This is a genomic window from Calothrix anomala FACHB-343 (assembly GCF_014696435.1).
In the GTDB taxonomy this organism is placed as follows: domain Bacteria; phylum Cyanobacteriota; class Cyanobacteriia; order Cyanobacteriales; family Nostocaceae; genus Aulosira; species Aulosira anomala_A.
The window spans coordinates 57,672-115,342 of record NZ_JACJQG010000006.1 but is presented as its reverse complement, the minus strand read 5'-3'; the positions used below and the strand labels follow the sequence as shown (position 1 = coordinate 115,342).

At 41.0% G+C, this 57,671-nt stretch carries 47 protein-coding genes (1 of these 47 only partly in view); 29 read left to right on the top strand and 18 right to left on the bottom strand.

Going from position 1 to position 57,671, the window contains the following annotated elements; all coding sequences use genetic code 11:
* Positions 1-107: 107 nt before the first annotated feature.
* Complete coding sequence (locus H6G08_RS04865) at positions 108-836, bottom strand: RNA methyltransferase (protein WP_190539315.1); 729 nt, start codon at positions 834-836, stop codon at positions 108-110.
* Between the two features lie 309 nt (positions 837-1,145).
* Between H6G08_RS04865 and H6G08_RS04860 the strand changes: the two genes are divergently transcribed.
* The 3 genes from H6G08_RS04860 to H6G08_RS04850 all read left to right on the top strand — a co-directional run bounded on the left by H6G08_RS04860 (position 1,146) and on the right by H6G08_RS04850 (position 4,659).
* Positions 1,146-1,565, top strand: a complete 420-nt coding sequence (locus H6G08_RS04860) for a XisH family protein (protein WP_190539227.1) — start codon at positions 1,146-1,148, stop codon at positions 1,563-1,565.
* Positions 1,553-1,888 (top strand): XisI protein, encoded by a 336-nt coding sequence (locus tag H6G08_RS04855; protein WP_190539225.1) that lies wholly within the window; start codon positions 1,553-1,555, stop codon positions 1,886-1,888. Before H6G08_RS04860 ends, H6G08_RS04855 begins: the two co-directional genes overlap by 13 nt.
* Before the next feature lie 209 nt (positions 1,889-2,097).
* Complete coding sequence (locus H6G08_RS04850; protein WP_242046065.1) at positions 2,098-4,659, top strand: penicillin acylase family protein; 2,562 nt, start codon at positions 2,098-2,100, stop codon at positions 4,657-4,659.
* A gap of 208 nt (positions 4,660-4,867) precedes the next feature.
* Here the strand turns inward: H6G08_RS04850 and H6G08_RS04845 are convergent, their stop codons facing one another.
* Entirely contained in the window at positions 4,868-5,203 is a 336-nt protein-coding gene (locus H6G08_RS04845; RefSeq protein ID WP_190539221.1) for a low molecular weight protein tyrosine phosphatase family protein, read from the bottom strand.
* Positions 5,204-5,432: 229 nt separating this feature from the next.
* Between H6G08_RS04845 and H6G08_RS04840 the strand changes: the two genes are divergently transcribed.
* The 4 genes from H6G08_RS04840 (at position 5,433) to crtW (ending at position 8,905) form a co-directional block, all read left to right on the top strand.
* Positions 5,433-6,401, top strand: coding sequence for a sodium-dependent bicarbonate transport family permease (locus H6G08_RS04840; protein ID WP_190539219.1), 969 nt, complete (start codon positions 5,433-5,435; stop codon positions 6,399-6,401).
* 4 nt (positions 6,402-6,405) lie between these two features.
* Positions 6,406-6,717: a P-II family nitrogen regulator gene (locus H6G08_RS04835; RefSeq protein ID WP_096643925.1), complete on the top strand. Its 312-nt coding sequence runs from the start codon at positions 6,406-6,408 to the stop codon at positions 6,715-6,717.
* Positions 6,718-6,736: 19 nt separating this feature from the next.
* Positions 6,737-7,438 (top strand): carbonic anhydrase, encoded by a 702-nt coding sequence (locus H6G08_RS04830; RefSeq protein WP_190539217.1) that lies wholly within the window; start codon positions 6,737-6,739, stop codon positions 7,436-7,438.
* 669 nt (positions 7,439-8,107) lie between these two features.
* Positions 8,108-8,905: a beta-carotene ketolase CrtW gene (gene crtW, locus H6G08_RS04825; protein ID WP_190539215.1), complete on the top strand. Its 798-nt coding sequence runs from the start codon at positions 8,108-8,110 to the stop codon at positions 8,903-8,905.
* A 129-nt stretch (positions 8,906-9,034) separates the two neighbouring features.
* Here crtW and H6G08_RS04820 read toward each other — a convergent pair whose 3' ends face one another.
* Positions 9,035-10,594 (bottom strand): NAD(P)H-hydrate dehydratase, encoded by a 1,560-nt coding sequence (locus H6G08_RS04820; RefSeq protein WP_190539213.1) that lies wholly within the window; start codon positions 10,592-10,594, stop codon positions 9,035-9,037.
* A 250-nt stretch (positions 10,595-10,844) separates the two neighbouring features.
* Here H6G08_RS04820 and H6G08_RS04815 point away from each other — a divergent pair, with 250 nt between their 5' ends.
* Positions 10,845-11,315: an NUDIX domain-containing protein gene (locus H6G08_RS04815; protein ID WP_190539211.1), complete on the top strand. Its 471-nt coding sequence runs from the start codon at positions 10,845-10,847 to the stop codon at positions 11,313-11,315.
* Positions 11,302-12,021, top strand: a complete 720-nt coding sequence (gene tmpR, locus H6G08_RS04810; protein ID WP_190539210.1) for a bifunctional dihydropteridine reductase/dihydrofolate reductase TmpR — start codon at positions 11,302-11,304, stop codon at positions 12,019-12,021. Before H6G08_RS04815 ends, tmpR begins: the two co-directional genes overlap by 14 nt.
* A gap of 140 nt (positions 12,022-12,161) precedes the next feature.
* Here tmpR and H6G08_RS04805 read toward each other — a convergent pair whose 3' ends face one another.
* On the bottom strand, positions 12,162-13,037 hold the full coding sequence (locus H6G08_RS04805; RefSeq protein WP_190539208.1) for a hypothetical protein: 876 nt from the start codon (positions 13,035-13,037) through the stop codon (positions 12,162-12,164).
* 487 nt (positions 13,038-13,524) lie between these two features.
* Between H6G08_RS04805 and mnmA the strand changes: the two genes are divergently transcribed.
* Both mnmA and H6G08_RS04795 read left to right on the top strand, forming a co-directional pair.
* The gene (mnmA, locus tag H6G08_RS04800) at positions 13,525-14,580 is read left to right on the top strand and encodes a tRNA 2-thiouridine(34) synthase MnmA (RefSeq protein ID WP_190539205.1); all 1,056 of its coding nucleotides are present in this window, start codon (positions 13,525-13,527) and stop codon (positions 14,578-14,580) included.
* 123 nt (positions 14,581-14,703) lie between these two features.
* Positions 14,704-15,102, top strand: coding sequence for a hypothetical protein (locus H6G08_RS04795; protein WP_190539204.1), 399 nt, complete (start codon positions 14,704-14,706; stop codon positions 15,100-15,102).
* Between the two features lie 182 nt (positions 15,103-15,284).
* On the opposite strand, the gene H6G08_RS04790 is transcribed toward H6G08_RS04795, so the two are convergent.
* The 3 genes from H6G08_RS04790 to H6G08_RS04780 form a co-directional block, all read right to left on the bottom strand.
* Positions 15,285-16,163: an SMI1/KNR4 family protein gene (locus tag H6G08_RS04790; RefSeq protein WP_190539202.1), complete on the bottom strand. Its 879-nt coding sequence runs from the start codon at positions 16,161-16,163 to the stop codon at positions 15,285-15,287.
* 110 nt (positions 16,164-16,273) lie between these two features.
* Positions 16,274-16,738, bottom strand: coding sequence for a hypothetical protein (locus H6G08_RS04785; RefSeq protein WP_190539200.1), 465 nt, complete (start codon positions 16,736-16,738; stop codon positions 16,274-16,276).
* 1 nt (position 16,739) lies between these two features.
* Positions 16,740-17,393 (bottom strand): Uma2 family endonuclease, encoded by a 654-nt coding sequence (locus H6G08_RS04780; RefSeq protein ID WP_190539198.1) that lies wholly within the window; start codon positions 17,391-17,393, stop codon positions 16,740-16,742.
* Between the two features lie 145 nt (positions 17,394-17,538).
* Here H6G08_RS04780 and sat point away from each other — a divergent pair, with 145 nt between their 5' ends.
* The 3 genes from sat to H6G08_RS04765 all read left to right on the top strand — a co-directional run bounded on the left by sat (position 17,539) and on the right by H6G08_RS04765 (position 21,600).
* Positions 17,539-18,717, top strand: a complete 1,179-nt coding sequence (sat, locus tag H6G08_RS04775) for a sulfate adenylyltransferase (protein ID WP_190539195.1) — start codon at positions 17,539-17,541, stop codon at positions 18,715-18,717.
* Positions 18,718-18,813: 96 nt separating this feature from the next.
* Complete coding sequence (locus H6G08_RS04770; protein ID WP_190539194.1) at positions 18,814-20,922, top strand: caspase family protein; 2,109 nt, start codon at positions 18,814-18,816, stop codon at positions 20,920-20,922.
* Positions 20,923-20,982: 60 nt separating this feature from the next.
* Positions 20,983-21,600, top strand: a complete 618-nt coding sequence (locus tag H6G08_RS04765) for a hypothetical protein (RefSeq protein ID WP_190539192.1) — start codon at positions 20,983-20,985, stop codon at positions 21,598-21,600.
* 201 nt (positions 21,601-21,801) lie between these two features.
* On the opposite strand, the gene H6G08_RS04760 is transcribed toward H6G08_RS04765, so the two are convergent.
* Positions 21,802-22,674 carry an S-methyl-5'-thioadenosine phosphorylase gene (locus tag H6G08_RS04760; protein WP_190539190.1) on the bottom strand — a complete coding sequence of 291 codons (873 nt, stop codon included), beginning with the start codon at positions 22,672-22,674 and terminating at the stop codon, positions 21,802-21,804.
* Positions 22,675-22,918: 244 nt separating this feature from the next.
* Between H6G08_RS04760 and recN the strand changes: the two genes are divergently transcribed.
* On the top strand, positions 22,919-24,667 hold the full coding sequence (gene recN, locus H6G08_RS04755; RefSeq protein WP_190539188.1) for a DNA repair protein RecN: 1,749 nt from the start codon (positions 22,919-22,921) through the stop codon (positions 24,665-24,667).
* Between the two features lie 78 nt (positions 24,668-24,745).
* Here the strand turns inward: recN and H6G08_RS04750 are convergent, their stop codons facing one another.
* Together H6G08_RS04750 and H6G08_RS04745 are read right to left on the bottom strand one after the other, a co-directional pair.
* Entirely contained in the window at positions 24,746-25,174 is a 429-nt protein-coding gene (locus H6G08_RS04750) for a hypothetical protein (RefSeq protein ID WP_190539186.1), read from the bottom strand.
* Between the two features lie 10 nt (positions 25,175-25,184).
* On the bottom strand, positions 25,185-25,667 hold the full coding sequence (locus tag H6G08_RS04745) for a hypothetical protein (protein ID WP_190539184.1): 483 nt from the start codon (positions 25,665-25,667) through the stop codon (positions 25,185-25,187).
* Positions 25,668-25,880: 213 nt separating this feature from the next.
* On the opposite strand from H6G08_RS04745, the gene H6G08_RS04740 reads away from it, so the two are divergent.
* Positions 25,881-26,078 (top strand): RNA-binding S4 domain-containing protein, encoded by a 198-nt coding sequence (locus H6G08_RS04740; RefSeq protein WP_190539182.1) that lies wholly within the window; start codon positions 25,881-25,883, stop codon positions 26,076-26,078.
* An 18-nt stretch (positions 26,079-26,096) separates the two neighbouring features.
* On the opposite strand, the gene H6G08_RS04735 is transcribed toward H6G08_RS04740, so the two are convergent.
* Both H6G08_RS04735 and H6G08_RS04730 read right to left on the bottom strand, forming a co-directional pair.
* The gene (locus tag H6G08_RS04735) at positions 26,097-26,660 is read right to left on the bottom strand and encodes an HD domain-containing protein (protein WP_190539179.1); all 564 of its coding nucleotides are present in this window, start codon (positions 26,658-26,660) and stop codon (positions 26,097-26,099) included.
* Positions 26,661-26,678: 18 nt separating this feature from the next.
* Positions 26,679-26,882 (bottom strand): hypothetical protein, encoded by a 204-nt coding sequence (locus H6G08_RS04730; RefSeq protein WP_190539177.1) that lies wholly within the window; start codon positions 26,880-26,882, stop codon positions 26,679-26,681.
* Positions 26,883-27,101: 219 nt separating this feature from the next.
* Here H6G08_RS04730 and H6G08_RS04725 point away from each other — a divergent pair, with 219 nt between their 5' ends.
* Positions 27,102-27,656 (top strand): alpha/beta hydrolase, encoded by a 555-nt coding sequence (locus H6G08_RS04725; protein WP_190539175.1) that lies wholly within the window; start codon positions 27,102-27,104, stop codon positions 27,654-27,656.
* A gap of 883 nt (positions 27,657-28,539) precedes the next feature.
* On the top strand, positions 28,540-28,953 hold the full coding sequence (locus H6G08_RS04720; protein ID WP_190539174.1) for a hypothetical protein: 414 nt from the start codon (positions 28,540-28,542) through the stop codon (positions 28,951-28,953).
* 254 nt (positions 28,954-29,207) lie between these two features.
* Here the strand turns inward: H6G08_RS04720 and H6G08_RS04715 are convergent, their stop codons facing one another.
* Entirely contained in the window at positions 29,208-32,021 is a 2,814-nt protein-coding gene (locus H6G08_RS04715; protein ID WP_190539172.1) for a DUF5682 family protein, read from the bottom strand.
* Between the two features lie 128 nt (positions 32,022-32,149).
* Here H6G08_RS04715 and H6G08_RS04710 point away from each other — a divergent pair, with 128 nt between their 5' ends.
* Positions 32,150-32,692: a Uma2 family endonuclease gene (locus H6G08_RS04710; RefSeq protein ID WP_190539170.1), complete on the top strand. Its 543-nt coding sequence runs from the start codon at positions 32,150-32,152 to the stop codon at positions 32,690-32,692.
* A 128-nt stretch (positions 32,693-32,820) separates the two neighbouring features.
* Here H6G08_RS04710 and H6G08_RS04705 read toward each other — a convergent pair whose 3' ends face one another.
* The 4 genes from H6G08_RS04705 to H6G08_RS04690 form a co-directional block, all read right to left on the bottom strand.
* A complete protein-coding gene (locus H6G08_RS04705; RefSeq protein WP_199322368.1) occupies positions 32,821-33,975 on the bottom strand; it encodes an ATP-binding protein in 1,155 nt (384 codons plus the stop codon).
* Between the two features lie 188 nt (positions 33,976-34,163).
* Positions 34,164-35,591 carry a VWA domain-containing protein gene (locus H6G08_RS04700; RefSeq protein ID WP_190539168.1) on the bottom strand — a complete coding sequence of 476 codons (1,428 nt, stop codon included), beginning with the start codon at positions 35,589-35,591 and terminating at the stop codon, positions 34,164-34,166.
* Positions 35,592-35,599: 8 nt separating this feature from the next.
* Positions 35,600-36,988: a hypothetical protein gene (locus H6G08_RS04695; RefSeq protein WP_190539166.1), complete on the bottom strand. Its 1,389-nt coding sequence runs from the start codon at positions 36,986-36,988 to the stop codon at positions 35,600-35,602.
* 94 nt (positions 36,989-37,082) lie between these two features.
* The gene (locus H6G08_RS04690) at positions 37,083-37,595 is read right to left on the bottom strand and encodes a hypothetical protein (protein WP_199322367.1); all 513 of its coding nucleotides are present in this window, start codon (positions 37,593-37,595) and stop codon (positions 37,083-37,085) included.
* A gap of 1,291 nt (positions 37,596-38,886) precedes the next feature.
* On the opposite strand from H6G08_RS04690, the gene H6G08_RS04685 reads away from it, so the two are divergent.
* The gene (locus tag H6G08_RS04685) at positions 38,887-44,130 is read left to right on the top strand and encodes a translocation/assembly module TamB domain-containing protein (RefSeq protein WP_190539164.1); all 5,244 of its coding nucleotides are present in this window, start codon (positions 38,887-38,889) and stop codon (positions 44,128-44,130) included.
* A 315-nt stretch (positions 44,131-44,445) separates the two neighbouring features.
* Positions 44,446-45,135: a Uma2 family endonuclease gene (locus tag H6G08_RS04680; RefSeq protein ID WP_190539162.1), complete on the top strand. Its 690-nt coding sequence runs from the start codon at positions 44,446-44,448 to the stop codon at positions 45,133-45,135.
* Between the two features lie 152 nt (positions 45,136-45,287).
* Here H6G08_RS04680 and H6G08_RS04675 read toward each other — a convergent pair whose 3' ends face one another.
* Positions 45,288-46,406 (bottom strand): ferrochelatase, encoded by a 1,119-nt coding sequence (locus H6G08_RS04675; RefSeq protein ID WP_190539160.1) that lies wholly within the window; start codon positions 46,404-46,406, stop codon positions 45,288-45,290.
* 461 nt (positions 46,407-46,867) lie between these two features.
* Here H6G08_RS04675 and H6G08_RS04670 point away from each other — a divergent pair, with 461 nt between their 5' ends.
* From H6G08_RS04670 to H6G08_RS04635, 8 genes are all read left to right on the top strand, one after another.
* Positions 46,868-47,440, top strand: a complete 573-nt coding sequence (locus H6G08_RS04670) for a hypothetical protein (RefSeq protein WP_190539158.1) — start codon at positions 46,868-46,870, stop codon at positions 47,438-47,440.
* 200 nt (positions 47,441-47,640) lie between these two features.
* Complete coding sequence (locus H6G08_RS04665; RefSeq protein ID WP_190539157.1) at positions 47,641-48,903, top strand: MFS transporter; 1,263 nt, start codon at positions 47,641-47,643, stop codon at positions 48,901-48,903.
* 255 nt (positions 48,904-49,158) lie between these two features.
* A complete protein-coding gene (gene ilvB, locus H6G08_RS04660; protein ID WP_390625558.1) occupies positions 49,159-51,054 on the top strand; it encodes a biosynthetic-type acetolactate synthase large subunit in 1,896 nt (631 codons plus the stop codon).
* 352 nt (positions 51,055-51,406) lie between these two features.
* Complete coding sequence (locus H6G08_RS04655) at positions 51,407-51,877, top strand: tellurite resistance TerB family protein (protein WP_190539153.1); 471 nt, start codon at positions 51,407-51,409, stop codon at positions 51,875-51,877.
* A 509-nt stretch (positions 51,878-52,386) separates the two neighbouring features.
* Entirely contained in the window at positions 52,387-53,856 is a 1,470-nt protein-coding gene (gene dacB / locus H6G08_RS04650; RefSeq protein WP_190539151.1) for a D-alanyl-D-alanine carboxypeptidase/D-alanyl-D-alanine endopeptidase, read from the top strand.
* Between the two features lie 141 nt (positions 53,857-53,997).
* Positions 53,998-55,665 carry an AAA family ATPase gene (locus tag H6G08_RS04645; RefSeq protein WP_190539149.1) on the top strand — a complete coding sequence of 556 codons (1,668 nt, stop codon included), beginning with the start codon at positions 53,998-54,000 and terminating at the stop codon, positions 55,663-55,665.
* Between the two features lie 204 nt (positions 55,666-55,869).
* Entirely contained in the window at positions 55,870-57,009 is a 1,140-nt protein-coding gene (locus H6G08_RS04640; RefSeq protein ID WP_190539146.1) for a hypothetical protein, read from the top strand.
* A gap of 82 nt (positions 57,010-57,091) precedes the next feature.
* Positions 57,092-57,671: the 5' portion of a 4Fe-4S single cluster domain-containing protein gene (locus H6G08_RS04635; protein ID WP_190539144.1), read on the top strand. The gene runs 8 nt beyond the window's last position; 580 of the gene's 588 nt are visible here — the first part of the coding sequence; it begins with the start codon at positions 57,092-57,094; its stop codon lies beyond the right edge, outside the window.

Genomic DNA, 57,671 nt, shown 5'->3' with positions numbered 1-57,671 from the left:
CGTAAGTTCCTTTCCTTAATTGCGCAATATCAAAGACAAAGCAAAATACAACTGACAATTGTACAGACGCGATTAATGGAATTGTACAGACGCGATTAATCGCGTCTCTACTGACGATTATTAAGAATCGCCCATTCTATCTGCCGCAAAATACCTCTTAACATTGCTACTTCGGTTGTTTGCAGCTGTGTACGGTTATATAGTTGGCGAAATTTCTCCATCCTGCTAGTTGCTGTATGTGGATAAAGATAACCAATTTTGAGCAGTAAAGATTCTAATTGTTGATAATAGGCTTCCACCATATCCCAAGATGCGAGTTCTGGGGATGTTGTAGACTCAGTTACTGGCTGCGCTGTTAATTGTGCTAATTCATAACAGCAAATACCCACAGCCGTAGCTAAATTTAAAGATTGATAACTTTCATGGGTGGGAATCTGCACGAACTTCTGTGCATAGTTTAATTCTTCGTTGCTTAATCCTCGGTCTTCTCTGCCAAAAATTAAAGCTACTGGTTTTTCTGGTTCTTCGAGCAACCAAGGTAAAGCTGTGCGCGGGTTTTCTAAAGGAATTTTCCAACTGCTAACTCTACCGGTGGTGGCTATTATCCTGACACATCCTTGCAAAGCCTCCGGTAATGTCTGCACAACTACCGCAGATTCTAAAATTTCCTTAGCATGAACCGCCATTTTCATTGCATCTGGTGACAGGCGATCGCATTGGGGATTGACGATAATTAGCTGATTTAGTCCGAAATTTTTCATTACCCGCGCGATCGCACCCAGGTTTAAGGGGCCAGCTGGCTCGACTAATACAATTCTTAATCCAGCTAATCCCATTGTTCTACCTCCCGCCATCTGCTCTGAATCTACTTGCACAATAGTTCAGAAGTTACCGCCAAGACAAGGGAAAGGCAAGACCTAGAGGCATCAACCGCGCTTATATCCACATCCACAAGGAGATGGGGTTTTACGCGCGATCAATAAAGTACCTTTAGGATTAGCTTTTCTATTTTAAAAGATAACTATTCTCCAAAACTGCGACTTTTGGGAATTCGTCTCTGGCGGTATTGAGATAATGCTCAACCTAATTATTGGTAGATTTTGCGCAAAAATATTAAAATTTAGGAAAATGTCAGGCTACGATCAATGTCTGCTAGAGATAAATTTCATCAAGCTGTCAAACAAGGCTTACAAAAAGAGGGATGGGTAATTACTCACGATCCATTACGTATTGAATTCGGTGAAGAGGATAAAATCTCTATCGACTTAGGAGCAGAGCAAGTTTTAGGAGCAGAAAAAGCTGAACAAAAAATAGCTGTAGAAATCAAAAGTTTTTTAAGTGATTCAGCTATTTTTGATTTTCATCTAGCGTTGGGACAATTTCTGAATTATCGGCTAGTATTAGAAGAAACGGAACCAGAACGAATTTTATATTTGGCTGTACCTATTGAAGCTTATGAATCCTTCTTTTATCGAGACTTACCAAAAGCATCTGTTAAAAAATATCAAATTAAATTAATAATTTATGATTCATTAAATGAGGCGATTATCAAATGGATAAATTAACTAATTACCGCCAATATATTCAGGAATTATTAACAGAAGAGTCTCAAGGAAAAACTCTAGGGGGAGATATTGAATCTGAAACTATATTTGATATAGCAAATGACAGATATTTATTGATCGACTTGGGATGGAAAGGACATCGACGCATTTATAATTGTCTGCTTCATGTAGAAATTAGAAAAGATAAAATTTGGATTCAACGCAATCAAACTGATACAGTAATTGCTGATAAGTTAATGGCTAAAGGTGTTGCCAAAGAAGATATTATATTAGGGCTTCAGCCTCCCTATGTTCGAGAATATACTAAATTTGGGGTTCATTAAATAAGATTGCCTCAACTGAAAGCAGATTACTACGGGTATAATCGAGTAGTAAATTAAAAATATTGAGTTAATTTTCTTATCAACTAAGAACTGGAAATTTATAAATTGTATATTGGTCGATTATATAAGGCAATTAAATTAATGTTCTGGCTCAAAAGCACGCCTCAAGGAGTACAATATCCGAGATTTGATTAACAATGCTGCATCCCATGCCGATCAGAAGAACCAGAAAATTACGGTTGCTGAAAGTAATCAAAAATTTCGTAATTTTACTATTAGTCTTGGTACTATTATTACTAGGATTTATTACTTATAATGTACGTCAATCCTTTCCTGTAGAAAATGGCGCGATCGCACTTACAGGACTAAAAGCTGAGGTAACTGTCCAGCGCGATCGCTGGGGTGTTCCCCACATTTACGCAGCCAATTCTCACGATCTATTTATGGCGCAAGGATACATCCACGCTCAAGACCGGTTTTGGCAAATGGACTTTTGGCGACATATAGGTTCTGGACGACTTGCAGAAATGTTTGGTTCTTCCCAAATCGCCACAGATAAGTATTTGCGGACAATGGGTTGGGCGAGGATAGCGCAGCAAGAAATCGCACAAGTAAATGCAGAGATGAAGGGATATCTGCAAGCTTATGCGGATGGGGTTAACGCTTATTTAGCAGAGCATCAAGGCAGCAAACTCAGTCTCGAATATGCAGTGTTGAAATTCCTCAATCCTGGGTATAAACCAGAACCTTGGCAAATGCTCCATTCTCTCACTTGGGGTAAAGTCATGGCTTACGACTTGGGGAGAAATTTTGAGCGGGAAATCGAACGCACTATTTTGCTAAAAACCTTAAATTTGGCGCAGGTAGAAGAACTTTTTCCCCCATATCCCCAAGATTTACCTGTGATTTTACCTGAGGAGCAAAAAAAGCAAACAGGAGAGGAAAAAAATTTTGACGAGACAGAATTGATTGCCTCAAGTATTGCCCAAGTAACAGCCGCAATTACCCCAGCTTTGCAATCCCTGACTCAGCCAATGTTAGCTGTAGAAGAATTAATCGGTTCGCGGGGAATTGGCATAGGTTCAAATAATTGGGTAATCTCAGGGAAACTGACAGCTACAGGTAAGCCCATTTTAGCCAATGACCCGCACTTGGCGGTGCAAATGCCTTCGATTTGGTATGAGGTGGGGTTACATTGTACAACCAAGACTGCGGAATGTCCTTATAACGTCACCGGCTTTTCCTTTGCGGGGATGCTAGGAGTAATTATCGGTCATAGCGATCGCATTGCTTGGGGTGTCACTAATGTTGAACCAGATGTAATGGATTTATACATTGAGAAAATCAACCCCAATAACCCCAACCAATATGAGGTAAATGGTAAATGGGTAGATATGCAACTAGTAAAAGAGACAATTAAAGTTGCCGGAAGTCAAGCAATCGTGCAAACAGTACGCTACACCAGACATGGCCCTATTCTCTCGGATGTTTCACCCAAGTTACAGCATTTACCAGGAAATCAGGGAATAGAAATTCCGCAACAATACGCTGTAGCTTTGCGCTGGACAGCTTTAGAACCATCAACTTTAGGATATGCGATTCCCTTGCTTAATCGAGCGCAAAATTGGCAAGATTTCCGCGCAGCAGCGAAAAATTATGATGTACCTGCCCAGAATCTAGTTTATGCTGATATTGATGGCAATATAGGCTATCAAATGCCGGGTAAATTCCCCATCCGCGCCAAGGGTAACGGGCGTTATCCCGTTCCTGGGTGGACTGATGAATATGAATGGCTAGGCTATATTGATTTTGAGCAATTACCTAAAAGTTTTAACCCGCCTCAAGGTTATATTGCTAGTGCTAACAATTTAGTCCAAACTAAATATCCTTATTTAATTACTACCGACTGGGTTTATGGCTATCGCGCCCAGCGAATTGTTGAAATGATTGCTCAGGCAAATCAACCTTTATCGCTGTTAGATGTAGAGTTGATTCAAGGCGATAACCGCAATTTGAATGCGCAAAATTTAGTCCCACTACTGAAAGATATTTCTCTAAATCAACCACATTTAGAAACAGCAAGACAATTACTCATTAATTGGGATCTGCAATTAGAAATGTCATCCCCTGCGGCTGCTTTGTTTGAGGTATTCTGGAAACATTTACTAGCAGATACCTTTCACGATCAATTACCTCAAGATTATTTTCCCGATGGAGGCGATCGCTGGTATGAAGTCATCAAAAATATTATTAAACAGCCAAATAGTAGCTGGTGGGACAATCGCAACACTCCACAAGTAGAAAATCGCGACAACATTCTGCAACAAGCGTTTACCGCAGCTGTATATGAATTAGAACAAATTCAAGGTAAAGATCCCAAGTCTTGGAACTGGGGAAATTTACATCGTATTACATTTCGTAACGCGACTTTAGGTAAATCTGGAGTGGCGATGATTGAGGCTTTATTTAATCGTGGTGCGTTTGCTACTGGAGGAAATGGGGAAACAGTAAATGCTAATCGTTGGAAAGCTAACAAATCTTTTGAAGTGACAGATATTCCTTCCCTGCGAATGATTGTAGATTTAAAAAATCTTGATAATTCCTTAGCTATTCATGCTCCCGGACAATCAGGTCATGCCTTTCATAAACATTATATTGATATGGTTGATCCTTGGCGCAAAATTGAATATCATTCCATGCTTTGGGAACAGGAAAATGTGAATGCGAATACTGCTGCAAAACTCAAGTTAACTCCCAAATTTGCCAATTGAGGTCATTAGTCATTAGTCATTAGTCATTACCAATTTGAAACAAGAATATGACATCTGGTAGGGGCACGGCACCGATAATCTTTTGGTACATACAATAATTTTACTGGTGCCGTGCCCCTACGACAGATGTGGTTCAAATAGGTGAAAACTGCTGTAATTTTGAATTTTGAATTTTGAATTTTGAATTTTGAATTGATTCATGTACTGCTCACTCAATGCCAATTTTCAATATAGGTAGCACTTTTTGCTTTAACAATTTAATTAAAGCTGGTTCCATATATTCATATTCATCGGGAATATTTAAACAAATCACGCGCTTATCTTTGAGAAAAGGCTGAAAATTTTGGGCTAATTTCTGTTTATGGGTTTTTTCCATGACAAAAATTATATCAGCCCATTCAATTGCTTCTGTCGATACGGGTACTTCTGCATAACGATCTAAACCGGCTGAATCTGTCTCGATACCTGCATATTCCGAAAATACCACTTCTGCTGTCGGACTCCGCAGTCGATTTTGGCTACATAAAAATAAAAGTTTTTTCATAAATTAATATTTCCAATTATTTTAAATTGTAAACATGAGATTTGTGAAAAAAGCGATCGCACTTACTCGCACTCACTTTTCAAATCATATATAACCTTATATTTGACAAGAAATGACAAACAATTGACAGATGGTAGCAATACACGATACATCATGAGTCAATCGTTCAATTGTTGAAGATGCCGAATTTCTTTCATTTTCAGTTTTATCAGCATCAGGAGGGATGACGGTGGATAGTAGTTTAATTCTATCTAACATCCTTAATCCGCCCATCCTGTTTTTCTTTTTGGGAATGGCTGCGGTTTTTGTCAAATCTGATTTAGAAATACCCGCACCTATACCCAAATTATTCTCGCTTTATTTACTGTTTGCGATCGGCTTTAAAGGCGGAGTAGAATTGATCAAAAGTGGCATTACACAAGAAGTTGTGTTGACGCTTTTCGCAGCAATGATGATGGCTTGTGTTGTGCCGATTTACACATTTTTCATCCTCAAACTCAAGCTGGATACTTACGATGCTGCGGCAATCGCTGCAACTTATGGTTCTATTAGTGCAGTCACTTTTATCACGGCTAGCGCATTTTTAACTGAGCTTGGTATTAGTTTTGATGGCTTCATGGTAGCAGCACTGGCTCTCATGGAATCCCCAGCCATAATAGTTGGACTCATCCTGGTGAATATATTTACAGTAGATGAAAAGCGGGAATTTTCTTGGTCAGAAGTGTTACAAGAAGCATTTCTAAATAGTTCTGTTTTTCTTCTCGTTGGTAGTTTGATAATTGGTGTGTTGACAGGAGAACATGGTTGGCATGTTTTAGAACCTTTTACTCAAGGTTTATTTTATGGCGTTCTCACTTTCTTTTTATTAGATATGGGATTAGTAGCCGCCAGAAGAATTAAAGACTTGCAAAAAACCGGACTATTCCTGATTTTATTTGCCATACTAATTCCCATAGTTAATGCCTGTATTGCCTTAACTATATCCAAATTCATTGGTATGTCTCAGGGAGATGCGTTACTGTTTGCTGTACTATGCGCCAGCGCCTCTTACATCGCTGTTCCTGCGGCTATGCGGATGACTGTTCCCGAAGCGAATCCTAGTTTGTACGTTTCTACAGCCTTAGCAGTCACATTTCCGTTCAACATTATTATCGGGATTCCGCTATATCTATACGGAATTAACCTATTTTGGAGGTAATAATATGCATTTAGTTAAAAAGATAGAAATTATCGCCAACTCTTTTGAACTTGCCAAAATATTAGATAGTTTAGATAAGTCAGGCGTACATGGTCATGCAGTCATTCGCGATGTTGCCGGTAAAGGATTACGCGGGACAACGGAAGATTTAGATATGACCATGCTGGATAATGTCTACATCATCGCCTTTTGTATGCCAGAACAACTCAAGCCTGTGGTGGAAAATATTCGCCCATTGCTCAACAAATTTGGCGGCACTTGTTACATTTCCGATGTCATGGAGATTCGCTCCATGAAATGTGTAGCGTCATTATAACAGACTAATAACACAATTTATGGAACGTCGTGACTTTTTAAAATGGGGAGCTACGGGGGTATTTGGTTTAACGCTGAGTACCAGCGATTTAATTTGGCACTTAAAACAAGCTCAAGCTGCCGAATTACACCCAGAAAGTCCCCCATCTCTGACTCCCGATGCTGCATTGCAAAAGCTGCTAGAGGGAAATCAGCGATTTGTGCAGCATCAACCCCAATACCCAGATCAATCAGCAGCGCGGTTGCTAGAAGTAGCACAAGCGCAACATCCATTTGCAACCATCCTCAGCTGTGCAGATTCGCGGGTTGCGCCAGAAATTCTGTTCGATCAAGGTATTGGCGATATCTTTGATGTCAGAATTGCGGGAAATATTGCCACACCAGAAGCACGTGGGAGTATTGAATATGCAGTTAGCTTACTAGGCTCACCCTTACTGATGGTACTAGGCCACGAGCGCTGTGGAGCAGTCACCGCCGCCGTGCAAAATGAAACCTTACTTGGCGATATTAGTACCTTTGTCAAAGCAATTAAGCCAGCTGCCGCCAAAGTAAAGGATCAGCCAGGTGACGCCGTGGATAACGCTGTCGTGGCGAATGTGCAATATCAAATCGAACGGTTAAAGCGATCGCCTCTGTTAAGCGATCGCCTCAACTCCGGTAAACTCAAAATAGTCGGCGGTCGTTACGATTTGGATACAGGAAAGGTAACTATCATCACTTAGCAAATTAACTTACTACTTAACCACATCAGTTATGAGGCTTGGTGATTGCTTAAATCCCCGACTTTTTCAAAAAGTCGGGGATTTTGCTTCTACTCACCAAAAAACGTACCAATTATAGATATTTATGATGCAATAGTTGTATGATTTTAGGACTTACGCAGTGTCAGATATTTTTCATGCTTTTTGTCAATGGTCAATAGTCCATAGTCCAAAAACTTGAATTTTGACCATTGACTTTTGACTTTTGACCACCCTGGTGAGGGTTTTTTTGTTCGGTGCGTAAGTCCTAGATTTTCTGATGCATCATACAAATTAGGTATTTATCAAATGTAAATTTCTCACTCTAGAGGAATCTACTGGAATTGGGTAAAAAATTGCTGACACATCAAACACAATTATAGGCTGTAAAGATGGCACAGCCTATAATAACAACTTGAAAAATTAAAAAAAATAGATGAATTCTGCACCCAAAGATAGAAATACATAAATAATTAAAGCAATACAATAATTACTAATTCTTAATTTGTAATTCCAATTTTTACGAGAAATTACTATGCTTAATTCACACAAAATCAAGGATAATACTCAAAACTTTGAGCTAAATCAAAGCCCTAATTAAGAATTACAGTTAATTTTCTAAATCAGCAGAACAAATAAAGGGGTATCAGCTTGAATATTTGGGACAAACCAGTCAGTTATAATTTAGAGATTGAAAATTTTGCTACTAGACAAGATTCTGTTTACGGTTTGGTAATAGCTCTGTTAATTATTAGTCTCTGGCTAGGTAGTCTAGTTTGGTTACTCAGCATCAACTATCAGCAAATGCCTCTTTGGTTGATACCAATTGCATTAATTTGGCAAACATTCCTCAGTACAGGACTATTTATTACTGCTCATGATGCTATGCATGGCTCAGTTTGTCGCAAAAATCCGCGAATTAATCATTTAATTGGGAAGATAGCTGTAACACTTTATGCTTTATTTCCCTATCAACAGCTTTTACAAAAGCATTGGTTACATCATAAACATCCCGCCAGCGAACTTGACCCAGATTTTCACGACCAAAACAGAAAAAGCGGCTTTTTTTGGTATCTTCACTTTATGATGGGATACTCAACTTGGAAACAATTACTCGGTTTTACAATCATCTTTAATTTTGCCAGATTTGCTTTGCACTTGTCCCTGACAAATCTCATCATTTTTTGGTGTATTCCACCAATTTTAAGTTCGATTCAATTATTTTACTTTGGGACATATTTACCCCATCGCGAACCTAAATCAGGATACATTTATCCTCATTGCACCCAAACAATAGAATTACCAACTTTTTGGTCATTTCTTGCTTGTTATCACTTCGGTTACCACCAAGAACATCATGAATATCCCCATGTAGCTTGGTGGCAACTTCCTGAAGTTTATCAAAGAAAGAAGGCAGAAGGCAGACGGCAGATGGCAGAAGGAGGATAAGGGAAGGAGGACAAGGAGGACAAGGGAGACAAGGGGGACAAGGGAGACAAATGACAATTGTACAGACGCGATTAATCGCTTCTCTAACAAATGACAAATGACAAATGACAAATGACAAATGACTAATGACTAATGACAATTAACTATTGCCTGCATCAAATATTGTGTCAAAGTAAAAGCATCTACACCTAATTCTGTACGCTCTTGGGCTGCTATAATTCCTGCTTGAGAATGCCACCAAGAAGCAGTGGCTACGACTTCTTCAATGGCTATTTGTTTTTTCATGGCTTGTGCTAATAATCCGCCCATTATTCCTGTTAAAACATCGCCGCTACCACCACGTGCTAAAGCTGGGGTACTGTTGGGATTTAGCCACAATGAACCGTGAGCATTAGCAATTAAAGTTCTCGCACCTTTTAACAAAACTATCGCCCCACTTTGTAAAGCTGCTTGACTCACAGCTTTGACTTTATCTTGTTGTATATCCGGAATATTGGGAAATAAACGCTTAAATTCCCCTTCATGGGGTGTAAGTATTGTGGGTGCTTGGCGTTTTTGTAAGGTGGAGATGGTTCCTATTTGTGCCAAGATATTTAAAGCATCAGCATCCAAAACTAAAGGACGTTTGCTTTCCATAACTTGTTGCACAATAGGTGTGGCATCAATTGTTAAACCAGGGCCAATTGCGATCGCATCAAAGGTACTTAAATCGGTTTTCTCTGGTAATTGTAAATGCGCGATCGCTCCTGTTTCTGTTTCTGGACAGCCAATTACCAAGGCTTCTGGTAAATGTGACACCAAAATCGGCTTGAGATATTCTGGTACAGCAATTGATAACATCCCCACACCACTAGCACGCGCACCCAAAGCCGTTAAAATTGCTCCCCCAGCGTAGCGATGAGAACCGCAAACTAGCAGTAAATGTCCTTCTTTGTATTTGTGGGTAACTGGACGACGGGGTAGGGGAAGATTTGCGATCGCTTTGGCTGTAGTAATGCGGGTAAATTTTGCTACATCTTTGAGAACTGCTTCTACATCCGCGATGGGGATATCAAAATCAATTAACTCTGCATTACCAAGATAATCTAAAGCACGATCCTGTAAAAAAGCTAGCTTCCATAAACCTAAGCAAAATGTATGGGTAGCGCGAATTGCTGTCCCTAAAGCCTCCCCTGTATCTGTATGTAAGCCGGAAGGTAAATCTATACTAAAAATTGGCTGTTTCCAGGTATTTAATTCATTAATAGCAACTGCAATCTTATCTTTCAGCTTTCTTTCTAAACCAAAGCCAAACAAGCCATCAACCAAGACATCGCAGTCTCGTAACTGCTCAACTGCTTGATAGCAGGGTATCCCCAAACTTTGAGCATATTGCAAATGCTTCCCGGTTAATTCTTTGAGCTTATTAAAAGGATTGTAAATCCAAACCTCATATCCGCGAAAATGTAATTCCCGCGCTACAACTAAAGCATCGCCGCCATTATGTCCCGGCCCCACTAACACCCCAACACGAGATTTTCCTGGGGGAATCATCGCCTCTAGACGACGGGAAATTAATCCGGCTACCTTTTCCATTAAAGCTACTACAGGCATTCCGGCGGCAAATATCCTCTCTTCAATTTCCCGCATCTGTGCTGCGGTAACTACAATTTGGGAAATTTCTGCTTCTCGATTTTGAAGATCCGTCATAAGTGGCAAGTCCTGAATGTGAAATGCTCAATTTTTAGCTGAGAGATGATGAATCAAAGTCCGGGACGATCCGCACATGATATAATTCTTCATATTAATTCTGAAAATTTTAAGTACCTTAGTAGTTAAAAATGACGTAAATATACCGAAGGCGTATCAATATACCATTAGGTATGGTTCACTTGAAAAGATGCAGGACTATCGTTTCAAGAGCAGCCCATATCGGAACAATTTTACAAACTAAAGTTAAATGATTACCAATATCCCAATTCCAGAGCCAGTCTCAAACCAGACAGAACCGGCTCGCCTACCTGTTGTCACCGTAGCCGCTTTAGTTAAAGACTCGAATTCAGATCGAGTTCTCATTGCCAAAACTACTAAATGGAGAGGCTTGTGGGGTATTCCAGGGGGTAAAGTCGAATGGGGCGAATCTTTAGAAGCTGCTCTCATCCGTGAATTCCGCGAGGAAGTTGGCTTAGATATTACCAATATTCGCTGGGCGTTATTGCAAGAATCACGGCTAGACCCTCAATTTTGCAAAGAAGCTCACTTTATCATGCTAAATTACTACGCAGAATCGGCGGTAGTTAACATTATACCCAATGAAGAAATTGTTGAATGGGAATGGGTTAGCCCACAAGCAGCATTAAACTATCCTTTAAATAGCTATACTCAAATCCTCATAGAAAATTATTTACAGCAGATCAATGGTGAGCCTTAAAAAAGCTTTGGTAACTGGTGCAGCTAAAGGTATTGGACGCGCCATTGTGCTGGATTTAGCCAGTCAAGGTTTTGATGTTGTAGTACATTATAACCGCAGTGTAGAAGCGGCAAACGAAGTCACCCAGGCAGCCGCCGCCTATGGGGTAAAAGCTGTTAGCTTACAAGCCGATATCACCAAGCCAGAAGAAGTACGTAACTTAGTAGATAGCGCCGCCGAAAGCTTGGGAGGACTCTCTGTAGTAGTCAATAATGTTGGCAACTACTTGAAAAAATCAATTGAAGATATTACACCCGAAGAGTGGCAAGAAATCTTAGATAGCAACTTGAATGCGACATTTTATGTTAGTCAAGTTGCAATACCGCATTTAAAAGCAATGGGTTGGGGTCGGATTATTAATTTAGGTTTTGCTGGCGCACAAGATTTAATTGCTCGTCCGATGGCGACTCCTTATGTAATTGCTAAAACGGGAATTATTCTCTACAGTAAAGCCCTGGCAAAGGAGTTAATCAAACACAAAATTACTGTCAACGTTGTTTCGCCAGGAGTGGTAGAAAATTCTGTAAGTCAACCTTTAAATGAAATCCCTAGCGGACGATTGGCGACTTTTGAGGATATGGTAAGAGTTGTCAATTTTTTTGTAGATAAAGATGCTGATTATATCACCGGACAAATTGTGGAAGTTTCTGGTGGTTGGAATCTGTAATTTGATTAATTAGACGATTGAGCGAGCGCGCTTTTTAAATGCCTAAAAACACTCCAAGGAACTAATTATATCAACTTGTAGGGGCGGGGTAACCCCGCCCCTACGAATTGCGGGCAATGCTATAAGCACAACTTTTTCACTTACTTACCGTAGTAAACTCTGGCGTTACCATATCCCAATTTTTGTAGATAGTCATTCCAGCGTTCAGCATCTTCGCGCTTTCCAAACGGCCCTACGGCGATATGAGGCCCCAATGGTTGCTGCCTTTCAATTACAATGTCATAGCGTCCAGAACTTTGACGAATGCGGCTAGCAATAGCAGATAAATCTTGTGTTCTAGCAGGAATAGTTACATAGTAATAACTAGTTCTAACTCTCTGTGGTTGGGAATTTCTATAATCAGGCCCACCATAACCATAGCCTACTTGTTGTTGTCCGCTAGAAGCCCTGACAATTTGGGCACCATAAATACCATTTAACTCTAATTCTCTAACTCTTTGTTGGGCGTTCGCTTGTCTGCTAAATGAGCCTGATTGAATTACAGGCCGCCCATTGAAATGTCTGATATAAGCACTCCGTTCTAACTGGCGTACACGTTGCAATTGTTGGGAATCACCACCATCGACGTAAACAATATAGCGTTCAGCACTCCAAGTATAGGAATTAGCTTGGACTGTTTGGTAAGGTGTTTGGTAAGGTCTAAAATTTTGATTATTTTGATAATTTTGATTAACCCTAACTTGAGGCGGAGACTGAAAATTTGGATTATATGATTTCCAAATTACTGTTTGTGGCGGTTGACTGGCTGTATTTAATGGCTGCTGATTAGAAGGAATTGGTGGCAAACTGGGTGGTGGTGGTAAGCTATTGACTACCGTGCGCTGTGCCAACAAAAAGCCACCTTTGGTAACTTGTGCTTGCACTGGGGTAGAGTCGGGTAACAACGCCAAGCATCCTCCCATAAACAAGGGCACTATGGGTAGGGTAAACAATTGGTCTGGTATTGATCTGGACATAGTAGTAACAGTATTTCTCAACAATTTCCTCAAGGAACTAATAGAGCAGTCTGTTGTAGCACCTATATAAGTGTTAACTTAGAATGTGTTTATTGGGCTGAGTGGCATTGCATAGGTATGGCGAAAATTTTTGCAGTTGTCAGAGACAGAGACGCGATGAATCGTTTACATCAGAGACGCGATGAATCGCGTCTGTACAATTTTTAGTTGTCATTCTCCTTCCGTTGTCGTTTGTTGAGGGTTGAGGGTGAGAATTTTGTGATTGAGAATGGTTGGCGATCGCAATCTCAAATCTAAAATTTAGTTATTACTACTTATATACCTGAAGTGCTTATATAGCAAGGCTTTGAAGATATATATGCTACAATCGTCACAATGGGGCTGCAAGGCATATATTTTCATACTGCAAAACAATACGACAAAACTTGCGTTTGGTGTTTAGCATTAGCGTTATCAGCAGCCACTAGCCTAGTAATATTTTAAGGATATGAAAAAAGTCGTCGTTGGTCTTTCCGGTGGCGTTGACAGTTCCACCGCCGCCGCTATACTCCACAATCAAGGCTATGAAGTCGTTGGTTTGACCCTTTGGCTAATGAAAGGTAAAGGTCAATGCTGTTCTGAAGGAATGATCGACGCGGCAAATATCTGCGAACAATTGGGTATTCCCCATCAAGTTGTTGATATTCGCGATGTCTTTCAGACAAATATTGTCGATTATTTAGTAGCTGGTTACAGCGTGGGGATCACGCCGCTACCTTGCTCACAGTGCAATAAAACGGTGAAATTCGGGCCGATGGTGCAATATGCGCGTGAGGAACTGGGATGCGATCGCATTGCTACGGGTCACTATGCCAAAATTAACTATGATGAAGCTACTGGGCGCTATCAATTGTTAAGGGCAGTTGACCGCAATAAAGACCAGTCTTATTTTCTCTATGATTTGTCGCAGGATTTACTAGCGGCTACCGTATTTCCACTGGGAAATATGCAAAAAGCCGACACCCGCCGCATCGCTGCAGAATATGGACTGGCTACCGCCGATAAGCCAGAAAGCCAAGATTTATGCTTAGTAGAAAGCAACGGTTCTATGCGGGCGTTTCTCGATAAGTATCTTGCGCCGAAAAAAGGCGATATTGTCGATACATCAGGTAAAGTTTTGGGACAGCATGATGGTGTCCATCATTACACGATTGGGCAACGTAAAGGCTTAGGAGTTGCGGCGGCAGAACCTTTGTATGTGATTGAATTAGATGCAGTTAATAATAGAGTGATTGTAGGCGATCGCACTAAAGCCACTCAACCAGAATGCACCGTCAATCGCGTCAATTGGGTTTCGATTGCTGAACCTTCTACCCCAATTCATGCAGAAGTGCAAATTCGCTATCGTTCCCATCCCACACCAGTCACAGTGATTCCTCTGGAAAACTCCCGCGTGCGTTTGGTGTTTGATGAACCCCAGTTCAGCATCACCCCCGGACAAGCGGCGGTATGGTACGAAGGGGATAAAGTCTTAGGTGGCGGAATTATCGAACAATTTAGTTAATCAACATCAGATACCCGATTTTTTCAAGAAGTCGGGTATCTTGTATTGTTTTTCTGATGGATAAAATTGACTCTTGTGAGAGACAAGGGTAATTTTTTTACATGACTTATCTGAGATTGCTACATGACAGATGCAATTTTCAATGAGCAAAATTTAATTTGTAAAAATATTTTGCAACTATTTTCCCAGTTAAATAATGTTTATCAAAATGCACTTAGCGAAAGACAAGAAATTATCATTGAGTTTCCTCCAGAAGATGAAGAGTTTTCGCTACTAGAAGAAATTGAACTTTTAACAGTTAATCTCAGAGGTTACGCCAGTCAAATTCAGTCTACAAGACAAATTACCAATAAAGCTCAAGCAATTGCGCATCTACAATCTATGCGAATTTTTAATGTGGCTCAGATTGCAAGATTTTACTTTAACAGTAACGGCAAGTATGAGCAGATGAAGAATTATCTCAGAATCTTGGACTATTTACGGTTGCTAATGTTGGAATATTTGCAACTTCAGAAAATTTGAAAATATTTATATTTTATTTAAAAATTTACACCAAAATAATAGTATTTTTTTGTTTGTAAAAATATTTTTTCTGAAAATACAGGGTGATTTTTAAGTTAAAAAATATATGGTTTTTAAATATGAGTACCTAAAATAACAAGCCAGAATTTTCTAATAATTATGTATATGCTTTACTATTTTTGCTAATAATTCTTTGTTCTGAATTTTTGTAAGGTAATTGTTACAGTTTTAAGAAGTTCAGTATCTTTAATTTTAGAAATGGGTTCAATAGCTCTGATATCACCAATTTCGCCTAAAACTTTAATTGCTAAGTCTTTAAGTATTAATTCTTCATAGCTAAAAAAGGGTTTTTTTAATATTTTAATCAAAGGTTCTACGGCAACAGAATGTTTAGCTTTAATTAAATCTGCTTCTACTTCAATTAATAAATCAATAGATAATTCCCCTTTCAATTTCTCTACTGCAACTTCAGTAATTCGATAAGAATTATATTTACGCCAAATTTGATAAGCTATCTCATTATCTGGAACTAAGTATCCATCAGAATTTCTATAATATGCATTTTCATAGCAATCAGATATAGTTAGCATCATATTTGTGAGACTTGCATATTTGATGATTGGGCTACAAGTACCAGCCTTACAAGATTCAAAAACAACGAGAGAAGTGTTTTGAGTTTTATCATCAATCAAGACATAACCTCTATCTTCTGGTTCAACAGTAAAAAAAATATCTAACTTATTGAGGTAAGAAGATAATATAGACATTCCAGCTTGATAACTTTTTATTCTTTCACGATATCTACTAATTACAACTTCTAGAGGGTAAAAACCCCAAGATTCAAACGCCCAACAGAATTCCCATAAATCATCGCCGATAATAGTACCATTTTTCCACTCATATAACTCTCTGACTTCTGTGGATAGTTTAAAGGGAAAATCAGCAAGATATTTTTCTATTTCTATCTCAGATAAACCTAGCTGTAAAAATGATATTTCGTGAGAACGATTTTTTTCCAGCCAGTTGCAGATTCTATTTAAAGCTTCTGTGAGTAATGACAACTTAATTTTTCCAGTATAAATGTTTGCTTTTTACCCAAAAAATTCATACCTTTTTCCTATCTTTTTAAGAAGCGCGTACCTCATTTACCTGAAATATGCTGTATATGTTTTCAAACATGAGTACCTATACTTCTAAGGGGTTGATAGTTTGGGTATTTATTCTTGAATTCTCTTATAATCGCTAGTATGTCATTTTGCAGTTTTTTTGGTTGGTTACGGTATAACCAAGGTAGCCAATACAGGCTTTTATATACACACAAGGGAGCAATATCTATATGAGATTTGATAATTTCAAGTACTCGTCTATGACCCAAACCTGGTAAAACAGCTTTAATCCACCATTCTACTGAACTTGCATCACCGTAAACAAGACCTTTTTCCAGAATCACTTCTAAAAAAATAGGCTTGAGTTGCGATCGCTTGACTAATTTGCATCCTTGCCAATCATTTGCGTTTAACACGCGCCAAACAAAGGTAAATTTCTGCTCATCATCAAGTTGACGAACCCACTTAAGTAACTCATTTTCTTGTTGTGAGTCTAATTTTTCATCAGCGTACTCTAAAGGGTCAAACATATCAAAAATAATTTGAGTTTATTTCTTGCTCAAACTCTTCTAAAGCCTGCACAATTCCTACTTGCCAAGCCCGTTCTATTGTAGCGGGAATCATCTGAGTTAAAGGTATATTCGGAAAGGTGGGACTATTATCAGATTGAATATAACGCCCATCTGTGAGCAGATAAATAGAGAGCTTTTTGCCATTGTAAATCCATAATTGAGGAACAGCGATCGCTTCGTAAGCATCAAGAGTTGTTTTTGAGGTGACATCTGTTTCAATCGCTAAATCAGGAGGCGGATCGTTTGGTTCTAGTCTGCGTTTACCAATCATGGGTTGGTAATTCTCAATATAGAAGCAAGCATCTGGTTCTACTCCAGCTGAATTTTCCCGCTTAAATGTAGTTGAACCAAAAGGTTCATATCTTTTTCCTAGCTTCTTAAGTAAAAGTTTGACAATATCAGAAATTAAGTCTTTTGGCTTTTCGTGTTCAGGTAGAGGAACCATAATTTCTAAAGTAGAATTGCTGTAAGCAACGCGGAGCGATCGCTTTTGTCCTAGTTCTTGTAAGATGGACTCAAATTCTTCCCAAGTCACATCATCAATAGTCACAACGCTACCAGGCGCTAGCCGCATCAAGCTAACAGGTTTAACTACAGGAGATACCGCAGTCATAATTCTAGGCTGTAAGGTGCATTAGCTTCAGGGTAACTTAATTCTTTATCCAAGATTCTCAAAACTCTTTTTCTCTGAGTGTCACCATTTTGATAAGTTAGTACATAGTTTGAAACAATTACCTTAACTCGAAGAGGGGATTACGTTGAGTTACCATCCAGATGCTATTGCGCCGCACGGTGGACAGTTAGTTAATCGCATCGCCACACCAGAACAAAGAGAAGAATTTCTCTCTAAGGCTGAGTATTTACCCAGAGTGCAACTTGACGATCGCGCTGTTTCCGATTTAGAAATGATTGCGATCGGTGGGTTTAGTCCACTCACAGGTTTTATGAACCAGGAAGATTACAATCGCGTAGTTAGCGAAATGCGTCTAGCTAACGGTGTTGTGTGGTCAATCCCAATTACACTGTCAGTAACTGAAGAAGTCGCTTCCCCTCTCCAAGAAGGCGGCTTGGTTCGTCTGGATAATCCCAACGGCGAATATATTGGCGTTTTACACCTCACACAAAAATATCGCTACGATAAAACCCGCGAAGCTGTTAATGTCTATCGCACTGATGATGCTAAACATCCTGGAGTACAGGTAGTCTATAACCAAGGGCCGATTAATCTCGCAGGTGATATCTGGCTATTACAACGCAATCCCCATCCGCAATTTCCCGCCTATCAAATCGATCCTGCCGCATCTCGGCAAATGTTCAAAGATAAAGGCTGGAAAACTATCGTTGGGTTTCAAACTCGCAACCCCATCCACCGCGCCCATGAATATATTCAAAAGTGCGCTTTAGAAACTGTTGATGGTTTATTTTTGCACCCATTAGTCGGGGCGACAAAAGAAGATGACATCGCAGCTGATGTGCGGATGCGTTGCTATGAGATTTTGCTGGAACATTACTATCCTTTAGATAGGGTGATTTTAGCTATTAATCCGGCGGCTATGCGTTATGCTGGCCCACGGGAAGCGATTTTCCATGCTTTAGTGCGGAAAAACTACGGTTGTACTCATTTTATTGTCGGGCGCGATCATGCGGGTGTGGGTGACTATTACGGCACTTATGATGCGCAATATATCTTTGATGAGTTTGAACCGCAGGAATTGGGAATTGTCCCCATGAAGTTTGAACATGCGTTTTACTGTACGCGCACCAAACAAATGGCGACTACTAAAACTAGCCCCAGCAAGCCAGAAGAAAGAGTTCACCTGTCAGGAACCAAAGTGAGAGAAATGCTGCGTCGGGGTGAATTACCTCCTCCAGAATTTTCTCGTCCAGAGGTAGCGGCGGAATTAGCAAGGGCTATGAAGGTACAAGTGCCAGTTTAAGGCTAATAAAGCGAAATTGTACCCACTTTACTTTACACTACAGGCTTCAGCCCTTTAAGCTGTTATGCTGATGGGCTGAGGGCTGATAGCAAATTTATGAAACGTCGGAGTTTTTTACAACGAATTGGTTCAATACTCGCAGTTTTGGGTATAACTGAGGCCGAGTGGTTTTCTTGGGGAAATCGCTATCACCAAGCTTTAGCACAACCCAGTCTGCGTAAATTTGCTCTATTAATAGGAATTAATCAATACGCGCAAAATCCTAAACTGAGCGGTTGCTTAACTGATGTGGAACTGCAAAAAGAACTGTTAATCCACCGCTTTGGTTTCCCATCTGCTAATATTTTGACGTTGACCGAAGAACAAGCTAGCCGAGAATTTATCGAAGCCGCTTTTTTAGAACATCTCGGCGAGCAAGTTAAGGCTGGGGATGTTGTAGTCTTTCACTTTAGCGGTTATGGAACGCGCATTCAATCAGCAACCGACACTGTACAAAATGCCTTGATAGCAGCAGATGCAGAGAATAGCAAAAATGTCAATTATTTATTAGAAGAAACTCTATTATTATTATTGCGATCGCTTTCTACAGATCGTGTCACCGCCGTATTAGATACTAGTTACCATGCTCCCACAATTGGGACAGGGTTGGGAATTCGCGCCCGTCCCGAAGTTGAGGATGGGAAGTTAGCCACAGCCGAATTAGAATTTCTCCAACAACTGAAGGCGAAAAATAGCGGGAGTAAGGAGGAACTTACCCCACCCCTGCTATTAACAGCAACGGTAGATCCTCAGCAATCAGCTAGGGAATTGCTGTTATCTGGTTTTAGTGCGGGGTTATTTACCTACGCTTTAACTCAATATTTATGGGAAGCCACCCCCAGCAAGACAATTCAAGTTAGTCTTGGACAAGTGGAAAGTTCTATAGGTAAGTTAGGAAGCAAGCAGCAGCCAGGGTTAATTACCAGCAAGAAAAATCCTGTGATCGGTGATAATTTGCTGCCTGATAGCCCTATTGGCGGCGAAGGAGCGATTATCGCCAAAGAAGACGACGGTAAAAGCGTGAGTTTATGGTTAGGGGGAATACCACCGCAAGTATTGGAACATTACGGGGTTAACTCTCGGTTTAGCTTGGTGAGTGGAGAACAGCTAATATTGCGATCGCGTACTGGGTTAACAGCCAAAGCACAATTTTCCACTATCAATAATAATACTGAGGTGAAAATTGGGCAACTAGTCCAAGAAGCAGTGAGAATTTTCCCCCGCAACATTAATTTAATCGTTGCCCTAGATACAGCATTAGAAAGAATTGAACGAGTAGACGCAACTAGCGCCTTTGCCACAATTTCCCATGTTTCCACGGTGGTAGGGGGAGAACAATCGGCTGATTATTTGTTTAGTAAACTCTTACCTATTCCCACGCGCTACAGTTTATTTTCTCTAGGTGGTGAGGCAATTTTCAACAATCCTGGGGACATGGGGGAAGCGGTAAAAGTTGCAGTTCAAAGATTAGCGCCAAAATTACCGACTTTGTTAGCCGCTAAGTTATGGCGACTTACGGAAAATGAAGGTTCTTCTCGCTTGGCAATCAAAGCCAGCCTAGAGATTATTAACAGCTTATCACCGCGCCTAGTGATGCAACGAGAAACTATGCGTAGCTTTGCTGGGGAAACGGCAACAAACAAAACAATTAGCACGGCGATTGTGCCAATTGGGAGTAAAATGCAGTATCGCCTGCAAAATTTAGGCGATCGCCCATTGTATTTTATACTTGTGGGATTGAAAAATAACCGAAATGCGATCGCCTTTTATCCTTGGCAAACTCCCCCAGAAGCCAACAATGTAACTACAAAACCCCTAGTTAAACAAATAGTCATCGCTCCCGGCGAAACAATTATACTTCCACAAAGCGCTACTAATTCTGGTTGGGTGATTCCTGGCCCAGCTTATGAAGCTGAACACCAACTCATTTTTAGCACCCATCCCTTCAGCGAAACCCTGACTACCTTAGAAACTGCTAAAAATAGCACCACAGATCAACAACCAATCGGCCCCTTATTAAACCCCTTAGAAGTAGCCAAAGCCATCTTACAGGATTTACATAACGCTAGTCCCGTCAAAACTGAAATCAACGGTACAGCAGCTGATTCCTACGTGTTAGATGTTAATCATTGGGCTACTCTCAGCTTTAATTTTCAAGTCGCATGAACAAGGAATACCGCCACTTAGTTGTGTAGACTACTGTAGATTATGAGTTGCGACAAATAAATGAAATTATTGGGCAATATTGTCTATTTTACAACTATAGCTGTTTGTGGATTAGTTCTTGCTACTAGTATTTATCCAGGTGCGCTAGATGATTTATCTTTTGTCCCCTTTTTGCTATTTTTCTTTGCAATACCAATAGTTATAACTTTGGGGATTATATTATTGTTAATCTTAATACTTCTAGCACCAAACGGCAATTTAAAGCAACTCATCAACAAATTTCCCAATGTGAGAATTCCCTGGCAAGGTTTAGGAATGATAGTGGCAATATTGCTTGTTTCTTATATTCTCATTGAATTTAATATTACCTGTCGTTTAGCTTTTAAATTATCACAACCAGCATTTGAGCAAATGCTTGTGCAGGCTCCAGTTTCTGGCGTTGGCGACATGAAATTGAATCGACATCTTGGTTTGTATCATGTTGATGAATATGCAGCCGATTCCCGAGGTGGCGTGTACTTTCGCGTCTATTCCAGCCGTTGGATATTTGACATTATTTCCTATGGTTTTGTTTATCAACCCAATTCAAAAGGAAGTCCTTTTGGCACAAGAAATTACCAGACTTTTCACTTGTCTGGTAAGTGGTATTCGTTTCGAGATACTACTGATTGGGATTGATGAGATGAATAATCAGGCAAAGATAGCAAAAATTTTAATTTATGAAAACGCCTGATTAAAATCTCATATATAGCCATCCTATTTGAGATGTGAAAATATTTTTTTAATGAACCGCCAAGACGCCAAGTACGCCAAGGATAAGAGAGAAAACTGAGAATAGGTAAATTTCACAAATGATTTAGGATCGCTATATATATCTATCTACAAATATTTTTGTAGTAATAAACTCAACTTTTCCTTCGTCGCTGCGGGTGCTTTATCCAACTGTGTGAGAATTGCATATTTTAAAGCTGAATGTGCATCGCTAGCAGGGGGATTTTCGCTCAAACGGCGCACAGTTTCTTGAATGACTTTTTGAGCATTCACCGCATTACGCTGTAAATTACCAATAACCATTTCTACTGTGACGCTATCATGATCTGGATGCCAACAATCATAATCGGTTACTAATGCTAAAGTTGCATAGGCAATTTCTGCTTCCCTAGCTAACTTGGCTTCTGGTAAATTTGTCATACCGATGATTGTTGCACCCCAACTGCGATAAAGATTTGACTCTGCTTTCGTAGAAAATGCAGGCCCTTCCATGCATACATAAGTACCACCGCGATGCAGGGTAACTTCTGGTAAATTTAAAGATGCGATCGCATCTGCAACTACACCAGCCAAATTTTGACAAATTGGATCGCCAAAAGCAATATGAGCGACAATTCCTTCACCAAAAAACGTTGATACGCGATTTTTGGTTCTATCAATAAATTGATCTGGTACCACCATATCTAAGGGTTTGGCTTCGGCTTTCAACGAACCCACCGCGCTAGCAGAAATTAAATACTCTACACCCAATTTCTTCATTGCATAGATATTGGCGCGAAATGGCAATTCTGAAGGTAACAAAGTATGATTGCGACCGTGACGAGCTAGAAATGCTACTCTAGTATCATTTAATGTACCCAGGATTAAAGCATCAGAAGGCGAGCCAAAAGGCGTATCTATATGCACTTCCTCAATATCTTTGAGTGCATCCATCTTGTATAAACCACTTCCACCTATAATGCCAATTTTCACTTCTGCCATAATTCCTCACTCCTTCCAAGGGTGCCAAGTTATTTTACCGGAATCTCCAGAGAGTTCAGGGAGTTCCAACTAAAAAAATATGGGGAAATTGTACAGAGCGGTTGTCAAATCTTAGACAGTTTATTAGAGTAAAATGGGGCTGCTACCTCTTGTGTAGTGGCTTAAGCTGGTTGCTAAATGCTCATGCCTAAAGTCCTGAAAATTGGAAGTATTCGGCATCTGCCTAGATGGAGAATGTGGCTTGATGTTGCTTTGCCTGCGAATTGAAAATTTTGCCTTAATTGACCAATTAGAATTAGAATTTGGTACTGGACTGAATGTCTTAACAGGTGAAACCGGTGCGGGAAAATCGATTATCTTGGATGCGATTGATGCCGCCCTGGGCGGTAAGGTATCTAGTAGGGTAATTCGCACTGGAACCAGTCGGGCGATGGTGGAAGCTACCTTTAAATCTAATGGGACTTTAGCTAGTTGGTTAAGCGAACAAGAAATTGATTCGATAGACGAAAACTCTGTAGTAATTAGTCGGGAAATTTCTGCAACTACTAGTAATGTCCGCAGTCGATCGCGAGTCAATGGGGTGTTGGTAAATCGTCAGATGATGGTGGGATTGCGCGATCGCTTAGTTGAAATTACCGCCCAAGGACAAACTGTGCAAGTCGGACAAGCTTCTCAAGTCCGGGATTGGTTAGATTTACATGGTGGTGATGCTTTAATGCAGCAGCGTCAGGCGATCGCTGTTGTGTATACTGCGTATCAACAAGCACATCTGGCATTAGAAAAACGCCGGACATCAGAACGAGAACGTTTACAACAGTTAGATTTACTTACCTATCAAGTGCAGGAGTTGGGAGCAGTTAACCTCAACGATCCCAACGAATTAGAACAGCTATTACAAGAACGAGAACGGCTAAATCACGTTGTTGATTTACAACAGATGAGCTACAAAGTCTATCAGGCTTTGTATCAAAACGACAGCGAAGCCCCAGCCGCCGCCGATTTATTGGGAGATAGCGAAGCCACCTTAATTGATATGGTGGAATACGATACCCAACTGCAACCCCTGTTAGATTTGGTACGGGATGCGCAAGCTACGTTAATGGAAGTCGCCAGACAAATTAATGCTTATGGCGAAGATTTAGAAGCAGATCCTCAAAGGTTAGAGGAAGTAGAAGAAAGAATCAGGGAATTAAAACAGATTTGCCGGAAATACGGGCCGACGTTACAAGAAGCGATCGCCTATTATCAAAAAATTCAAGGCGAATTAGCTGAACTGAACGATAGCGAACAATCTATAGAAAGTTTAGAACAGCAAGAACAAGCAACTTTAGCCAAACTCACCCAAGCTTGCCATAAATTAACCCAATTGCGCCGCACAGCCGCTAACAGTTTAGAATCGCGGTTAATCGCGGAACTCAAACCCCTAGCGATGGAAAAGGTGCAATTTAAAGTAGATATTGTCCCGACTACCCCAACCGCCACCGGTGCAGACAAAATTACCTTTATGTTTAGTCCTAACCCTGGGGAACCTCTCCAACCTTTAAGCGAAATTGCTTCTGGTGGGGAAATGAGCCGCTTTTTACTGGCGTTGAAAGCTTGTGTATCCCAAGCCGATGCTGCGGGGACAATGGTATTTGATGAAATTGATGTAGGTGTTTCTGGGAGGGTAGCACAAGCGATCGCAGAAAAATTACACCAACTCAGCCAGCGTTCTCAGGTATTGTGTGTTACTCACCAACCCTTAGTAGCAGCAATGGCAGATAGGCATTTTCGCGTTGATAAGCAAATTATCAATCAAGGTAAAGGTAATAAAACTAACAACGGTAGCAGCGAACAGCGTACTGTGGTGCGGGTGACAGCCTTGGATAATTTAACCACTCGCCGGGAGGAATTAGCGCAATTAGCTGGCGGGAAATCAGCCACAGATGCGATCGCTTTTGCCGAATCGTTGTTATTACAAGCTGCTAATCATCGCCAAAGCGAACAAAGATAAGTTAGCTCGCAGCAGATTGCAAAACTAGCTGTAAGCCTAATGAAAACATTTTGCAGGCTTTGGCGAGTTTGGAAAAATTTAGGGTGTTGGTGCAGGTTGAATGTGTTTACCAGCGTAAAACACAACTACTTTCATCTGCTCTTCATCAGGAACATCAAATACTCTATCTCCCTTTGTTACTTCATATTCCCACACACCTTGATACTTTTTTCCTTTTAAGGGGAAAACGCGCCCTGGTTGTCTAGTTGTCGGTGCTGTACATAAATCGCGATAACAACGGTGAGTATTTTCAGGATGTCGTTGCATCAATGCTTCCCAATCTCGTAGAATTCGACGATTTTTAGCTACTACTAACCAAGTTTTTTCAATTTCTGGAGCCTCAGGTATCTCTAGCTTTTCTAATGTCTCAGATATCGCAGAAGTTGCATCAGATAATTGAGGAACCGTCAACTTTACCTCTGGCGGCTCTATATTTTCTATACTTTCGTCGGGAAGATGCTCTGACATATAAAAAAACTCAAGCAATTTTGTTAATTTCAGTTGGAGATAATGCTATTTCTTCATCTGAATTTTCCGTAAAAGCTGCTCTTAATTCTGGATTAGATATTGCTAAAGCACTCTCATGCCATTCGTGAATCAGTGACTCTAACTCATTCCAAGCTTGTTCATCTAAATCGACTAAACGATAAGCTTGTGTTACTTCATCAATCAATTCATTTAATTCATCTGCATCAAATACTAAAAGCCAACTATAAGGATGTTCAGGGACAATTTTTTGCTTGAGTAATAAACGGAAAGCCGTACTTAAAAGCTCAACAATTTCCTTACTACGTTGAGCCGCTTTCACAAAGGCGGCTACATTTTCACGCCGTAGTAAAGCAAAAGACTGATCGTTACGAGTAATTGTCACTGGATGCTGTAATGCTTTATCCAAAACACGTCCTGGTTGGCGATTTAACTCAGTTGCTGTAATCAGTTCATCTGAATAAATACTGTCCATAGCTCCCTTTAGCATAATTTGAGATGCTCTCAGATGCCTATACGTATTATTTTACGTAGTCTTTTTTAAGAGTCAATAGGATGAGCGGAGTTAAAAGTAATTTCGTACAGCATGTTTCTATAAGAAGGATGTATGATACTAGTATCTGAAACCTGAGTAATTTAAAAGTAAATTTTTCATTACATGGGCTAAATTAGCTGAAGTAAATAGCAGATGATTAAACTCGATCAGTTTTTAAAATTAGTAGGAATAGCGCCAACTGGAGGACAAGCAAAATGGCTGATTCTTGATGGTGCTGTCAAAGTTAATGGTGTCTTGGAAACGCGACGAGGGAGAAAATTAGTATCAGGCGATCGCGTCACGGTAGAAGGTAAAACTTATGATGTCGGGCAAATAGTTGATAATTCGTAATTTGTCATTGGTCATTTGTCATTTGTCATTTGTGGGGTGGGTAGTAAAGGATTGATAATTTTCGATTTTATTGGCTAGGCGTGAAGCTAAAAAATTACTTGCATCTTTTAAAGCGTCGTGAATTTGAATCGCTTCTTCTCGATATTTGGTAATCTTTTCTCTAGTCCAATAATAAGGTGGTGGTTGGAGATTACTAATTCTATCTGCCAATTTCACCATCCAAATTTCTTGTGGTTGTTGTTGAATTCTTTGCAAACTATCCGCCATTTGTAAGTGTTTGTCTAGACTCTTATCTTTAGTTAAGGCAAGGACACCGTTAGCAACTGCTGCACCAAATTCTGTCTTGATTTGCTCATAAGTTATATTTGTATCTTCAATGGTGTCATGCAAAATTGCACATTGAATTGCTAAATTGCCATCATATTCTTTATTTTCATTTAGGGCAGCAATTACTTCCATGCTTACAAAACTTAAATGCATGATGTAAGGTATTTCAGAACCAGGAATTTTCTGCCCTTGGTGTGCTTGTGCAGCAAATTTATAAGCTTTAATATAAGTTTCTTGCGACCAATTTTGTATCATATAAAATAAGTCTCTCATTTAATCATCGGGAAATTGCCAAGATGAAATAGTTTCAACATCTTGGCTATGACATTGACTACAAGTAGCATCAAATGTAGAATCCATCCATTCATAACTGCAGTTACGACAATGACAAAAAATATTATTGCGGTTAGCATCTTTGATTCCCTGATGCCATTGTTGTAGTTCTTGAAAATTAGAGAAGGGAAAATTCTCAGACATGAAAATTAAGCCTTATAAAAAAATGTGGCTGATTGAACTGTTGCTTATGAATTATACTTGAGTTCGTTAAAATCTGCGATCGCGCTCATCCGTTCCCATAATCAACACCTGAATCAACCCATAGTCAGATTGTACTTTTCTCTGCACAAATTAGCATGAAGAACTAGGGCTGATTTTTTGTGTTTCTCTATGCTCTACAATAGTAGGAAGTTCGATAAAATGCAGATTTTTCAATTTTTTCATCAATTCAGCAAAGGACTATTTACTAAATTAATCGGACAAACAATAGCTTTAGGTGTCGGGGCTAGTGTTTTATTCTTCAGTCCTAATGCTGATGCGGCTGAACAAGTTATTTTAAAGTATGGTAATTTTCAAGGTGCTATTTCTGTCAGCGAATTAAATCAATTTGTCGAAACTGGTAAAACTACGCCTACACTAAGGGCTTATTTACAAGCCTCTCAACAAAATCCTGCATTAGCCCGTCAAGCGTTAACAGCCGGGATAAAAGCCGACCGCGCTTTTTTAAATAACTTACTTTCTAGCTGGGCTGGGCCCGTTTTAGTTAATCAAATTGGTGAGGTAGTTCATCCTCCAGAACAGGAATTAAATGCACAAGCACTGCAAACTGCTTTAGGCACATCTATTAACCAAAATGGGGAAGTAACTTTGCTGGGGGCTATTCGTCATTATCCCACCTCTACTGTGGAAATAGAAGGCGATCGCTTAATTCCAGTTTACGAACGCTTGAGTAGTTTGGCGAAAATCTTTAGCTAAGGCAGATTTTAGACAATTTTCAATGGCTGATTCTAGGCTTGTAATGTCACTCCTAGCAAAACTGGGGGTGATGTTGCATAATTTGTATCTGTCAAACCTAAATTCTAGTGCGAAACTACACAGCAATAATTGAGGATGAAAATTTAAACGCAAAGGTGCGCAAAGGTAAGCGCGGAGGTACGCAGAGAATGAGTTATGAATTAGTTGTTAGGTAAGGGACTTCCAGAGAATAAATTACTCAATTTATTTAAGCAGATTTTTCTTTACTCCCCCTGCTCCCTGCCCCCTGCCCCTCTGCCTGCATAGCGATTGGTTATTTTTTTAATTGGAAGTCCCTAATTGCATCATAGAGTTTTCTTTACTATCAATATTTATCTTTTGTATTTAACTAGCGGAATGCTTGTTTCATAACTTGTTTACCAAATTATTTAGACTGTATAAGTGGATTTAGTCATTTTCAAGATGCGATCGCATTTCCGTGAATGAGGTATGATTGCCATTGGTTATCATACCTGCTGAATATTGACCTGATCTCCTAATCAGCGCTAAATTGAACAATTGAGCATCTTGTGTTTAAAGTTACTTGCAAACTTGGAGTAAATGCGGTATCTGTATTATCTCTAACAATATGTAGCAAAAGGTTGACCTTTATCAGTATATTAGGCTATTGAGGAGTTGAGCTAAATCTCAGAAGCTCTAACTGCTCTTGGTTTACAAGAGTGTTCTAAAATCAGCCTAGCTAGACTTGGTGTATTAAGTCTACTTAACTGCTGGGATGACCTGTCATTTAGGTGGCGATTTAATAGACCAAGCCGTAATTAACGCTACATTAAAGTCAGGAGCTTAATACGTATAAACTACCAACTAAATCAAGGATAAACAGTTGAAACAGCAGCAAATCATCATGGGAAGCATCTCCGCCACAGTATCTGCGATCGCCGTCGGATATTTGGGCGTACAATACTTAAATCAGAATGCAATGTACACGGTTGCTGGTGCAATGATGGGACTGGGTGCGACAACACAAATTACCCAAACTAAGTTAAAATCCCCAGGTAAAAAGTCAAAGCGATCGCCATCACCACAACCTGCTTCACCTGTTGTTGCTGTAGTTGAACAAGCACCACAGCCGATAGAACCAATTTATCAACCAATTGAACAACAGATTGAACAGAAAATTGAGCAAAAGATTGAGCAACCTATTGAAGTTGCCGAATCAGATTCAAGTAAAGAATTAAAATTAGAAACAGATCCCGTAATTGAACGATTTCTTACATTGGGTTTGGAAGATTTTTAAATACCGTAGGGGTGGGGTTTCCCCCATTGCTGTCAACTTAACGCAAAACCCTGATCCTAACTGGCTCCCATGCTCTGCGTGGGAGCGATTATCTGTGGGCTGCCGCCTCAATTTATCAGCTTTCGAGGCAGAGCCTCGCAATATGCATTTCCAGCCAGAGGCTGGAAACGAGATAGAGAAAGGTTTTTAGCTTAAGTTGATACAGGTGGGTTTTCCTAACCTCTAGGTTTTGGTTATTGGTCATTTGTCAGAAATTATAATAGGGTAGCAAAGTAGTTTAAGGTTGCTGGATGGGTAGAGATTAATTGTTGAATTTTTGATTCTGATTCAGATAAATTATGGCTGGGAGTTTGAGGAGTTTCTAAATTCTCTTCCCAACTCAAATTTTCAATACCTAATAATTTGGCTAACGCATTAGTTGTAGCTGGTGAATTAAATAGAAATTCTCTAATTCTTAACTCACTTTTGCTGAGTGTGGGTGCAGCCTCAACTAGCTGAACCTGCTTTTGCATCTCAGGTTGCGGCTTTGACCATGCAGGAATCCAGTTATTAAAGCCAGCTAAATTCTTCGGGAAATTACTTGAGGCTTCTTTGATTAATCCTTGGAGAATTTGCGCATGGGGTCGCAGTTTAAGAATTAGGCTTGGTAACCAAGGTAATAAAATTTTATCGGGAACGGTGGCGAATAATTTACTCAGAAGTTCGACGACAAATTTACTAATTCTCGGTGCAAAGGTTAAAGATAAAATAAACCCATTTAGGTATTCGGGGAAAGATTTAATTAACATTTCATTGTTAATCACATCATTGAAGAATTCCCGAATTTCTTCTAATTTTCTTAATGTTAGTAACCATTCAGTTGTCCATAATAAACCGATTTTGGCTGGGTCATCTAAACCTTGGCTGGATTGTTTAACACCGATTAATAATTGACTGCGGTTACAACCAAGAGATAACGCTAAACTTTCCAGGGTGAAAATAAAATTCAACATCCCGGCGATTTGTTCAGGGGTAGTTCCTCTATCAGCAAAGGCTTGGGGTAGTAAGGTGGCGTAATGTCCGTAGCCTGTAGTAACAAAACTTTCTATCCATTGCGGTAAGGCTGTGGGTGTGGCGCGGTAATAATGTACTAACCTGCGGACTCGCTCAAATACTTGGGGTGCGTCGCTGACACCTGTTTCTTGTTTGAGGAGAGAAATCGCATGTTCTCCGAGTTCTTGCGTTAAGCGGAGGCTACGCGCGTATAAAATACTATCTTCCGTGGCTTTGAGAACATCGCTGGTTTTGGCTTGGGGAGAGAAAGCTGTTTGTTTGAGGCGCTGTTCTAAAACTTGCTCGATGCTGACACCTTCATAACCGAGCATAATTAGATGGCGTTGGTATTTACCGATGCGAATTTCCCAAGATTCTTGAATAGGCTTGGAACCAAGACTGCGATCGCCTATAATTGGCTTGACAATCGTATCACTCAACAAATAATGCAATCGCCACAGCACATCAGAACAGGGTAAAAGTTCCGGTTGCTGCTTGAAATCCATTAAGGCGCGTTGGTTGGTTTGTGCAAGTAGGTTGACTCCCAGAGGTTGAAGTCTGTCATATACATCTTGCGCTAGGGGAGGTAAAGAAGCGTAACCAACCGTACCAATGCGATCGCCTCCGAGTAAAATTTGGCAAAGTTGGTAAATATTACGTTTTTTGGGAGTGCGGTCTTTTTCTAAGCAGGTAATAGCTGCATCTTGGAAATCGTAAGGCGTGGGGTGCATTCGGTTCCGCATCCCAGCTAGCAGCATTGAGGTTTGATAAATGGCGATAGAGTCTGCTGTACTCGCTAAATAGGCATTTTTCCGCGCCAATCCGACAATATCAGCGCACCATTGCAATAATTGTTCTGTGTCAGCTACGGCTAGTTCTGGGGGACGAGTTAAAAAGGCGGTGAGGTTGGAATTTGTCGCTGTAACAGGACTTGGTTTGGTTTTAGTGGCTTTCTCTTCTTTATTGAGTGAAAATCCCTTTAATCCCGTAACCTTGAGATTCTTTTTCCAAGTTGCTTCCGCTAGCGATACCGTACCTGCTGGGTGATGAAATTGGTATTCGATAGCCGCAAAACTGGAAGGAATTAAACCGTATAACCATTTGGTTTGAGTGCGTTCCGGAATTTCCCAGATATTATTATTAGTAACGCTGTATTCTTCTACATCGCTAGCTGAGTGTGCTGCACCACATATATAGATAGCTTCCGATGGTGCAATATTATGCGTCGCCATGTGTTTTTTCATGGAAGTCCACATATAGCGTTCGCGCTGACGGTCGATTTCGATATCTTTGTTGCGGGTTCCTAAGCGGCGCATTAAGCTACCGATGAGGAACATGACTTGGCGGTAGGTTTCGTAGTCTGCGCCAATAATTGCGGTTTCTACATATTCATCCCACCATTCCGAAAAGTGGCGGGTATTGGAGTTGCGGAGTAAAAAGCTTAAAAATTGGTCGAAAGTAGGGACGAGACTACCTACTTCTACACCAACCGCCGAACCATGCATTTTTGCTTCATCGCTGGCGGGTTCCTCTGATTCTTCAGCCAGTTTAGTATCAGGGGGTTCCCATTGGAAGACAAAATCCACCGCTCTATCAACAAATACTAGCTGAGTTTGGGGATTTTGTAGCGCAAATGCGATCGCTTGATATTCTGCGGAAGCTTCGGTGATGGGTGCAACCACACTCAACGGCATGATTTTGGGCGAAAAATGCTCAGATTCGGCAGCGAAGGCTTGTAAAGCGACGGGTAATTTACAATGGCGGAGATTTTCCACGGTGTTTTGTAAGTCTTCGCACAGTTCCAAGTAGATGACTTTCGGCGGTTTTTCCCTTAAACGTCGCACCATCTGTAAAGCAGAGGATGGGGAGTGGTGACAGACGGGGAAGATTTCGAGGGGTTCGCTGCTGGCTTTTTCTACGTCTTGTATTAAAGCGGTTAGCATTTCGCTTAATGGTTGTGCATCGGTAGCGAATTTTTCCGCAGCGTTGAGGAGTTGTTCTTGGAGTGCGTTGAATGCAGTTGGGAGAGTAACCATAGTTTATTAATTAGTCATTAGAGATGCGATGAACCCTTGTCTGTACAATTGTCATTTGTCATTTGTGGGTAGGCGTGTTCTGGATTCTCCATAATATAAATACAACCCATGTCAGAATCGGAGGCTTTATGTCACTGACAGTTGAAGATTTAGAGAAAATGCAGCAACAGTACCCCGACTACCGCATGGAATTAGTTAAAGGTAATGTTATTGTCATGAGTCCATCAGGATACGAATCAGATGAAGTTGCTGCTACGATGGTGTCTCAGTTATACAACTGGGTAAAACCGCGTAAGTTAGGACGAATAACAGCTTCTAGCGCTGGTTTTAGATTGCCAAACTCAGATTTGCGCGCACCAGATGCTTCGTTTGTCTTAGCTGAACGTTTGCGTCGCAGTCCCAAAACTTTTGCTCAATTGGCTCCTGATTTAATTGTTGAAGTCAAGTCCCCCAGCGATAATTTAGAGGATATTAGAGCGAAGATTCAAGAATTTCTGAGTTTGGGAACTACAGTCGGAATTTTGTTGAATCCTGATGAACAAGTGGTGGAAGTTTACAATGTGGGAAAAGAAGTAATAGTACTGCACAATGGTGATGTACTCACGGTTCCGGAATTGCTTCCAGGTTGGGAAGTAGCAGTTTCCGATTTATGGCCTGTAGAATTTGATTGAGGTACTCGTATCACTTTTACGTTCCTCTCTGCGCCTCTGCGTCTCTGCGTGAGATAAAAGAGAAAACGAACCACGAAGGCGCGAAGGACACGAAGGAAAGAGAGTTATAGAGAGTTCTTGCGTAATGCTTAAAATAACCCCATCGCTTGTTTTCCACCTTCGAGAAAGGCTTCCCATTCACCTTTTTGTTCTTGACTGCGCTTCTCCACAACGGCGTGCCAAAATTGATTCATCACGGAAATATCTTCTGGTTGACGACGTACTAAAGTACCGACTAATGATTTGGCTAATGTACCCGCTTCTAAATTAGTCGCACCAAAATACCTGCTGTGTAAAATCGCATCTTCTAACACACCGATTTGTTCGGCTGTGGAAAGCGCCGATTCTAAACGCTGGTCATCAGAACTAGCGGCGGCGCTGGTTTCGCGCAAATCGGCAAAGGTCTGCAATAATACATCTAATAATGTTGGCGGAACATCGACTTCAAAACCGTGACGGTTCATTAATTCCTTGGTGCGGAAAAGGATAATTTCTTTTTCTTGTTTCTTATTCGTCACCACCGGCATATGTACGAAATTAAACCGCCGTTTTAAGGCTGAAGAAAGTTCATTCACACCCCTGTCGCGGCTGTTGGCTGTAGCGATGACATTAAATCCGGGTTGCGCAAAAGCTACGTTATCTGTTTTTAATTCGGGAATTGAAATATACTTTTCGCTCAGTATGGATATCAGTGCATCTTGGACATCAGAAGTACAGCGCGTCAATTCCTCAAACCGACCCATTGCGCCGCTATGCATGGCTGTCATAATGGGTGAGGGTATCAAAGAATCGCGGGATTGACCAGATGCAATTACCATCGCCACGTTCCAAGAATATTTAATTTGGTCTTCTGTCGTTCCCGCAGTTCCTTGGACTACATAAGTAGAATTACCAGAAATCGCCGCCGCTAGTAACTCAGCTAACCAGCTTTTACCTGTACCGGGGTCGCCAATTAACAGTAAACCACGGTCAGAGGCTAAAGTGACAATAGCACGTTCGGCGATCGCACTATCGCCATACCATTTCTGCTCAATTTGCCTATCTAACTTTTGCGATGGCGTACTTCCCAATACAAAAGTCCGCACCATTTGCGGCGACAGTCGCCAAGAAAACGGCTTTGTACCTTTATCAATTGAGGCTAAATATTCCAATTCTTCTGCATATTTCATTTCCGCCGGTTGGCGCAGCATCACAGTATTATCTTTCGTTTCGCTACTTGTATTATTACTCTTAGCCCTTGCCATTTTTATCTCCTAATAATTAATGTAAAATCTCTCTTAAACTCTCTTCCCTTCGCGTTCTTCGCGTCTTCTCTGCGAGACGCTTCGCGAACGCGGTTCGTTGTTATAAATCTTTTTTAACGAACCGCGAAGGCGCAAAGGTCACAAAGAAGAAGAATGAGAAGGAATTGTGTGCTACCAAATAAATATCTTTAAGTTACAATCACCTTTTTTAACTCCTGAATTAACTTTTTCGGACTCCCTGTTAAAATCGGCATACCTAACTCCTTCAACTTATCCCTGAACCATTGATTCACGCTGAAATATCCCGAACTCGTCACCGCACCCACGGGAATAAAATGCAATCCCGACTCCTTCAACGATTTAATATAGTCGAATAAAACTTGGTCGCTACCACCTTCATAAAAATCAGAAATTAACACCATCGCCGTATTATTTGGTTCTAAAATCTTTTGTGCAGCTTCTACTAACGCCGCATAAATATGTGTTCCCCCACCTAATTGAGTCCGTAATAAAACCTCAAAGGGGTCATGTACCCAAGCTGTTAAATCAATTACTTGCGTATCAAACGCCAATAAATGTACATCCACATTCGGAAGTCCGGCGAAAATTGACGCGAGAATTGTACATTGCACCATCGCATCCACCATTGAACCTGATTGGTCAACAACTACAATCATGCGAGTTGGTGTTTTTTTCTTGGCTGTATGGTGGTAATACAATCTATCAACAAATAATCTCTGTTCTTCGGGATTCCAATTAGTTAAATTCTTCCAAATTGTCCGCTTTAAATCTAAGTTGCGAAATATCCGTTTTGGTGGAACTGAATAATCAATTTTTCCAGCGACAGCTTGCGCGACTTGTAACCGCAAAACTTGCGCGAGTTCGTCTACATATTCCTGAATTAACCGTTTAGCATTTTTCAGCGCATTTCCTGATAAATTGGCTTTTTCCCGTAATAACTGTTCCACCAAAGCCATTGATGGCGTAAGTTGACTGGCTAATCTGTCATCTTTGAGGACTTCGTGTAAAGCCATGCGGTGAATTAATTCGCCTTCTAAGGCTTTGAGAGTGGCGCGTAGTTGTTCTTCGGTAACGGTGAAACCGCCACCAGTACCCAAACCCGCACCCATACCACCACTTTGACTGCTACCTTGTCCTTGATTTTGCTGTCCGGGATTTTTCCCCATTCCTGGCCCTTGTCCGCGTAAACTTCCTGGGGGACATCCTAAGGCTTTTTCTAAAAAGCCGACATCTTTCAGCCATTGGGCGTATTGTTGTGCGGTGACAACTCCGGTTTGGGTGTTGGGGCCGAAAGCATTTAGGAGTAATTTGGAGAAAACTAAGCCTCGACGTAGGGTAGCGGTTTCAGCTTCCGGCGTTGCGTCGTCTTGGGGAATTATGGGATTATTAAAATCTGCTTCTAATTCTGGATAACGATGCAGTAAGTTTTCAATACTAATATTAGGGTCGAGGATTAATTGGGGTAAATTTAACTCGCTGACAACTTCCGTCGCCATGTGTTCAAAATTTGCACCCTGTTCGCTAAAGCCAAACATACTCGTTAGCAAGCGCCAGTATACAACTTGACGGCGTTGAGCAATTTGTTCTGTATCCATGATTTTCCTCAACCCTTACGCAGTAGTCTGCTAGAACGTTCTTGTAAAATTCCCACAACGCTATTTTTGATGGAATCTTTTTTCGCAATGACTGACGCTGCGGTTTGTCCGGTAGATGTGATTTTGTTTTTCACTGCTACTGCTAAAGGTTGCACTGACCATTTACCCGCATCAAAGCGTAATAAGCCGAAGATTTGCTGAGATTTGGCGATTATGTCTAAATTTAATTCTGATAAACTGCTGATACGTTCATTAGCAATGCTGAGTTCTCCCGCATCACCCCAACTTAAAACAATATTCTCGTCATTTTTCACAACTTGATAATTACTGAGATATATCGGTTCCGCGATTTGGATGGGATGGCGATCGCTCGCGGCAACTGTAGAATAAATCAAGCTATTCCCTGTATTCTCAGCAAAAAATTCCGCCGCCCGTTTCATCAAGTTATAATTTTCACCAAGTTCGCCTTGACCTTGCCACAATAAATCTCCAGTAGGTAGCAAGGGTACATCTGTGATTTTCAAGACGCGATTTTGGGCGAAAGCATCGAATAACAAAGCTGCATTGGTAAATAACAGCCAAATTTGCTCGTTATTTATTGCATCTACTTTGTAAGCTGATTGGGTAATTCGCACCAGTTGAGTTTGATTGTTTGCATTTAGTAACCCGTAGGCTGTAAAACTAACTAAATTGGCATGTTGGCGTAAATCTAAACCTAAAATTTCTAAATTTCCCGATATTGGCTGTGATTTGGGTAAAATAGCTGGGCGTACAGTGCCTAACATCGCCTGAGTCCACAAATCAACCCAACGATATTTAGGAATTGCTGCACTATCAGCGACGGGAAGATTGCGCATCAATTCATTAAAATAGCCAGTCAGTAAAGCAGCTTGTCTAACTAATAAAGGTTCCGCTTGGATTTGTTCCAGTGTCCCTAAAAACGGAACCAAAGTGGCGATATCTAAACGTGCATAACCGACTAAAGCAATTTCCATTAACCAGTGACGTACACTAGCTAACAAGACTTTGACATTATTCGGCGGTTCTTCAGCTTCATGTTTCTGTTCTACTTCAGCTATAGCTGCGCGTCCTAACAAACTCCTAACTTGAGATTGTAATGTATCAAATAACGCTCCTTGAATTGCCGCGCGGACAGTCGCCAACACCGCAAAATGCTTATCGACAAACTCATTTGTGCTAATCGCCTGAGTAGATTCCGCTAAAGATAATTGTAAAGGCGTGCCAGTAAATACACGCTCTACAGCTTGTAAAGTTTGTAAATGTTGCTCATCTAAATTCGCAAAACCAGTAATAAAACACTCATCTAAACTCGCAATCAACTCGAATATTTCTTGATTGCTGTCGCTGATTTGATGCAATGCGCCGGGGAAAGCCATGTTTACAATTCAAAATTCAAAATTCAAAATTCAAAATTAAATCTCTGTAACTGTTGCGTGCGACAAATGACAAATGACAAATGACAAATGACAATCACACAAACCAACTCATTTCGGGGAGGGGAGAGTTAGCGGTTTGTAATTCGAGGTAGCGGAGGTAATTTAAGAAACGGCTGAAAACTTCGCTGGCTGGTTCTTTTTTGACTGTACCGCGACGGTTGATGATGTCGTTCAGGGAAGTAATTTGACTGGGGTCGCCGGGAACTTTAAGATAATTAATTACTTGGTCAATACCGTAAGCTGCGATCGCTTCTTTCATCACAGCTTGCAAATGTTTGCAGGGATAGCCGCTTAAACCCCCACAAGGGCGATTATTATTGGTACTACAATAATAATCTAGGGTTCCGGCTTCAAAAAAAGATACATACACTCTTTCAATATCAGAACCACTAGAAACTACTCCCTGTACGCGATGATTGAATAACTCCACAAACGGAACTTGCTTCACATCCCGCTTGGTTGCAGCATTTTTCTGGTTGGAAGCTATAAACGATGAATTAGGCATAATATCAATCATCCCCAGTTGGCGAAATGGTGAAATCGTCAAATCATCGAGAAATTTAGCAAACTCAAAAATTCAACATGGTTTTAACCCACTTACCATGCTCATCTATAAATTTTACATATAACAACCATAAAAATACTTAAATTAACCGCTCTTTGCAAAAGTTATTAAAGTAGAGGTTAGGGACTAGGGACAGAAACAGGTAACATTACAGCAGTTTTCACATATTTGAACCACATCTGTCGTAGTAGTAAGGGCACGGCACCAGTAAAATTATTGTATGTACCAAAAGATTGTCGATGTTCCCTACAGCGTGGTCTATTTACCTGAAAATAGATGTAATTCAAAGTATGATAAGTTTCATGCAAAAGTCCTGACAATCAGGCAATATCACTTAACATTAAGTCTTAATATAGGAATCCGGTTTGAATTTTGAATAAAATTAGGTACTTGTAGGGTGCGTTATGACTTCAGTCTAACGCACCAAACCCTTAAAAAACGGTGCGTTACGCTTCGCGGTAACACACCCTACGTGTTTTTCAGAAATCAAATATGATTCCTATAGTTGTGCCATTAAGTCTTATAGTTGTGCCATTAAGTCTTATATTTGTCTCATTAAGTCTTATAGTTGTGCCATTAAGTCTTATATTTGTCTCATTGAGTCTTAAAGTTGTCTCATTAAGCTAGGACTTACGCAAAGTTAACGGAAAAATGAACCGCAGAGGACGCAGAGTCCACAGAGGAATAAGAGTTTGAGAGGTTTCGTGCGTAAGTCCTATAAACCTTATAGTTGTCTCATCAGAAAAATGGGTAGAAACCCCGTCCTTCAAGGACGGCTTTACATAGAGGGTGGTAAAATAGAGATGGTCAATGACCCACCCGCGACGATGGAGACATAAACCCTAACACCAAAGTTGGCGAGACTTCGCAACGGGGAAGAAAAATCGGTAGACCGGGAAAAGAGGAAGGGGCAATGGACAGTCCAACCCTGGAATCAAAAATAGATCAGAAATTTCTGTTTGAGATTTCGATACATGAGAACCGCAGGGCTTGCGGGGATAGTCTGTGGAGCGAACATCAGACCAAAACTCCTTGTGGGTGGAGGCAGTTGCTATGAAACAGAAACCTAAATCGTGAGATTTAGGAATCACCGCGCCTTTAGGTCGGTGAGGATGTCAATAAGTCTTTCAGTCATCTCATTTAAGTAGATTGCATTTTTGCAATCTACCACAGAGATGATTTTAGAATTCGCATTTTCAGGCAGTCTAATAAAGGTAGACTCTATGCATAGAAGCATTTAAGAAGCATTCCGCCTGCTTCTCGTACAAATAAGATGACACGTTCCCCGGATTCTCATCGACGGTTATGGCTGCTGATCTTAACCCGTACCAGCATTGGTTTGGTACTGGTGTTAATTGCTGGAATTGTCGGGGGTATTTGGTGGGCGAATATTTTTATTCATGAAAGGCTAGCACCGTTAATTGAAAGCAATTTGTTAGAATTGCTAGGAAGACCTGTAAAGTTAGGTGCTGTTGAAGCTTTTTCGCCTAATAGTCTGCGTTTTGGTTCTACATCAGTTCCTGCAACAACTACAGATCCCGATAAATTAGTAGCACAAGCAGTAAATGTAGGCTTCAATCCTTGGGAGTTAGTTGTTAACCGGACTTTAAAGCTCAATGTTACCTTAGTTCGCCCAGATATCTATATTGAACAAGATAAACAAGGGCGTTGGGTATCTACAAGAATTAATGCAGCTACTCAAGAAAATGCTGGTTTCATTAAAACTGAATTAGAAACCCTGAGTCTGGAAAATGGCGTTTTAGTCTTATCGCCATCGCTACAACCAGGTAAACAGCGAGTTAGCGTTGGTTTCCATCAATTGAATGGCATTGCACGTTTTTTAGAACAAAATCAACGCATTAATTTTGATATTAGCACTCAAGCTCTATCTGGAGGTAGTGTACAAATTGCGGGAGAAACACTTCCCAAATCGGTACAAACAACTTTAAATATTCGTGCTGCTAATTTATTGGCGACTAACATATCGCAGTTAGTGCAGACACCTGTTAACTTACAAGCGGGAACTATCAATAGTGATGTAACTGTGAATATCCCGCGCAATCAGTCGCAAACTACGGTTTTGGGAACGGTTGATATCAATCAAGTAGTTGCACAGGTTAATAATCTTCCCACCAAAATCACGAACACTACAGGTAAATTACAGTTTGAGAATCAGCAGGTTGCACTGGCAAATTTTAGCGCTAACTTGGGTAACATTCCTGTACAAGTCAACGGGGGAATCAATGCGCAAACTGGTTATAATCTGACAGCTAATGTCAAAGCTGTCACTACCCAGAATCTTTTACAAACCTTAAACGCTAAATTACCCATCACATCAACTGGGGATTGGACAGCAAATATCAAGTTGCAAGGTGCAATCAGAAAACCTGTAATTACGGGTGCGGTGAGTACGATTAAACCTGCTGTAATTGACCGTGTCAGCTTTGAGAATATTACCACGCAATTTCAAGGAACACCCCAGGAAATTGTGATTTCGCAAATTCAAGCTACCCCAACCCAAGGGGGAAAAATTACTGGTAAGGGAAGAGTTAGCTTAGGAAAACAGGGAAGAGTCGCGGTAAATGTACAAGCTACTAATTTACCAGGAGATGCGATCGCGCAAACGTACAATGTTAATTTACCTAATATTCGCATTGGCACAGTCTCCGCCAATACCCAAGTGTCGGGAACTCTCGCTAATTTGCAAACCCTGGTGCAAATCCAAGCACCGATGGCTACTTATCCCGGTAAAGTCGAATTAGCGATTAACAAAGGAATCGTTCAAATTCGGAATACAGCTTTGCGTGTAGCCGGGGGTACAGTTGCAGCTACAGGACAACTAAAAGGCGATCGCTGGCAAGCTGTAGTTGATGCCTCCCAAGTTCCCCTCCAGAGTCTAGCTCAAGCTACCAGCAATCCCGACAACCCGAATGCAACTTTACCGCCACAATTTCAAGGTACGTTAAACGGTGAATTCAACTTAGCAGGAACAACAAAATCCTTCCAACTTCCTAACATTCAAGCTTCGGGACAAGCGAATTTAAATGTCGCTGGTGGTAGAGTTAATCTCAATAATATTCGCCTGAATAATGGTCTTTGGCAAGCTGTCGCCAATGCTTCGCGCATTCAACTCAATCAATTTGCCAAGAATATTCAAGGACAGATTGTTAATAGTAACTTAAAAATTTCCGGTAATACCAATTCTTTCGCTTTAGCTAACATTCAAGCTGCTGGCGAAGCGCGGTTAAGTTTAGCGAGGGGAAGCGTTAATGTTAGAAATATTCAGTTGAATAATGGTAACTGGGGAGCTACAGCCACTATTTCCCAGCTTCAATTGAATAATTTATCACAAAATTTGCGCGGCAGGTTAAATGGTGACGTTCAAGCTGTGGGAACGACAGCTTCCTTCCAACCACAAAACATTGCAGCTGGGGGTACTGTCAGGCTTTCCCAAGGTTTAGCCGCACTCACCCAACCTTTAACAGCTCAATTTCAATGGAATGGCAGCAACCTGCAAATACTCCAAGCCACCGCACCCGGTTTAAGGGCAAGTGGTAATATTGCTGTGGCATTGCAACCCACTACCCAAATTACCGGCTTAAATCTCAATGTCCAAGCACAAAATTATAATTTGCAAACTCTACCGTTTAAGCTTCCGGGAAATGTTGCTTTAGCGGGAAGGGTAGATTTTAACGGACAAGTTTCCGGTACGCCAACGCAGCCAATTGCTAATGGAAATATTCGCTTAGAAAATTTAGCAGTCAATGGGTTAGCATTCGATCCAGTCTTAACAGGAAATGTCAGGTATCAGCAGGGACAAGGAACGCAATTTCAAGTTGCTGGAACCCAAGACCAAATTGCTGTTTCTTTAGGCGCAAATAATCGTCCCACTGCATTTAATATTAGACGAGATTCCACAATTGCGACAGGACGCACGGTTGGCGATAATCTTGCAGTCAACGTCCAAGATTTTCCCATATCTTTAGCTAAAAGCTTCATTCCTGCCAATACCAATTTAGGCACAATTAACGGACAGTTATCCGGTAATTTAACAGTTAACCTCAATGATTATAGTTTACTGGGGAATGTCGCCGTAGCTCAACCAAGAATAGGCAGAATTCAAGCTGATGAATTTCGCGGAAATATCAGTTATGGTAAAGGCACATTCAGTTTAACGAATGGCGAACTAGTCCAAGGCGACACCCGTTATTTACTCAGTGGAAACTTACCCACCACAGGTAATAATCCCTTACAGTTTGAAGTTAGCTTTAACCAAGCCAGAATTGAAAATTTACTGCAAACTCTAAATATATACAATTTTACAGATATTCGTACTGGCTTAAAACCGCCAAACTTAGCTGGTGCAGAAGCCTTGCAAACTCAGCCAGTTAGTTTACCCAATACAGATTTATTAGGACAAATCAATTTTATCTCGAAAATTCAAACCCAAGTCAACCAAACTAGAACTCAACAACAAGCATCGCGGCGCATTCCCACTTTAGAAGAATTACAAGGAATCATTAGCGGTAGATTAGGCGTAACTGGTAGTTTGCGCTCTGGATTCAATATTGGGTTTAATTTTACAGGTAATGATTGGGTTTGGGGTAATTATAAAATTAATCAACTTATTGCTAGCGGTAATTATGAAAACGGGAATTTAACTCTACAACCTCTGCAAGTCAATTTTAATAATTCCCTCCTAGCTTTTACCGGACAATTAAGCCAGCAATCTCTTTCAGGACAGGCGCAAGTCCAAAATTTAGCCCTAGCAGATATTAAACCTTTCTTTCCCCAATTACCTGTAGATATTGCCGGAAATATCAATGCTAATGCAACCCTTAGTGGGAGTTTAAATAATCCCCAAGCCGTGGGAGAATTAGCGTTAGTAGATGGTAGCTTAAATAATCAATCTATTCAATCAGCCCAAGTTGCTTACAACTATAATAATGCGCGGCTAAATTTTGGCAGTAATGTTTTAGTTACGGGTACAGAACCCATTCAAATTAACGGGAGTATTCCGGCTCCATTACCTTTTGCTTCTACTGAGCCAGATAATAGTATTAGCATTCAAGCTAACGTACAAAATGAAGGCTTGGCATTATTAAACTTATTAAATAATCAAGTCAAATGGGTAGATGGACAAGGACAAGTCAACGTCCAAATTCAGGGAACCTTCAAGCAACCAAGCACTACAGGCATTGCCACAATTAATAATGCCACACTCAACGTCCAAAGCCTGACAGAACCCCTAACTAATGTTACAGGCACAGCGCAATTTGCAGGCGATCGCTTAATTGTCGATAATCTCCAAGCCCAATACAGTCGCGGACAATTAACAGCCACAGGAATTCTCCCCATTTTCGCCACACAAAACGCCCAACAACAAGCAGCCAGTAACCCCCTCACCGTGGCGATAAATAACTTGCAATTGAACTTTCAAAACCTATATCAAGGCGGAGTTAGTGGTAATGCAGTCATCACAGGCACAGCCTTGGCACCCAGACTAGGCGGTACAATTGAGCTAAACAATGGCGAAGTCTTACTCGGAAACACAACTGCTATAAATAATACCACCACACCAACAGCCAATTCTCCCGAAATCACCATAACATCCCCGCAAACAGCCACTAATACGAATCCTGCCACAACAGCCACACCCGTAAATACACAGAGAATTCTTGTAGAATTTGCTAACTTACAACTAATCCTAGCCGACGATATCCGCGTTACCCGTCAACCTCTATTCAGCTTCGTCGCCCAAGGAGACATTACACTCAACGGAACCTTAGCTAAACTCCGTCCCCAAGGAACAGTAAGTCTGCGAAGAGGTCAAATCAACTTATTCACCACCCAATTTACCTTAGCCCGTGGTTACGATCAAACCGCAACATTTACCCCCAGTCGAGGATTTGACCCCACCTTAGATGTGCGCCTAATCGCCATTGTTCCCGAAGCAACACGCACCTTAGGACGAACCTCACGCATATCTAGCGAAATTCAAGATATTTCCGCCATTGACTTTGGTACCTTAAATACTGTCCGCATTCAAGCGATCGCCAAAGGCCCAGCAAGTCAATTATCGAGAAACCTCGTATTAACTAGCGAACCTCGCCGTAGTCGCGGTGAAATCGTCGCTTTACTAGGCGGCTCGTTCCTTAATACTTTACAACAAGGCGATACAGGTTTAGGACTAATTAACATCGCCGGTTCCGCAATATTTTCCAACTTACAAGGAACTGTCAGCCAAATCGGTGAAACCATTGGCTTAAGTGAATTGCGCCTATTTCCCACGCTGGTAACTAATAGAAATACCAATGTTTCTGTTCTTGGTTTAGCCGCAGAAGGCGTATTTGATATCTCCCAAAATTTCTCTTTATCTTTATCGCGAGTATTTGCAAGTAACGAACCCTTACTTTACAACGTAATTTATCGTTTAAATGATGAAGTGCGTGTACGTGCGGCTACTAATTTAGGCGATGAAGGACGCGCTGTAGTTGAGTATGAAAGCAGATTTTAATTCGTCATTCTTGCTAAAATATTATTTATTTACACATATAGCAATCCTATCTGAGTTGTAAATATATTTTTTTAATGAACCGCCTTCGCGCAGCGTCTCGCAGAGAAGACGCCAAGTACGCCAAGGATAAGAGAAAAAATTGAGAATTGGTAAATTTTACAAATGATCTAGGATTGGTATATATAAGTAAGTCAGTGGAAATAAACATAACTATATTAAGCACTGTAAATTGCCTTGAAACCCTTACCAATGACTAATGACTAATGACAGCCCTTGCCAGTTATATTTAATTACGCCGACCTGCTTAAATGTGTTATGACTAGCGCTATTCCCAAATCAGAAATTATTTATCCCAGCAGCGATGGAGAACCTGTGGCTGAAACTTACGACCATTTGTATGCACTTTTAACCACCCTAGAAGTACTTAGACAATATCTACAAGGTCGTCGCGCCACAGTTCTAGCTAATCAATTCTTATATTACGCCCAAGGCTTTCCCAAATTAAGAGTTGCACCTGATGTCATGGTAATTTATGACATTGAACCAGGGGGAAGAGACAACTACAAAATTTGGGAAGAAAAACAAGTACCAAAAGTAATTTTTGAAATCACCTCAAAAGGAACTCAAGAAGAAGATAAAACCACTAAGAAAAATCTCTATGAAAGCTTAGAAGTAGAAGAATATTGGTTATTCGACCCCAAAGGTGAATGGATTGAACAACAATTACAAGGGTATCGTTTGCGCGGAGATATTTATGAACCAATCACCGATAATTGCAGCCAAATCTTACAACTCCGCCTCGCTGTAGAAGGAAAACTAATTGGCTTTTATCGGTTAGATAATGGCGAAAAATTGTTGGTAAATGATGAATTAATTGCAGCACTCAAACAAGAAACTGATAAACGTATCCAGGCTGAAATACAAGCAGAACAAGAACGCCAACGTGCCGCAGAACTAGAATCCCTACTCTCTCGGTACCGAGAACAGTTTGGCGAACTTCCATAAAATCTCAAATATTAAGAAAACACTTGCATCGTTGAAATCCCAACTTCAGCAAAGTGTCCACCACGCAAAGAAGAACGCAAATCAACATCCTTTGCGTTCCTCTGCGCTGACTTAGCGTACCTTTGCGTTTAAAATGCGTTTAAAACTCCCCCTTAATGATGATGATGGTGATGATGATGTCCATCCAAGTGAGGATTAACCGCCACACCTTCCTCAGCCCGCAACGCGCTAATATGCTCATCAGCCCATTGTGCAACCATCGCCAAAAACTCAGGACAGTCATTCACACAAGCCATTTGCACAAAATCCACACCGGGATGCTTCTTCTCCACAGCATGAATAATATGGTGCACATCCAATAAAGTTTCGTGATTTTCCGTCGCAAAACCTATCGGCATAAAGATTACCACTTTTGCACCCAATTGAATCAAGTTATTAGCTGCTTGCTCCGCATTAGGTAGCGTCCATTCAATTAGGGGAGTGTCATGGTTCAGCCAACCCACAGAAATTAAAGGATAGCGATTAATCAACTTCTCCCTTACCAATTCATACAGCGCTTCACTTTCGCTAATTCCAGAAGTGAAACCCTTCGCCTTATGGGGACAACCGTGATTCATCAGCACAATCCCGATTTGCGAAGGTAGATAAGTAGCTGCTAAATCAGCATTAATCTTTTCCTCTACCAAATGCGCCATCAAATCAATATAGGCTGGCTCGTTGTAGAAAGAAGGAATGTAACGCATTCCTTTAACCCAATGTTCATCACCATCAGCCAACTCAGCTAACGCATTATTTACCTGCTCAATCGCAATCCCGCTAGTAAAGATAGAATCAACCACTAGTAGGGGATAAATTAAGATTTTGTCAAAGCCTTGAGTTTTAATCTCTGCTAAAACTTGTTTCGGTAAAAAAGGCGCGCAGAAGTTAAAAGCCTTGAAAACTTGAACGCCTTCACCCCACTTGGCTTGTAAATTCTTCTCAATTCCAGCGCGTTGCTGTTCAAAGATAGCGTTATGCGGGGAGATAAAATCATGATGCGTGTGTCCCCACTCATGACGGTCAAATAATGCCAACAGCTTGGCTAAAGGTGGGTAAATCCAAGTCGGGACTGGTGCAAATTTTGCTGTCAGTAGATTTAAAGCCTGTTCATTATAGTTAGCGAAATCTTCGTAGCTTTCGACTTCGCCGTAGCCCATCAATAATACGGCTACTCGGTCTTGACGTGATGATTGCTCATGGGTATGTTGTACTTTTTCCGGCGTCGCTACCACAGTGAGTTCCTCAATATAACCAGAATGTAGAGAAGTATCAAAGAAATAACTTGATTATTTCCCAGCTGAGTAAAATAAAATCCCATCCTGGGGGATAGGATAACTACAGATATCATAACGGGGTATTGATTTTCGCACCTCTATCGTGAGGATCTAGACAGAAAAATTTACCTAAATATACTTAAATCAATTAATTAGTATAGATATCTGGGAAGTTAAGTGGAAAACAGGGGCTAGGGATTAGATGCTAGTACAGCATTTCCTTAATTACTAGCCAATCCTCCGCACACCTTTGCGTTTACCTTGGCGCGCCTCTGCGTTAAAAACGATTTTATGCAAAGCTGTAATCAGCTAAATTTGTCTAAAGACGTTGTAATTGCTTAAAATATTAATGTTGCATTGATAACCAGTAAAGGTTTAGCATTGCTAAACGCTAGCTCTGAACCAGAGATTGAAAAAAGATGAACATCATCATTTGCCCTGGAATGCATGAGCGAGAATTAACAGAGAGTTTTATCTCAGGGTGCTTAAATTTAAATTCTGATAGTTTAACTACAAACAAATCAGTAAATATACTAGTCTACCCACAACAGGGTGTACTAACAATATCACCATTGCATATTTTACAATTTTTACACAATTGCTTGGGTGATAAGTTAGAATCGCCCGTAATCTTCATCAGCTTTAGCGCAGGTGTAGTTGGAGCGATGCTGGCTGCCCATTCTTGGCAACTTTTAGGGGGAAAAGTCACAGCTTTTATTGCTATAGATGGATGGGGTGTGCCACTATGGGGTGATTTTCCCATTCATCGGATGAGCCATGATTATTTCACCCATTGGAGTTCGTCTTTATTGGGTAGTGGGAAATATAACTTTTATGCCCAACCAGCAGTTGAACATTTATCTATTTGGCGATCGCCCCAAACCATCCAAGGTTTTGCGGTAAAACCTACTGAGGAATTTTACCCCAAAAGCGATCGCATCAGCGCTGCTGAATTCATACACCTGTTGTTAAGGCAGTATGAAAGCAAATAGTCCGGAAAATAAAGTTGTCCAGCAGGAGTGAGAATATAGGGAAATTTTGCCCACAGAGCGATAAAAATAAGGAGATAGGGGAAGGGAGGACAAGGTAGACAAGGAAGATTTAAAGATTATTTTTTCCCCTTGCCCCCTGCCCCCTGCCCCTGCCCTATACCCCTGCCCCATCTACCCCAGTACCTCTTACTTAGTATCAAATGTTTCCAACAGAACCTGCTGCTGTTAATAACGGGTTTGGCGCACTGCTCAAAAACCGTAATTTTATGCTCCTGTGGATTGGGCAACTGGTTTCCCAGTTAGCAGATAAGGTATTCTTCGTATTGATGATTGCCCTGCTAGAAAACTACCCGCCCCTTCCCGGCTTGGCAGAAAGCTCAATGCACTCCACGCTCATGGTAGTGTTTACCATACCGGCGATTCTTTTCGGTTCGGCAGGAGGTATCTTTGTTGACCTGTGGCCGAAAAAGCTAATTATGGTTGGCTCAGATGTAGTACGTGGTTTATTAACTTTAGCCATTCCGTTTTTACCACGGGAATTTTTGTTTTTATTAATACTTGTATTTGCGATTTCTACGGTAACGCAATTTTTTGCCCCAGCCGAACAAGCTGCTATTCCTCTATTAGTGCGCCCAGAGAATTTAATGGCAGCCAATGCCTTGTTTAGTAGCACGATGATGGGTGCTTTAATAGTGGGCTTCGCTGTGGGAGAGCCGATTTTGAGTTTGTCAAAAGACTTCTTAGGAGAACAGTACGGACAGGAAATAATTGTTACCGGATTATATTTCCTATCAGCTGCCATGATGCAGCCGATTACCATGAGCGAGGATAAAGCCCCAGGAACGCAGCAGGATAAAGGTAAGCCTTGGGCAGAATTAACAGAAAGTTTGCGCTATCTCAAGAAAAATCGTTTAGTCGTCAATGCTATGCTGCAACTAGTAACTTTGTATTGCGTGTTTGCAGCTTTAACAGTACTGACAATTAGATTAGCGGAAGACTTTGGTTTAAAAGAAAAACAATTTGGCTTTTTCTTAGCAGCTGCTGGCGTAGGTATGGTATTAGGTGCCGGAATTTTAGGTCATTGGAGTGTCAAATTGCATGGCAAGCCCTTACCCTTAATCGGATTTATGCTGATGGCGCTGGTGTTAGGGGTGTTTACCTTCACTCACAACTTATTACTCGCACTAGGACTTTGTGCATTATTAGGTGTCGGTGCGGCTTTTATTGGCGTACCTATGCAAACTCTAATTCAACAACAAGCACCTCCCAATATGCATGGTAAAGTGTTTGGTTTTCAAAATCATGCCGTAAATATTGCGCTATCTTTACCCTTGGCAATTACCGGGCCATTAACCGACTTTTTAGGTTTGCGGACTGTACTTATAGCCATGAGTCTCATAGTTGCGACTGTCGGTGTTTGGGCTTGGAAAAATACCCGCCGAGTATTACAAGATGTCATTTAATTGATGCAGTAATTGACTATTGGCTATTCACTGTTGAGCGATGACTGTTGACTGTTGACTGTTGGAGAAAAAAACTCAGAAAGCCGAATAAATCAACAATTAAGTCTTGTATGCAAAAATCCAATTCTAGTTGTATAGTCTTAGCTGATATAAAAAATAGATATTGATGTACAGATTTTATTAAAGTTTTACATTAAAATGAAATCTTAATTACAGAATCCATGCATTAACTTAGCTATTGTCAGAGGTTTGACAGTGCGATCGCCAACCCGAATCAGTCCCCCCCAGACCGAGAATCCTGCCCAGTCTAATACCAGCATTCCAGCCGTCTCGGTAACCCCTACCAGGGCATCCGGCGGTTTTGCTCTCCTAGACAGCCTCCAGCGCCACGGTGTTGAGTATATTTTTGGTTATCCCGGCGGAGCTATTCTGCCGATTTACGATGACCTTTACAAAGTGGAAGCAACTGGTACTATTAAGCACATTCTCGTGCGTCACGAACAAGGTGCTTCCCATGCAGCCGATGGCTATGCCCGCGCTACAGGTAAGGTAGGAGTTTGCTTTGGGACTTCCGGCCCAGGGGCGACGAACTTGGTAACAGGTATCGCCACCGCCTACATGGACTCAATCCCCATGATTGTGGTTACAGGACAAGTACCACGGGCGGCAATTGGTACGGATGCATTCCAAGAAACGGATATTTATGGGATTACCCTACCAGTAGTTAAACACTCTTATGTAGTGCGCGACCCGAAAGATATGGCGCGGATTGTCGCCGAAGCTTTCCACATCGCCAGCACCGGACGCCCCGGCCCGGTTTTAATTGATGTGCCCAAAGATGTAGCTTTAGAAGAATTTGACTATGTACCTATAGAACCAGGTTCTGTAAAATTACGTGGCTATCGTCCGACAGTAAAGGGTAACCCCCGGCAAATTAACGCCGCTATTCAATTAATTCGCGAAAGTAACCGACCATTATTGTATGTCGGTGGCGGTGCGATCGCGGCTGGTGCCCACGAAGAAATTAAAGAACTAGCAGAATTATTTAGCATTCCCGTCACCACCACCCTCATGGGGATTGGTGCTTTTGACGAACATCATCCTCTCGCCTTGGGTATGTTGGGGATGCATGGTACAGCCTACGCTAACTTTGCGGTGACAGATTGCGACTTGTTAATCTGTGTCGGCGCGAGATTTGATGACCGCGTCACCGGCAAATTAGATGAATTTGCTTCCAAAGCGAAAGTCATTCACATCGATATCGACCCCGCCGAAGTTGGTAAAAACCGCATCCCAGATGTGCCCATCGTGGGTGATGTCCGCAATGTTGTAGTTGACTTGTTACGTCGCTGCAAGCAAGCAGGTATCAAGGCGAAACCCAACCAAAACCAAGAATGGTTAACCTTAATTAACCGTTGGCGGGACGAATACCCCTTAATCGTGCCGCAACACCCAGACAGCATCTCACCCCAAGAGGTAATTGTCGAAATCGGTCGCCAAGCACCCAACGCTTTCTACACCACAGATGTCGGTCAGCATCAAATGTGGGCAGCACAATTCCTCAAGAATGGCCCCCGTCGCTGGATTTCTAGCGCTGGTCTAGGCACTATGGGTTTTGGCGTACCCGCCGCTATGGGTGCAAAAGCAGCCTTCCCCGATGAAGAAGTTATCTGTATCAGTGGCGACGCTAGTTTCCAAATGTGTTTGCAAGAATTGGGGACTTTAGCACAATATGGCTTAAATGTCAAGACTGTCATTCTCAACAACGGCTGGCAGGGAATGGTACGCCAGTGGCAGCAAGCCTTTTATGGCGAGCGTTATTCCTGTTCCAACATGGAAGTGGGAATGCCGGATATTGAGTTGTTGACCAAAGCCTATGGTATTAAAGGCATGGTGATTAGCAAGCGCGAAGAACTCGCTGATGCGATCGCCCAAATGCTAGCACACAATGGCCCGGTAGTTGTCGATGTGCGCGTTACCAGAGATGAAAACTGCTATCCAATGGTAGCCCCTGGTAAGAGCAACGCTCAAATGATTGGCTTACCCAAGCAAGCGCCAAAAACTGCTGTCGAACCATTGTATTGCAACCACTGCGGCACTAAAAACCAGCCCACTCATAACTTCTGTTCTGAATGTGGTAATAAACTTTAGGGTGGTCAATAATCAATAGTCAGTTGTTAGAAACGCGATTAATCGCGTCGGTACAATTTTCATTGGTCATTTGTTTGACAAACAAATATCTTTCTAAGCAGGGGATTGTATCCTCTGCGTTTTTTTATGGGAATTAGTATAAACATTTACAATACATCTACCACTAATGACGAAAAATTTGATACAGATTCTAACTCTACAACCTATGCTGAGTCTCACTTTCTTAATTTTGAATTTTGAATTTTGAATTTTGAATTGTTATGGTGTGCATTTGGTGATTTTTTTGGGAATCCTAGATGTCAGGACAAAAGATAGCTATTCCCAACGATCGCAGAAATTTTAAAGGATAATTATGTTTCAACGTAAATTTCCCAATAGAGGAAGCAACAGTTCCGTTGTCTTAGAACCAGAAGTAGCCATCGCCGTTATTGGATTGTTTTCTGCTGCTTCGGATGATGAAGGTGTCAGCAGAACCGAAGAATTTGCTTTGAGTGAAATGCTAGCTGGGATTTCCCAGTTTGAAGACTTCTCAGAGAAAGACTTTGATGAACTAACAGAAAAAGTGTACGATTTGTTAGAAGAAGAAAATCCAGAAGAAGTCATTGAACTAGCGATCGCTTCCTTACCCGATGAAGAATATCGAGAAGCCGCTTATATTACCGCCCTTTTAGTAGTAGGGATTGATGGTGAAGTACCCGAAGGCGAACAGGAATATGTCTCTGAACTGCAAGACGCCTTAAATATTTCCAACCGCCGCGCACAACAGATTATAGACCACATCTTTGGCGAAGATGATGACGAAGAATACGATTACGAAGATTAATTTTTTTGGTGCAAAAAGTTCCCTCTTGAAAGCTGGGTTACCTGAGATGGGGACAAACCATTATATATAAAACTTGCAGAATCAAAAACAGGCTCATGATGGCGTTATCAGCGCTATTATGAGCTTTTTATTGGGAGCATCCCAATTTTGACGCAATACCCTTCTAGGGTATTGCTATACCAACAAAGCCTGCCTTTGCAGGCTAAAAGTTTGATAGCCTACGAAGGCAGGCTTCGTATTTCTAGCCCCACCCTTATAGGGTGAGGGCGTTTTTGCACATTTGGGATGCTCCCTTTTTATTTGACTGTTAATTTTAATAAAAATTATTTTTTATGTCTCTGGCATGGAAAACTAAAATCTTCAAAAATGCACTTTTAATTTATCTGAATCTGCAAAAAGAAGATGAGAGATAGTTAGGGAACATTGTTATACCCTAACGAATCATTGATGTATTGCCAAGATAATTTGAATTGGTATTATTATCAAAAAATATTTTTCAGCAATATTGAATGACTCAAAAATCTACCATTGGCTTAACGCTACTGCTTCTCACTACCCAACTAGGTATTACCCAGCAACCAACTAAAGCCCAAACCCCCACACCAGCACCACCAACTACCACCACAAAACAAATTTGTCCCGCACAACTGGGAAATTCTATAGAGACTATCATCAATCGCCCCTCATTTAATCGCGTGCGCTGGGGAATCTTAATTCAACCTTTGTCATCTGGACAAACTCTCTACAGTCGAGATGCTCAAAAATACTTTACACCAGCTTCTAATACAAAATTACTGACCACTGCTGCCGCATTACAAGAGTTAGGTGCAAACTTTCGCATCCGCACCTCTATTTATCAAAATTCTAATGGAGTCTTGCGTGTTGTGGGTAGAGGAGATCCCAGTTTAGGTGATACTCAATTGCAAGCCTTAGCAAAACAATTAAGACAAAAAGGTATTACCCAAATTCAGCAATTGATTGCTGATGATAGCTATATTCAAGGAGATATAGTTAACCCTACTTGGCAATGGGAAGATGTGCAATCAGATTATGGCGCACCTGTTAGTAGTTTTATTTTAAATGAAAATATTTTTAGCTTTAAACTTACACCACAAGCTTTAGGTAAACCCTTACAAATAGCCTGGACTGATAGCAATGAGGAAAGACGCTGGCGGATTGTTAATCAGTCAACAACTGTGAGCAAAAATCAAACCAATTATATTGATGTTACTCGCGATTTAACAGGTACAGTTCTGCGTATTCAAGGACAGCTAACAGAAAATTCTCAACCTTATTTAGTTACCTTACCTGTAGTCGATCCCAATTATTATTTTTTGCGGCGCTTCCGGACAATTTTAGCAACAGAAAAAATTAGTTTAGGACAAACTTTAGTATTTAATGGTGGCAATAATCAACAAGAAATTGCTGCTATTGATTCGCCTCCTTTATCACAGTTAGTAACAGAGGTAAATGTTAATAGTAATAATTTATATGCCGAAGCATTGCTGCGAGCATTAGCGGTGAAACAACCAAGAGTGCAAAATAAAATTACTGCGAATATTGGTTTAGAAGTTTTAAAGGCAAGTTTAACTAAATTGGGAGTCGATCCGACAAGTTACTCTTTAGTAGATGGCTCTGGTTTATCGCGGCGTAATTTATTATCAGCAGAAGCTTTGGTGCAAACTTTGCGCTTAATGGCGACAACACCAGCAGCTAATATTTATCGTGCATCTTTACCTGTTGCCGGTAAGACTGGTACTTTAAAAAATCGCTTCCGCAACACTCCGGCTGAGGGAATTGTGCAAGCAAAAACAGGGACATTAACTGGTGCAGTTTCTTTAGCTGGATATGTGAATAATGCTAAGTATGAACCTGTAGTTTTTAGTATTATGGTGAATCAAAGCGATCGCCCCGCCAGCGAATTACGCCAAGCTATTGATGAAATTGTGGTGTTATTAGCACAGTTGCAGCGTTGTTAATGCGATCGCATAGGCGAGGGAATAGGGAATAGGGATTTACCAATTTCGGCTTCTGTTTTTCCTCACCTCAGCATCCTACATTGTAGTATACTTAAGTAAAACTGCTGAATCTTCGTATCTTTAACTTTTGATACAAGAATCATGAATAGCAACGATCGCTTCCAGCCAGATGACGACGATATTTCCGCCGATCAACCCTATGAAAAATGTTTGCGAGAACTCCGGGATCTGTTACGCTCCCGTTATCCTTTAGTATTTTTGCGCTCTGCGGAAGAAAATCGGGCTGTCAGATGCGCTATTCGCTCCCACGATGGATGCATAGACGAGCTTAAAATCAAGTCAGGAGAAATTTGCCGTTGGGATAGTAAAACTGGTTTCCAAAAACGTTTATTAGCAAAGCAAGATTCAGCAGCAACCCAGTGGCAACAGTTAGCTAATCCACCAGCAGAAAATACCCATGCGGTAATTCACGCTCTCAATATTTTACAACAACAATTACAAAATTGTGTTATCAAAAATCCCGATATACAACATACTTATATTCTGCCTGATTGGTCGGCTTTAATTCGTACTGATGACTATTTGATTGCCCGTAGACTCAAGGAATTACTATTAGATATTGAAGATAGTAGACCGCGCCCTTATATGACATTAATTGTCATTGGTGCTGACTGGTCAATTCCGCCAATTTTGCGCAATCACGTACATATTCTTGATTTAGCTTTACCCACAGGTAGAGAGCTTTACGATAACGTTTTTAGTCTGGCAGCCGAGAATTATGAATTACAAGAAACAGAGGCTAAACGATTAGCAGAACTGGCTCAAGGTATACCACTACAAGCAGCAATTCAAACCGCAATGTTAGTGACTACGCGCAAGTTGTGGAACCAGCCAGAAGCCACAGGTAAATTATTACTTGAAGTTAAAAAACAAGAAATTAGAAAAACAGGTGTTTTAGAATATTATTCTCCTCAAGGAGACGGGCTAAAAGCTGTTGGCGGACTAGAAAATATTAAAGCTTGGATAGAGAGTCGCAAAATTTGGTTCGAGCAAGATTTAGAACCGCAAATGCGCCCTAGAGCGATTTTACTAGAAGGGTTTCCCGGCTGTGGTAAAACTTTCATCGCCAGAGCGATCGCGCAAGAATGGTGCGTTCCCCAAATCAATTTTGAAATTTCCCGTCTGCAATCTAAATTCGTCGGTGAATCGGAAAGTAACACATATCAAGCTTTACGAGCCATTGAAGCTTCTGCGCCGAATATTCTATTTATGGATGAAATTGAAAAGGCTTTTGCCGGCACGGGAACTGACAGTTCTGGAGTGAGTACCCGTCAATTTGGGACTTTTTTATCATGGTTAAACGATCATCAATATCCTATCTTTTTCATTGCCACTTCTAACGACCGAGACAAGTTACCAGCCGAACTATTTCGTGCAGGTCGTTTCGATGAAATATTTATAGTTATGCCACCCAACACCAAAGAACGAGGAGAAATTATTCAAAAATGTATCCACAGCCATAAATTATCACCCATTGATAACTTTACCTTAGCAGAATTAGTCAAGCAAACAGCAGGTTTTTCTGGGGCTGAATTAGATAAATTAGTTAAAGAAACAAAATATTTAGCAGGTTTTAAAGGTACACTCACTGATAGTAATTGGGAACAGGCTCTAGGAAAAATCAACCCGCAATATCGAACTGAAAAGATGCAAATATTGCTGCAAAAGTATCTCAAAGTTTTGTCAGATGGCGGAGGCTTATCGGCTTCCGTTGATGAACCAGGTTTTTTAAATCAATTAATTTTATAAACATAAATATTTCTTTAAGTAGGGTGGTGCAATTAAACATAACTGGTGGGGGCTGTCATTTGTCAGTAGGGGCGGGTTTATGCGAGATAATCATGCATATTTGAGGATATTTGTGAACCCGCCCTTACAGGGTTTCAAGCAAATTTACGTAAAGTACATAGTTTGGTTTTTCCACCGACTTACTTAAATCTGGAGGTTCCAACAATGAGTGGCACAAAAGCATATACAGTATCAGGTATTGCGCCACTAGCAACCCAAGCATTGTTAGCAGGGGTAGCGGTAGCTGGTTTTACTGTCGCTTCTGGTGTAATGGCGACAGGAACAGCAGTAGTGATGGCGGCGAAAGCGGCGAAAGCCTATCAGGAAAGAATTAAAAGAGAAGCAGAGAAAGCCTTACAGCAAGAAGCAGAAATCCAGCGCCAAATTATAGCAGCGCGACGTTCTTATTCTCAAACTAAGACGATGGTGCAATTACCGCAAATAAATCAAAAGCCAAGGCTAGTAAATACACTGAGTAATAATGATGTAGATTTAATCAAAAAAGATTTACAAATCAAGATTAGAGAACAAAAATCACGGTTACCACGGATAAAAAAAGAGTATCAAAATTTAATTGAAAGCGAATTATTAGATGCAGCCACCGTATTACAAGCTTGGCAAAATGTAGAACAAGCACTGGATAGCTCAGATTTACCAGCAGCCGAAGCATATCTGCAAGCCTTAGATAATGCCCGAATTGAAGCATTTAAACAACTGCGATCGCAACTGCAATCTGCAGCAGAATATGCTCAAACCAGACTAGATGCGATCGCCGAACGGTTACCAAAAGCGATCGCCCAAAACATAGCCAGCACAATTGAACGCATACATCAGCGCGATCGCCCCATCAGGGATGCAGATTTGTTAGCCATTCATCAACAAATTACCACCGCCGAATTACAAATAGATCGCGTTTGGGAAGCCGCAGAAAACTTAGTCAAAGCATGGCAAAACCCAGACGTAGACTATACAGCCAGAATTATTGGTATTGACGATGGCGACGTTGTTGTTGAAATCGAAACCCATGAAAACCAACAAACAGGCGAAGCCGTCAACACAGTCATGCGAGTGCAATTTACCGGACAGCAAATAGACTTAAAAGGCCCCCATGAAGAGACTAGCAACTGCGCAGCCAGAACCGGACAAGCCCTGCAAATATTCCAAGAACAAGGATATTACCTAGAGTGGGATAGCCTAGACGGACAACCCATCCCCGAAGAATACAGACAAATATATTCAGCCCCAGAAACAACCACCTTAGAAATCGAACCACCTCAACGCCGCCCAGAACTAGAGACTTATTAAGGACAAGGAGGACAAGGAGGACAAGGAGGACAAATGACAAATGACCAATGACAAATGACCAATGACAAATGACAAATGACAAATGACCAAACTTCTAAATCTCGCTGCTTGGTTACCTCGTTCTTCCGCTAATGGCCCCGGAACCAGAATGGTGTTATGGGTGCAAGGTTGTCCCTTTCGCTGTCCTGGTTGTCAAAATCCCGACTTTCTCCAATTTCGCCTCAATCAAGTAGTTACTGTTGATGATGTTTGGCAAGTTTTCCAACAACTACCTGATTTAGCTGGCGTTTCCTTCTCCGGTGGCGAACCCTTCGCCCAAGCTGTCGCCTTAGCTGAGTTAGCAAGTCTCGTACAATCTGCTGGTAAAACCGTAGTTTGTTGGACAGGATACCGCTTAGAACAATTAAAATCTGGACAAATTAAAGGCGCAATTCATCTCTTACAATCTATAGATTTATTAATCGATGGTCTTTTCATTCAACAACAGTTAAGTGACGATACCTTGAGAGGTTCCCATAATCAACAACTACACTTTTTATCAGGCAGAATTACCCCAGCAGACTTAAAAAATATTCCCCGTCAAGAATGGATTATTAATGATGCCATTTTGACTTATACAGGGTTTCCAATTCCAGGCGATCGCGTAGAAACAGAAGATAAAA

Excerpts from the sequence above, each read along its gene's own strand:
- H6G08_RS04865 (WP_190539315.1), bottom strand. The coding sequence starts at position 836 with ATGGGATTAGCTGGATTAAGAATTGTATTAGTCGAGCCAGCTGGCCCC.
- H6G08_RS04860 (WP_190539227.1), top strand. The coding sequence starts at position 1,146 with ATGTCTGCTAGAGATAAATTTCATCAAGCTGTCAAACAAGGCTTACAA.
- H6G08_RS04855 (WP_190539225.1), top strand. The coding sequence starts at position 1,553 with ATGGATAAATTAACTAATTACCGCCAATATATTCAGGAATTATTAACA.
- H6G08_RS04850 (WP_242046065.1), top strand. The coding sequence starts at position 2,098 with ATGCCGATCAGAAGAACCAGAAAATTACGGTTGCTGAAAGTAATCAAA.
- H6G08_RS04845 (WP_190539221.1), bottom strand. The coding sequence starts at position 5,203 with ATGAAAAAACTTTTATTTTTATGTAGCCAAAATCGACTGCGGAGTCCG.
- H6G08_RS04835 (WP_096643925.1), top strand. The coding sequence starts at position 6,406 with ATGCATTTAGTTAAAAAGATAGAAATTATCGCCAACTCTTTTGAACTT.
- H6G08_RS04830 (WP_190539217.1), top strand. The coding sequence starts at position 6,737 with ATGGAACGTCGTGACTTTTTAAAATGGGGAGCTACGGGGGTATTTGGT.
- H6G08_RS04820 (WP_190539213.1), bottom strand. The coding sequence starts at position 10,594 with ATGACGGATCTTCAAAATCGAGAAGCAGAAATTTCCCAAATTGTAGTT.
- H6G08_RS04815 (WP_190539211.1), top strand. The coding sequence starts at position 10,845 with ATGATTACCAATATCCCAATTCCAGAGCCAGTCTCAAACCAGACAGAA.
- tmpR (WP_190539210.1), top strand. The coding sequence starts at position 11,302 with ATGGTGAGCCTTAAAAAAGCTTTGGTAACTGGTGCAGCTAAAGGTATT.
- H6G08_RS04805 (WP_190539208.1), bottom strand. The coding sequence starts at position 13,037 with ATGTCCAGATCAATACCAGACCAATTGTTTACCCTACCCATAGTGCCC.
- mnmA (WP_190539205.1), top strand. The coding sequence starts at position 13,525 with ATGAAAAAAGTCGTCGTTGGTCTTTCCGGTGGCGTTGACAGTTCCACC.
- H6G08_RS04795 (WP_190539204.1), top strand. The coding sequence starts at position 14,704 with ATGACAGATGCAATTTTCAATGAGCAAAATTTAATTTGTAAAAATATT.
- H6G08_RS04785 (WP_190539200.1), bottom strand. The coding sequence starts at position 16,738 with ATGTTTGACCCTTTAGAGTACGCTGATGAAAAATTAGACTCACAACAA.
- H6G08_RS04780 (WP_190539198.1), bottom strand. The coding sequence starts at position 17,393 with ATGACTGCGGTATCTCCTGTAGTTAAACCTGTTAGCTTGATGCGGCTA.
- H6G08_RS04770 (WP_190539194.1), top strand. The coding sequence starts at position 18,814 with ATGAAACGTCGGAGTTTTTTACAACGAATTGGTTCAATACTCGCAGTT.
- H6G08_RS04765 (WP_190539192.1), top strand. The coding sequence starts at position 20,983 with ATGAAATTATTGGGCAATATTGTCTATTTTACAACTATAGCTGTTTGT.
- H6G08_RS04760 (WP_190539190.1), bottom strand. The coding sequence starts at position 22,674 with ATGGCAGAAGTGAAAATTGGCATTATAGGTGGAAGTGGTTTATACAAG.
- recN (WP_190539188.1), top strand. The coding sequence starts at position 22,919 with ATGTTGCTTTGCCTGCGAATTGAAAATTTTGCCTTAATTGACCAATTA.
- H6G08_RS04750 (WP_190539186.1), bottom strand. The coding sequence starts at position 25,174 with ATGTCAGAGCATCTTCCCGACGAAAGTATAGAAAATATAGAGCCGCCA.
- H6G08_RS04745 (WP_190539184.1), bottom strand. The coding sequence starts at position 25,667 with ATGGACAGTATTTATTCAGATGAACTGATTACAGCAACTGAGTTAAAT.
- H6G08_RS04740 (WP_190539182.1), top strand. The coding sequence starts at position 25,881 with ATGATTAAACTCGATCAGTTTTTAAAATTAGTAGGAATAGCGCCAACT.
- H6G08_RS04735 (WP_190539179.1), bottom strand. The coding sequence starts at position 26,660 with ATGATACAAAATTGGTCGCAAGAAACTTATATTAAAGCTTATAAATTT.
- H6G08_RS04730 (WP_190539177.1), bottom strand. The coding sequence starts at position 26,882 with ATGTCTGAGAATTTTCCCTTCTCTAATTTTCAAGAACTACAACAATGG.
- H6G08_RS04725 (WP_190539175.1), top strand. The coding sequence starts at position 27,102 with ATGCAGATTTTTCAATTTTTTCATCAATTCAGCAAAGGACTATTTACT.
- H6G08_RS04715 (WP_190539172.1), bottom strand. The coding sequence starts at position 32,021 with ATGGTTACTCTCCCAACTGCATTCAACGCACTCCAAGAACAACTCCTC.
- H6G08_RS04710 (WP_190539170.1), top strand. The coding sequence starts at position 32,150 with ATGTCACTGACAGTTGAAGATTTAGAGAAAATGCAGCAACAGTACCCC.
- H6G08_RS04705 (WP_199322368.1), bottom strand. The coding sequence starts at position 33,975 with ATGGCAAGGGCTAAGAGTAATAATACAAGTAGCGAAACGAAAGATAAT.
- H6G08_RS04700 (WP_190539168.1), bottom strand. The coding sequence starts at position 35,591 with ATGGATACAGAACAAATTGCTCAACGCCGTCAAGTTGTATACTGGCGC.
- H6G08_RS04695 (WP_190539166.1), bottom strand. The coding sequence starts at position 36,988 with ATGGCTTTCCCCGGCGCATTGCATCAAATCAGCGACAGCAATCAAGAA.
- H6G08_RS04685 (WP_190539164.1), top strand. The coding sequence starts at position 38,887 with ATGACACGTTCCCCGGATTCTCATCGACGGTTATGGCTGCTGATCTTA.
- H6G08_RS04680 (WP_190539162.1), top strand. The coding sequence starts at position 44,446 with ATGACTAGCGCTATTCCCAAATCAGAAATTATTTATCCCAGCAGCGAT.
- H6G08_RS04670 (WP_190539158.1), top strand. The coding sequence starts at position 46,868 with ATGAACATCATCATTTGCCCTGGAATGCATGAGCGAGAATTAACAGAG.
- H6G08_RS04665 (WP_190539157.1), top strand. The coding sequence starts at position 47,641 with ATGTTTCCAACAGAACCTGCTGCTGTTAATAACGGGTTTGGCGCACTG.
- H6G08_RS04655 (WP_190539153.1), top strand. The coding sequence starts at position 51,407 with ATGTTTCAACGTAAATTTCCCAATAGAGGAAGCAACAGTTCCGTTGTC.
- dacB (WP_190539151.1), top strand. The coding sequence starts at position 52,387 with ATGACTCAAAAATCTACCATTGGCTTAACGCTACTGCTTCTCACTACC.
- H6G08_RS04645 (WP_190539149.1), top strand. The coding sequence starts at position 53,998 with ATGAATAGCAACGATCGCTTCCAGCCAGATGACGACGATATTTCCGCC.
- H6G08_RS04640 (WP_190539146.1), top strand. The coding sequence starts at position 55,870 with ATGAGTGGCACAAAAGCATATACAGTATCAGGTATTGCGCCACTAGCA.